Raw genomic sequence first — 56145 nt, forward strand, 5'->3', positions numbered from 1 at the left:
GCCCCCCCCCCCCCCAAACACCCCCCCCCCCCCCCCCCCCCCCCCCCCCCCCCCCCCCCCCCCCCCCCCCGGGGGGGGGCCCCCGGGGGGGGGGGGGGGGCGCCCCCCCCCCCCCCCCCCCCCCACCCCGGTTCTCGTTTCCACGCCCTCGCCTCGCGCCTTGTTGCCCACTGCCGCTCTGGCCGGGGCCGGAACGGAGGCCGGGCGGGGCCATGAGGGCTGAAGGGGCTGGGAGGGCCGCGAAGACGCTGGAGAGACGGAGCCTTGGCGTATAGGCGTGCCTGATAGCGACATGGGATTATCCCGCAGGCCACCGGTCCCCCAGAGTGACTGACCAGCCGCGGATCGGTCACCGCCGATCACGCAGGCCAAAGGGTCGCGATCGCACGGGAGGTTCACATGGAACTGGAAGTCCGGCACTTGCGCGCCATCGCCGCCATCGGCACGACCGGGAGCCTCACCTTGGCCGCCCGGCAGCTGGGCATGTCACAACCGGCGCTGTCGAAGCTTCTCCAACGCATCGAGCGCAGCGTCGGCGACATGCTGTTCGTGCGTACGAAGAACGGGTCCATCCCCACCCCGCTCGGGGCGGACATCCTCGCCGAGGCCCACAGCGTCCTGCGGGGCATGACCGGCATTCGCGAACGCGCACAAGCGTGGGGTGCCAGAGGCGGCCCCCGCGACCCGCTGAAAATCGGTGGTTACTGCGGCTATCCGCAGGTCGCGCTCGCCCGGCGGTTGCGTGAGCTGCCGTGGTGTTCGGAAGTCCTGCTGCACGAGGACCTGGATGCCCAAACCGCCGTGGATGGGCTGGCGGTGGGAGTGACGGATCTCGCGATGGTCTCTGTGCCACCCGCGACGCGGCTGGTGGTGCCCGACGCCGTGAACAGTGTGACCGCCCAGGCCAGTGAACCGGTCTTCATCGCGCTGGCCCCTGACCACCCCCTCGCGGAGGAGGATTCGGTCCCGCTGGCTCGGCTCGCCGCATACCCCTGGGTGGATGAGCCGCCCGGCCACACCGTGTGGACGAGCTACGTACGACGGGTCTGTCATCAGGCGGCTGTGTCGCTCGGCCAACAACACAGCACGGTCAGCCCGTTCACCGCGTTGGAGCTGATCGCCGACCAGCGCTCGATCTTTCCCACGTTTTGCACCAGCAGCGATCGCCCGGGGCACCTCGTCATCCGGGCACTCGCCGGCGATCCCCTCCGCCTGGAGCTGCGCCTGTTCTACCGGCGCAACAGCACGGTGCACCGGCATATCGAGGAGGTCCTTCAGCACACCCAGCACGTTTATGACGCCCGGCTGGGGTGCAGCCGGGCGTATGACGCCTGGTGGCTTGGGCGCAGGCACTCACTGGCGGGATGAGGGCCCCGACCTGGTGGCCAGGGTCACCTTGTAGGTCTGCAAGATCTCGTTCACGGGCTGGAACCAGGTCGTTCCACCCTGCTTGCAGTCACCGGAGCCGCCCGAGGTGACGCCCTGTGCTTGCTGGCCCGCGATGGCGGAGCCGCCGGAGTCGCCGGACTCGGCACAGACGTTGGTCTCCAACAACTCGGTGACCTGGCCATACTCGCCGTAATCGACGGACGAATCCCAGGACTTGATGGTGCCGCAGTGCCAGCCCGTGGTGCCGCCGGACCGGCAGATGGACGCGCCGACCAGCGCCTCCCGCGACCCGGCCACATTAACCCGCTCGTTGTTGCGGTACCTGTTCACGGCCGGCACCAGTGTGTTGCCCGCATTGACCTGCACATACGCCATGTCGTCGCCGGGGAAGCTGGAGCCCTTGAAGCGACCGCTCGGCTGGGTGGTGGTCTCCCCCACCTCGCCACAGTGACCGGCGCTGACGAAACCGCCGTTGACCGTGAAGCCCACCGAGCAGCCGTACTTCGACGTCCAGTAGCGGTTGCCACCCACCACGTCGATCAGCGGGCGCGGTGCTTCCCGTACGCGCTCGTACCGCACCAGGTCGGTGCGTACCCCCGTCGCCTGCACGAATGCGCGCGCCGCCTTGTCGCTGGCCGATCGGTACCGCACCACGACAGTGTTGCCGACCGGGTCGGTACGCCACCCGCTGACCTCATCCGGCGCCCGCTCGCCCGCCCCGTCCAGGCGCCGCACCGCGGTCCGCAGCACCTTCTCGCTGTGCGTGACGCGTTGCGGCGTAGCACCTGCCGCGCGCACCGCGGCGGCATCGGCCGGGTCCGTGATCGCGACCACCAACTTCTCGCCCCGTGCGTCGTACCACGTGCCACCCAGGCTCTCGCCGAGCCGCTCGCGGATGCGACGATCCACGTCACCGGCCCGCGACTCCGCGGCGAGCCGAGAGATGGCCGCTTCCTCGCTCAACCCCAGGTCGCGCTGGAGTGCGCTGAGCGCTGCGGGCGAGGCCGCGACGGCCGCGGCGGGCGTACCGGCGAAGTCCGACCCGCTGTCGGCGCTGCCTGCACCAGCCGGCTGGGACACCAGTACGGTGGCCACGCTTGTGGCCGTGGCCAACAGGGCTATCCCCAGCGGTATTCGTCGCCTGGACATGGTGGAGCTCCTTCGCTGTGAGGGGAGGGGCGAACAACCGGTCCACCCGCCCTGTGCTCACCTGGGAGCAGCCGCATCACAGCGCTACCCTGCACCGCACGACGGTCGCACGGCCTGAACGTCTGACGGGCATGGTGGCCTGGACGGTTGTTCCGAGCCGCGATCCGGCGCGTCTTGAGGGAAACTCAGCGCCTACAGCGAAGGTAGCCACGGCGGACGCGACCGTGCAGATGACACCTCGGCATAACCACATTCGGCCACGTAGCGGGTTTGTGTTACGAGGCCACGGCGTGGCCAGCGGCCCCGGCCGGGCCGCCGCTCCCCTCACCCCCGCTTCGTTCGGCTCGCTCAGCCCGCCAGGCTCCCCAGCAGGTCCCAGGTGCGGCGGCGGATTGCGTCGCCGGCCAGGTCCGTGCTGGCGAACACCACCTCGGTCGCGCCGGCATCGCGGTAGCGCTGCACCTCAGCGGCGACCGTGGCCTCGTTGCCGATGACGGCCACGTCGGCGGCCCGGGTCCCGCCGGACAGCTCGATCACGCGGGCGTAGGACGGGAACTGCTCATAGAACGCCAACTGCTCCGCGGCGGTCGCGCGGGCGGACTCGACGTCGTCGGTCACCACGCCGTTGACCATCGCGACGATTCGAGGCGCTGGGCGACCTGCCGCCTCGGCCGCCGCGTTGACGGCGGGGACGATGTGGTCGGCCAGGGCGCGCGGGCCCGCGAGGTAGGGCAGGATGCCGTCCGCAAGTTCGCCACTCACCCGCAGCGCCTGCGGGCCCATCGCGGCCACCAGGAGGGGCACCCCGCCTTCGGCGCCCGGCACCCGGGCCGGAATTGGCGTGGTGGCGGTCAGCAATTCGCCGTGGAAGTCGGCGCCGCCCGTCTCCAGCAACTGCCGGATGGCGGTGAGGAATTCTCGCAGCCGGGTGATGGGCCGCTCGAAGGGGATGCCGTAGGGGACCTCGACAAAAGTCTTGGAGCCCAGCGCGAGACCAAGGTGATAGCGGCCGTGCGTGGCCGCCTGCGCGGTCTGGGCCTGGCTGGAAACCAACAGCGGGTGGCGGGCGAAGACGGGGATTGCCGACGTCCCCACCTGAAGTTCGGGCACCTCACGCCCTACGATCGCTGCGAGTTGAGGTGAGTCGGGGCCAAAGGTCTGCCCGAACCAGGCGGACTGTAAGCCGGCAGCCGCGGCCTCGGCAGCAAGCTCCACCGTGGCATCGACCTGGTTGGCGGCATTCGCCGCACTCAGTGCTACTCCGATAGTCATGTCAGCAGCAACTCACGGCGGGTGACCACGCATTCCCCCTTTTCCACCGCAGCTGCACGGCAGTGCGGTACGCGCGCCGCGCACGGCTGCGGGAAGGGGTATCTGGCCTTCCTCGCCGTAGAGCAGGTGGCCGCGGCGCTCGCCGATAATGATCACAAGGTTGCGGCGCTGACCAATGGTGCGGCGGCCTCGGCGCCCACCGACAGCGGCCAGGCGACTGCGGCGCTGGCCAACGGCGACCGGGAGGCCAAGTGAAGTCGCCCCGCGCCGCCACGGCCATTCGGCTCACCCCGCGGGCCGGGGTCGTCATCGCGCTGGCCGTCGCCCTTGGCCTGGTCGCCTTCTTCTGGCCGTTCGTCGTCGCCCCAGGGACGTTCAGCTCCCAGTACGCGCCGCTGCTGATCTTCGGCGTGCTCCTGCTGCTCGTCCTGTGCGTGGCGCTCCGAGATCGCCGAGGGCGGCATCGACTCCAAGGCCCTGGCGATGCTCGGCGTACTGTCCGCCGTCAACGCGGCACTGCGCCCGCTGGGCGCTGGGACCGCCGGCATTGAAACGGTCTTCTTCATCCTGTTGCTGGCCGGCCGCGTCTACGGACCCGGGTTCGGCTTCACCCTCGGCTGTACGTCTTCGTTCGCCTCCGCCCTGATCACCGGCGGCGTCGGGCCGTGGATGCCGTACCGAATGTTCGGCTGCGCCTTCGTCGGCATGCTCGCCGGCCTCCTCCCCCGAGCAAGTGGGCGGCGCGAAGTGCTGAGTGTTGGCCGTTTACGGGTCGCGCTCCGGCTACCTCTTCGGCTTCCTCCTCAACCTGTCGTTCTGGCCGTTCTCGCTCGATCCGAACAGTTCCCTCGCCTATCTGCCCGGCCTGCCCTTCACCGAGCAGTGGCAGCGCTACGTCGCCTTCGACGTCGCAACCTCGCTGGGCTGGGACACCGGCCGCGCGATCACCAACTTCGTGTGCATCATGCTGGCCGGCCCGACGGTCCTCACCACGTTCCGGCGCGCCGCGCGCCGGGCCCACTTCGAGGCCCCGGTACGGTTCACCCCGCCGCGGCCCACGGAAACCAGCGAAGACTGACCCCGCCGCCGACAGTTGCCGACAGTTGCCGACACCGCGTGACCGACACCGCGCTTTCGTCCTTCACGCACACTTGGTTCTCGTGACGAAGTACCGACTCAAGGTCCTCAAGGACACACACCTGACACGCATGGAGGAGACCACGCTCGCGTCTGCGAGGACCTCGCAGGTGAGTTGGTGGAATCCAGCGGACGACCGCGCACCACGCCCTCGTCCACCGCGGCCTCTGCTCCGCCCCATCGCGCACGCGCTGGCCACCGAGATCGCGAAGGGCACCGGCCAGTGACCGAGGAGGCACGGCCAGGGCCGGCGGCACCGGGGCCGGGCGTCGGCGACGCCGTACGGGACATAATCCGAGTGGTGGTTTCGGACCATGAGAGATGGATCTGGAGCAGGCTGACATAGCGAGAATCTGAGGAAAAAATGGTGAGGGGGCGCCACTTGAGTAATTCCTACAGATCAAAAGAAAGGGTTGAAGGGTATCGTTGGTTGAATCACTCAGACGATGAAGAGGGGGAAGGCACCCATGATGAGAAGGATGTTGACCAAGGGTCGCAAGCGCCCCACGGTGTTGGCCGTGTAATCCGCAAGGTGTTGCCATGGCTGGTATTTCTAGCCCTCGTCGTATTCGTGGTATACGCCGTTGCCTGGTTTATTGACTTCAATAATGATCTGGAGCACCCGGAGGGCAACTTCGATGATTGGCAGTGTGATCCAGATTATGGAACCTGTGGCCCGAGCGGATGACCTTCGTTTGGAATCCTTGAACTGCCCCCAGGTTCGGTGGAAATCCCGAATTATGGTTGTGAGTCGGAGTTCGTGGTTACCGGATGGATGCAGGGCAGGCGACTTCAGCAGGCTCAGCTGGCGAGGCTCCCACAGCCGGCGTTCGTCAGCACAACGCCGCTCCCGAGATGAGACGAGAGCGTCTCCGTTTGTGGAGATGCACGTGCCTTGCGAGGTGACTTCATCGCAACAGGCCCTGCCGACAGCCGAAAGCGGCTCACATAATTGTTGAAGGGGACGGGCCTTTTCGGGGGTTGAGGAACATCGGAACGAAAACCGGCGCTAAGCCTCGATCGGCCCTGGTGGGCGGCTGACGGAGCGTCGGCGATCGAACCCGTCGGAAGTCGTCCCGCAGATAACGCCCTATTATCTGCGGCATCGCCGGAGTCGACCTGCGGCGAGGTCGCCGCGCCGCTGCGCGAAGCGACCCCGTTATCTGTGGCAAGGAGGAAGCGGTGCCTGCCGTCGTCCAGCTCCGGTCCGAGAAGGCGCTGACCGTCCGGTCGGCGGCCGACGTCTTCCTCGGCTCGCTCGCCAACCCGAACACCGCCCGCGGCTACGGCACCGGTGTCGGGAAGACCGCCGAACGGCTTGGCGAGGACCGGCCGCTGGCGGCCGTGGTCGCGACGAGGTCGGTGAGGCGCTGGAACTGCTGTGGGGCACTGCGGCGGTCAACACCTGGAACGCCCGCCGAGCAGCGGTGCTGTCCTGGCTCGGCTGGTGCGCGGACCACGGCTACGACGGCCCGGCGGTGCCGGCCTGGGTGAAGCGGATGACGCCGCCGGACTCTGAGACCCCGGCCCGGCCGAAGCTGGCCGTCGACCGGCTGATCGCCCGCCGGGAGGTTCCGCTGCGGGAGAAGACGCTGTGGCGGATGGTCTACGAGACCTGCACGCGGGCGGAGGAGATCCTCGGGGCGAACATCGAGGAGCTGGACCTGCCGGGGCGCCGGGCGCCGGTGAAGGCCAAGGGCGCCGCCGCCCGGCGCCGGGGCGGGCGGGCGCGGGAGGACTTCGTGCTGGAGACGGTCTACTGGGACGCCGGCACCGCGCGGCTGCTGCCCCGTCTGCTGCGCGGCCGCACCCGCGGCCCGGTCTTCGTCACCCACCGCCGCCCCGGCCCGGGGAAGGTGATCGCACCGCGCGACGTGTGCCCGGACACCGGGCTGGCTGGGCTGTCGTACGGGCAGGCCCGTGCCCTGCTGGATGCCCACACCCCGGTCGGCGGGGCGCCGGGCACGGGCTGGGACCTGCACGAGTACCGGCATTCGGGCCTTACGCACCTGGGTGAGGCCGGAGCCAACCTGCCGATGCTGATGGCGAAGTCCCGGCACAAGAAGCCGGAGAACGTACGGAAGTACTTCCACCCCTCGGCGGAGGCGATCGCCGAGGTCACGAGTCTGCTCGCGCCGGGGGACAGCAGACGGTGAGGCCCTACAGGCCGGGGACGCCGTGGGAACTCGGCCGCTATCTCCAGGCCCGGGTTCGCCGCTTTGCCTACGACGTAGGCCATGACCGTACCCATCAGGGCAGGCCCGTCAGCCCAGCAGCCCGAGCAGCCGCCCCAGCGCCTCCACGACGGGCCTGCCCACCTCGCCCACGGTCGCCGCGATCTGCGCGACGGATGCCAGGATCATGCCGCGCTCACGCAGGGCGGCCCGGTCGGGAGTGAGCGCGGGCAACGCGTTCTCCACGGTTTGGGCTTGGTCCGGGGTGAGCTTCGGGCGCAGGTCCTCGAGGAGGCGGGTGAGGTCCCTCACGGCGGCCTGCAGCTCGGTGTCCTGAGCGGTGCCGTCGTTATGGACGACGGTGCCGTGGTTGATCCCTGTGTTTCCCCTGCCGCCGTTCATGTTGACGATGGAACCGAAGTTGTTCGATGTGTCGCTCATAGTGTCATCCCTGTGTTTCCCCTACCGCCGTTCATGTTGACGACGGAACCGAAGTTGTTCGTGGTGTTGTACTGCTCAAGGACGGCGGAAAACTCGTATTCCGGGTGGTCGATCGCGTACACGATCTGCCCGGCGATCGCTTGTAGTTCATCCATGGTCGGCAGGGTCAGGACCACCCTGGAACCGCTGTTCAGCTCGACGACCAGCACCGGCTTCCTCGACCAGAGCAGGAAGGCGCAGACAACGACCAAGGCGAACAGGGCCAGGACGGCCGGAGCAGGGCCGCCGCCCCCGCCGCCCCCGCCCATGGAGTCGAGCCAGGCGGAGACCACGAAGGCGATGACCACCAACAGCACGAGGTAGCCGCCGGCCTTGCCCCAGGCGGGCTTCAGCCTGAACGCTTCGACCCAGCTGACATTGCGCAACGGAACCGCCGCCGACCCCACCCACAGGATCTGCCGCTGGACCCGGAGTTCCAGCGGCTTTCCCCCGCGGGGAGGCAGCGGCATCGGCGGCATCTGAGCAGGCGGCTGCGGCGGCTGAGGCGGGGGCCGGGGCGGAAGCTGTGGCGGATGCCCGGGAGGTGGTACGCCGATGCCGCCTGTGTGATCCATGGTCCCCCCGCGCTGTCGTCACAACCACCCGCGCAGTGCGTGGCGCGGGAGCATCATTAAGCCTGTGCGGGGTCGTGGGACGGCAGACGAGATACGGCCAATGTCATCGTCATTCGTCGGCGGCGTCCGGGTCCCGCAGCGGACGTAGACCGCCGGGCAGGTCGGGAAGCTGGAACGAGTACCGGCCCAGCATGTTGATGTGCTGCCGTACGAACGGTGAGAGGCGGGCGACGTCCTCGTCGCGGACGTCGAACCCGTCCGCCCGTAGTTGGGCGACGGCCGCGTCCATGTACCTGGTGTTGAACAGCACGACGGCGTTGAGGACCAGGCCGAGCGCGCCGAGCTGGTCCCTCCATGCCGTCCTGGTAGCGCTGGTAGAGCTGCCCGGAACGGCCGTGGAAGATCTTCCGGGCGAGCGCGTGGCGGCCCTTCTGGAGGTTAGCCTGCGCCTTGATCTGGCGGCGGTAGCCGGGCTCGTCGGCCAGGCGCAGGATGTGCAGGGACTTGGCGATTCGCCCGTAGTGCGCGATCGCGTCCCCTAGCGGGGTCGGCCGTCCGTCCCGCGACAGCATCCGGATCACGTCGTACGCGCGGACCGCGCCGGTGTGGATGGAGCCGATGATCCGCAGGATGTCATCCCACCAGCGTTCGATGCGGGCGAGGTCGACCCGGCCGCGGGCGGCTTCCTGGAAGGCGCGGAGCACACTGTCGCCACGCCCAAGTGATGGCGACTCCTCCGCACATTACGGTGCTCCACCACCCCGGCTCACCAAACTCACCCAGGCCGTCTCAGCCCTCATCTGACCAACTCGGAGTGACGGAGTGAGGATGGAAAAGGGGTTGAGGAACATCGGAACGAAAACCGGCGCTAAGCCTCCCGTGCACCTGAGAGCGCTTTGCCCTGGACTTCTTCGAGGGCGGAGCCTTCAGCAGTCGTGTTGATCATTGACTGTGTGGAGGTCCGGGGTGCCGGTCGAGTTTCTGACGGATGCACAAACTGCCGCGTACGCAGCGTACGACGGGGCGCCGTCCCGTACGGAGTTGGAGCGGTTCTTCTTCCTGGACGGCGCGGACCGGGAGCTGATCGAGGGCAAGCGGCCGTCCCACAACCGGCTGGGCTTCGCGGCCCAGCTCACGACCGCGCGCTACCTCGGGGTGTTCCTGAACGACCCGACCGACGTGCCGGCCGAAGTCGTCGACTACCTCGCCGAGCAGCTCGGCACGACGAGGGCGCGGATCTTTGCGCGCGTGGGCCCGGTTCACCAACTTTCGGCCGGTGGGAGCGTCACCCACCGGCCCCAGTACGGAGTGCAGACCGTGCCGCCGGCGCCCTGGTGAGCCTTGTCCGCTCAGCACGGGATGCTGACGTCGGCGAGGGCGTTGACGATGCCGTGCTCGCGGGCCGCGCGGATGCCGTGGCCGGCTCCGGGCAGGGCTGGTGAGGCCCACAGCAGTCGGCGAAGGGGTCGGCCAGGAGTTGCACGTTCATCCCGTCCGAAGAACTGGCGTGCTCTCGCCCAACACCACGGCCGACGCGAGCACATGAGCGACATCATCCAAGCCGTCGCCGGACTCCTGGCCCACCAGCAGACCACCACCCTGGCAAGCGGTACCCGAACGCCAACAGGCCAGCGAATCCGCGGCCCTCGACGCGCCACCACCAACCACGCACGAGCGCGTTAGGCGCGCTCGCGCGCCAACGCCCCGAAGTAACCGCGCCCCCGGCCCCCCACCACTGCGCCCCCGCGGCTCTCCGGCGCAGTCGGGCTGACGGCCATCGCTTCACCCTCCAGGAGCAATCTGGTAATCCCCCCACCACTCCGGGGCAGAAGCAGCGGCAAACGGAGGAGGTTGTCGTGGGCAAGGATGCGCTGGACCTGGGGGAAGTCCTAACGGAAGCGGAGAACGCGTCACCCGTGGAATCGGTGGATGTCGTCGCGCTGAGCCTTCAAAAGCGGTTCGGTGCGTCGTGTGTGTCCTTCCTATGCGCCGATCTCGTGGGTCGAGAGCTGGTTCGCATGGTCACGGCGGACGGGCCCAACAGCGGTCCCGGCGGGGAGCGCATCGCTTTCGGGGACAACGCGTACAGCAGGGTGTTGAGGGATCAGGCGCTGTACCACGAGCCTGATGGTGAGGGTGGTCGCCGAGTGATCGCGCCGGTCACCAATCGGGGCGACTGCGTCGGCCTGCTGGAGATGACCCTCCCCCACACGGATGACTCGGTGCTGCGACAGGTGGCAGAGGCCGCGCACGCCCTGGCGTACATCATCGTGACCGACCGCCGTTTCACCGACCTCTACCACGGGAGCCGGCGCACCACGCCGACGAGCCTGGCGGCGGAGATCCAGCACCAGTTGCTGCCCTCGGCCCCGTGCTGCGAGGCCGCTCAGTTCATCATCGCGGGCGGTCTGGTGCCGGCCGACGACATCGGCGGGGACACCTATGACTACGCTCTCGACCGCCACACCCTGCATCTGTCCATCACCGATGCCATGGGCCACGACACGGACTCCGCTCTCCTCGCGACGCTGCTTCTGGGCGCCCTGCGCAACGCGCGACGCGCGGGGTGTGACCTCGCGGAGCAAGCCCGCCGGGCACACCGTGCCCTGCTCGACCACGGCCGCGGCCTGGCGACGGGCCAGTTGGCGCGCATCGGTCTACGGGACGGCCGGGTGCGCCTGGTCAACGCCGGGCACCCGTGGCCCCTACTCCTGCGCGACGGTGCCGTCGAGGAGATAGAACTCGGTGTCAACCTGCCCTTCGGTGTCCCCTCGCCCGTTCCCTACCAGGTCCAGGAGTGGGACCTGCGCCCCGGCGATCGGTTGGTCATGCTGACCGACGGCATGCAGGAGCGGGCCGCCGCGGAAGTTGATCTACCCGCCCTCGTCCGCGACACCGGCCCCCTGCACCCTCGGGAGGTCGTACGGGCCCTGAGCAACGCCGTGCTCGATGCCTGCCGGGGCCGCCTGCCGGACGATGCCACCGTCCTGTGCCTGGACTGGCACGGCACCCGCACCACGAGCAGACGCACCATCGCGGGAGTCATGGCCGCCGATCCCTGGGGGTAGCGGCCTGGCCCGGGAGGCGGTGGCTTGGCCCTGTCCCCGAACGGTTGAGCACGCGGCATTGACGGTCGTACCACCCAGCGGGTCTGACGAGGCCGATTCACCGGGGAGGCGTATGGATCGACCTCAACAGGGCAGCCGGTTTCTTTGGAAACTGGAGGATGCCATGACCATGACGAAGCAGCCCACCGAACCAAGAGAGGAAGATCCCTCGCGCGGCGCATGCGACACGTCCCGCAGACCCGAGCCCCTTGAGGAGGCTCCGGAACCCGCACGTGAGCGCGTCAACCGCCGGTGGAACGAGATCCTCCAAGAGACGCGGGTCGCACAGACTGGCGTACAGATTCTCTTCGGGTTCCTGCTCAGCGTGGCCTTCACCCCGCTCTTTCGCGAACTGGGCACCTTCGACCGGAACATCTACATCATCACCGTGGTGCTGGGTGCGTCGGCCACCGGGTCGCTCATCGCGCCCGTCTCCATACACCGCTTTCTGTCCGGCCAGAGCATGAAGGACGAAGTGGTGGAAACCGCCGCTCGCTTGATGATGTGCGGCATGGTCCTCCTCGCCCTGACCATCGGATGCACCCTCCTGCTGATACTCCGCGTCGTCATCCCGGGCGTCCTCGCCGAGGTGCTGGCCGGCGGGGTCATGCTGTGGTTCGGCTTCTGCTGGTACGTACTGCCCTTGCGGCTGCGCCACCGCGCCGCTCGGCGCTCGGACACTGAGGACGCGTAGCTCGTCCAAGTCCGCTCGGGTGCCTACGGCCAGGAGACCTGTGCCGTAGCCAACTACTGAGACGCACACCACGTGGGGAAATGCTTAGAGGATGCCGCTGCGGGCACATGAGCGAGAGCAGATTTACCAGTAGATCGAAAGGGAATTACCGTGTCTTTTCTGTGGGCTATTATCGCCGGACTCATCATCGGGCTGCTGGCCAAGCTCGTCGTTCCCGGACGCCAGCCCATTCCCCTGTGGCTCACGGTGATTTTGGGTATCGTCGGCGCTCTTGCGGGCAACGGGCTCGCCACCGCCTTTGGCGTACGTGACACCGGCGGCATCGACTGGATTCGGCACTTCTTCCAAATCGGCATCGCCGCCGTGCTGATCGCTGCCGTAACCCCCGTGTGGCTCCGACGACGCGCCTGATCCCACGCACTCGTGCCGCGCTTGTTTCAGCGGGCGCCTGATGATCGGCGTACCGACTGCGATACGAAGGCGAGCGACGCTAGGCCTAGGGCGGCGCCTAGAAGTTGGAGTACCGCCTACGGCTCCGCCAACGCCCCGCACGGCACGTGGCCGTGCGGGGCGCGCTGGCTGGGCCAGCACAAAGTCTCGATGGGTCGGTTCGCAACGGCCTGTCGAGACTTTCTTGTTGCGGCAACAATTGGCTCCTTCGCGAACGTCCATTACCTGGCGACTTCCGTGTCACCAACGGTTATGGCGTCTGCTTGTTCAAGCGCGAAAGGGCGTGTGTGTAGTGGCGGGTCCAGAGGCGATTCAGGCGGGTGAGGGCGGTGGTGGCGACAAGTCGGAGGGCGGGCGTGGCAATGGGGAGGGCGATGGGGGGATGGATTTCGCACAGGTCGGCGGTGCCGAAGGCGGACACATGGAAGCGGGCGTGTCCACTGTGGGCGCGATGGGTGGCCATCCATACGTCCACTTCAGCAATGGTGAGCCTGTCGTCTGCCTCCGCTTCGCACTCTTCACCGTCCCCGAGGCAAAACGCGGCGTAGCCGTGGGTGTGCGTTTCCCAATGGCGCGGCAAGGGGATCATCGGCGGGTTTCCTTTCGCGGTGGGGTGGTTACTGCGGCATGCAGGGCGCGCGTCAGCACGGCGTCAAGGTCTTCGCTGGAAGCCCAGCGACGGCGGTAAGGGGTGGGGTGGCAGGGGCAGGGGCTGAGTTCACCGACTGCCGTACGGGCATCGGTGCCCGAGACCCACCCGCCGTCCACGACCATCGTCATGTGTTCGAGTCGCCGGAAGTCCGTGGCGAGTACGCGGTGGCGGCTGGGCAGTTCCCGTCCGACAGCGTGCGCGGCGCGCTCGGACGCGCAGAGCAGCAACTCGCCGGGGCGCAGGATGACGCCCGGCACCTGCCACGGGGTCGCATCGTCGCGAACCAACAGGACCTGCGGCATGCCGCCACTCACATCCCCCGGCGCGTCAGGGTCCAGCGGCTTCCACACCAGCAAGCACACCTGCACCTGCCGGCCAGTCATGACGCACCACCGATACTCCTGGGGAGGTCGGTGAGGTGGGAGAGTCCGCACTCGCCGGGTGCCAGGCCGTTGGTGGTCATGATGCCGGCCTCGTCCGCGCCGTCCGACCAAAAGAAGCCGCCTGGCCCGGCGAGCGCGTCCAGCGGCAGTTGCCTACGGTGCACGTTGGGGCGCAACTCGCCGGACGCCAGCGCCTGTGGATCGAACTGCGCGTCTTCGTAGGCTCGTTGAAACTCGAAGTCCGTCGCATGCTCCCACCCGCACGCCGGGTCGGAAGGGCCGGCGTCGGCCTCGGCGCGGGCCGCTGCGCTGGCGAGGAAGAACCGCAGCACGGTGCCATCGGTGGTACGCACGGTGTGCTGACCGGTCAGCACCAGGGCTCGCCTGTCGGCACCGCCCTGCGGGTGCGTTGCACGCCGATGGGCGTGCAGCGCTTCTACGGCCTTGCGGTACTGCGGCCAGTCCCGCAGCGCGCGGGCACGGTCCCGGACGGTGGCCACCGTCCGGCACGTAGCGCACGATTGAGCAGCGGGCTCCCTATCGACGTGCTCCACCAAGGGCACATCGGACGCCAACTGGTCATTGATGGCGCAGAGTTGCGCCAACTTCATGTCCGCCGGTTCGGCGGCGGGGGGCCAGTGGTCGGGCAAGTCCACGAGGATCAGCCCTCCCCGCGACTGCGGCAGTTGGGGCACGCACAGGCCGGCCACCGGATCGGATAGTGGGCATCAAGCCACTGTTCCGTCACGTCGTCGGGGTCGATGGAGACGACCGTCGCGGCTTGACTGGCCCGGGGCGGGCCCTCGCCGGGGCGTTTGCGGTAGACCTTCATGGTCATCGTGTGCTTCATCGCATGCGCTTTCTGGCAGACCTAACAGCGCTCGGACCATGCCGTGCGCTGGCGTGATCACATGGGGTAATCACTCCCTCACAGCATTGCCTGGCGACCGTCAAGGGTCCACGCTGATCCGGAGACCAACGATTGCCTGGTCTCAGGAACACGATGGGGTGACGCAAAGTGGAACTACACGAAGACGACGACAAGTTGACGCCTCACGTCCTGATCGGCCGACACCTGCGGCGCGTTCGAGAGATGGCTGGGATCACACAGCGCGCCCTCGCTGAGCAGATCGGCTATCCGTACTCATACATCGCGCGCGTGGAGCGACATGAGCAGCTTCCCTCGGAGGCCCTGGCGGAAGCGCTGGACGTTCATCTACGCACCGGCGGCCTATTCTGCGATCTGTTGTCAATGTCAATGAACTCCCTGGTAGCGCCCTACTCGCAGGAGTTCGAAACGACGGAAGCGGAGGCGTTACGGATCGAGGTGTTCACCAGCAGCCTGATCCCGGGACTCCTCCAGACCGAGGACTACGCTCGCGAGGTACTGGCCGCCGGGCTTCCCCATGACCTGCTGGGTGAAATGGAAACGCGCGTGGCGTCTCGCATGGACCGACAGAAGGTCCTGTCGCGCGACGATCCGCCACTTTTCTGGTCGATCATGGACGAGAGCGCTCTGAAACGACCGACGACGAATCGGCGCGTCATGATCGAACAACTCGACCGTGTCATCGGCAGCGTAAGTGAGCGAGTGCGTGTCCAGATCTTGCCGTTCGGGCAAGCGTTCCATCCACTGATGAGCGGTAGCCTGACGTTGTTGACCAAGGCCAACGGCGTCACTCGGAGCCTTGTGGAAAGCTTCGGCACTGGGGTAGCGATCGACGTGCCGCGTCAAGTGATGGACCTGCAAGATCGATTTGACGTGGCCCGCTCTCAAGCGCTTCCCCCGCTGGAGTCTGTGGAGCTGATCCGCACCTATTTGAGGGAGTACAAAGGATGATGATTCCGGACACCTTGTGGGTGAAGTCTTCCTACAGCGGCATGGAGAACGCTTGTGTTGAGTGGGCTCCGATCCATGCGGCAACGAACGGCACTGTCCCCGTCCGCGACTCCAAGGACCCGCACGGCCCCGCCCTCGCTTTCACCACGTCGGCCTGGTCGGCGTTCCTCGCCGGGGTCAAGGCCGACGAGTTCGGCGTCTGAACCACCAACGCCAAGAGCCCCGCCACTCCCCGCTAAGGAGTGGCGGGGCCATCGTTCGGTATGGCCGCGGACCTCGCCGATATCCCGCATCGACGGACGCCACGCCCCCGCGACGTGGACACCCCAAAGATTCTGGAACGGCTCGCGAAAGAGATCCCATGAAGAACAACATCAGCCCGTCCCAGTGGCGGAAGTCCTCGTACTCCAACGGTGGCGGCAACTGCATCGAGTGGGCCCCTGCGCACGCGGCCACGATCGGTGTCGTCCCTGTCCGCGACTCCAAGGACCCCCACGGCCCCGCCCTCAGCTTCACCGCGCCCGCCTGGTCGGCGTTCCTCGCCGGGGTCAAGGCCGACGAGTTCGGCGTCTGAACCACCAACGCCAAGAGCCCCGCCACTCCCCGCTAAGGAGTGGCGGGGCCATCGTTCGGTATGGCCGCGGGCCTCCCCGCTATCCCGCATCGACGGACGCCACGCCCCCGCGACGTGGACACCCCACCGCGTACCGTCCCTCACGGGCTCGGCAGCACGCCCTCCGCACCCGTCACGAAGTCGACCGTGCGCCGGACCATGCCCTCATCGCGCAGGACTCGGGTGTGGCCCAGGTTCTCGACCTTGACCAGTTCGGCCCGCGGCCACGCGTTCACCAACGCCTCGCTGTCCGACACGGGGGATTCCGTGTCGTCTTCGTCATGGACGATCAGTAGTTCGCTCGAAAACCCGGGCGCCGCGGTCACCGGCTCGATGTCGTCGAACTTGACGCCCAACCATTCCTCCGCGCGCGCCCTGACCTCAGCGATCGTCTCCGGCGGGACCTGCATCACTTCCCTGGAGCGGCGCCACAGGGTCGTATAGCTGCTGATCGGGTTGAAGAACACGGCCTTGTTCACAGCGAGTCCGCGAGACATCGCATACGTGGTGGCGGCGGCGCCCAGCGAGTGGGCGACGACGGCGTGGATGGGGCCATATCGGTCGTTCGCGGCCTCGATCGCCTTGGCGAAGTGGATGACCGACGACTCCTTGCCCTCCGACTCGCCGTGGCCGGGCAGATCCACGATGACCGCCGTGCATCCCGCCCTCACGAGAGCGTCGGCCAGTACGGCGACGTGCCCGGCGTTGCCCGACCAGCCATGTACCAGCAGGACGCGGCGCTGGCCTTCGCCCCAGACGTAATGGACCACCTTGTTGCCATCGACTACCTCGGCCTCGGTTGAAGCCTGGTTGAGGATTTCCTTAGTCGCGCTGGGGCGCTGGGTGCGCATCGGCGTGAAGGCGAGCTGCCGCAGTTTTTCCGTCATGTCCATGTGTCGTGTGACTCCTCAGTACGCCGACCGGCCGACGAGCCGGACCCGTGTCCTATCGCGCTTCCCTCAGGTAGGCGGAGACCAGGCTCCGTACCTGTAGTGACTCCATGATGTCGAAGTGGCCTGCGCCTTCGATGAGTTCCATGTTCGCCTGCGGCCAGCCGGCGTGGAGGTCCTTGGCGTGCGCAGGTGGTACATACGCGTCGGCGGCTCCATGGATGATCAGCCCCGGCACGTTGATCGTCTTGACGACTTCCGCTGGCGAGTATGTGGCCCACACGTCCTTGCCGAAGCAGTTTCCGATCTGCCCGATCAACTCCTGGACCTGGTCGCCTTCCAGTGCGTGCAACTCGGCGAACTTCTCGACCAGGAACATCATGCTCGCAGGGGACGAAATCGATACCAGCGCCTTGGCGTTCAGTTCGCCGTGCCATGCCGACAGGGCCCACAACCCGCCCATGGAATGGCAGATCACCGCGTGCAGGTCAGCGATCCGGTCGTAGATGCCGCGCAGCAGGTCACGTATCTCGCCCGGATCGACCGCCGCCGCTCCAAGCGCCTCCCCGTGGCCGGCCACGTCGAACAGCACCACCCGATAGCCCTGCCCCAGCAGTTCATCGGCCATGGTGACCATGCTGCCCAGGTTGGCGTTGACGCCGTGCACAAGGAGTACGGTCGGTCCCTTGCCGCTCTGGAAGAACTTGTAGAACCTTCCGTTCACCTTGATGGTGTGCGAGCGGCACCGATTGAGGAATTCCTTGGCGAACGGGTCGTGCGGAAGCCTGGTGACCTTGCAGAACTCCCGTACGAGGTCGGGCATTGCCTCGGCGTGGCTCATGGTGCGTACCCTCCTAGTTCGACAGCGCGTTGAGGCAGTTGCGCGCACGGTCAGGGAGTACGTACTCCCCGTCCTTCACGATGCGTTCGTACAGGCGCTCCACGCGCTCGTAGTGGTCATCGAGGTTCTGGTCCAACAGGTGGTACTCGGACTTGTTGTAGATGCCGAACTGGAGGTCGGTCATGAGCCCGAACGGATCGATGGAATCCGCGCGCACGCTGGTGCCGAATACCGTCCGCAGGAATTCGTCAACGCTCTCATAGCCGAGCGTGGCGAGCAGGAATTCTATGGACGCCCACTTGCGCTTGGTCTGGTAGGCGCGCTCTTCGGGGTCAACGATGAAATCGAGTCCGCTGGCCATGCCGCGCGGGTAGTGGACCCGGTTGAAGCATCGTAGGTCGATGGTCAACCGGTCCTTCGACGTCATCGGCAAGGTGCCGTCCGCGTGCGCGCGGTAGTTGTCAAAGACCAGTGCGTCTCCCACCCGAGAGTCGCAGTAGTACCCAGGGGACGGCGTGTCCGCGTAGCGCTTCTCCCAGTATTTGGCCATGAGGAAGTCGCGCACGGTGGGCAGGTCGAGTTCGGACAGCTTGCCTTCCAAGAAGAGGTGCAGGGCCTTGTCAACCGCCGCCTTCTCCTCGCCGTCCAGGCCGTACTCCAGCATTTTCTCGTAGACGTATTGCAGGTTCGGTGCCTCGACTTCGGCTTCCTCGAAGATGACGAAGGGCTGTCGGTCGAGGGGGGTGGGGGTCAGCGCGGTGTGGAAGCTGCGGTACTCGGTGGGGAAGCCGAGCTGCTTTTTCACCAGGGACGGGATTTGCAGCGCGATGCTGCTGGCCGCGTGGGTGCCGTATGGCCGCTTTTCGGCGGGCACGATGAAGGCGTTGACCACCGCCGTCTCAACTTCGGGAAAGTGCTCCTGCACGATGTCCTGGTTCAGGTCGTAGAAGCGCTTGGCCGACGGCACGAACAGGACGCAGTTCTCGAACATGGTGGAGACGGGGAAGTAGGCACCGAGTGAGGCCTCGGCGAAGCTTCCTTGGATGATGGCCTGGCACCGTAGTTGGCGAGCCAGGTTCTCGGCGAGATCGGCGTCCAGGTTCATCGGGACGACCTGGGTGGGCTGCACCTCGGGCACAAAGCGGCTCGGGTTGAGTGTCCGGCTCGGTGGCAGCCGGGATTCCATCTCGCCCTGGTCCACCGGGTACTTGTCGAGAACGGGGGCCAGCTGCTGGGCGTGCGCGGCAGCGGATGTGTGCAGGAAAGTGCCGGTCTTTTGGTAGGTGCCCGTCACCGGGGTCTCGTCTTCGACGGTTGCGTTGCTCATGGCGGTCTACTCACCTCTCCACTGGGTACGCCGCATTGATGCAGTCCACGTACTGTTGAACGAATTGCTCATCGACCGGCGGAGACGGATAGTCGGCTCGCCCGAATACGCCCTCACCCACGGGAAGCGCCGCGAACATATCCACCAGGCCCTCCTCCGTAAGGTCATCCACCAAGGCCGCGATGCGCGCCAGTGGACTCGTCGGATGGGCGTCGGCGTAGGCAAGTGCCTGCTGTCGCCATGTGTCGAACGGCACGATCTGTGCCCCGCCACTGGCGGCCCCGACCAGGCCGAAAAAGGTGTCGAAGGCCGGCGCCTGCGCGTTGACGAAGTCGTAGTCCTTGCCGATACGCGCCAGGTCGTCGGTCATCGCCTTGGCAACGCTCTGGCACAGGTAGTCCACCGGCAGCACGGCCGTGAGGTCGGCGTTCAGCGACGGGAAACTTCCCATGGCGATGCCGCCGACGATCAGATTGTGGAAGAAGTCGCCGCGATCGAGTCGGAAGTGGCCCGTACGGGTCGAGGCCGCCACGAACGGCAGCCGGTATACCGACGCCTTGGCGCCGCGCCAGCGCGCCGCCGCCACCATGTGCTCCGCCTGCCACTTGGAGGTGATGTAGCCGTATTCCCGGGCGTCCTCGGTGACCTCGTACCCCAGGTACTTGGGGAGCGTGGCGAAGGTCGAGATGAGGTGGACGGCCTTGCCGCGGCCCCGTGCGGCCAGGCGCAGGGCCTCGTGCGTGCTGATCACGTTGGGGCCGATGTAGTCCTCCAGCGGGCGCATCCAGTCCACGAGGGCCCCGGAGTGGCAGATGGCGTCCACCTGGTCCGCCAACTCGTCGAAGGCATCCTCGTCGAGCCCGAACAGGGGGCGGGTCAAGTCGCCCACGACCGGGTTGAGCAGCGGCGCGTACTCCTCCTTCCACAGGCCGTAGCCGTCGAGCGTGGTGGTCAGGCGCCGCATGGCCTGGCCTGGGTCCTCCGCTCGTACCAGGCAGTAGGCGATGACGCCCGACTCCAGCAGCTCGTGCAGCAAGAAGGCGCCGACGAATCCGGTCGCGCCCGTGACGAAGATCGACTCGGGGCGCGCCAAGGCCCCATCGGCGTTGTCGAATCGCAGGTCGGGGTGGAGCAGCCCCTTGTGAGCCAGCGACATGTCCAGGCCCGAGGTGTCGAGGGCCATGGCTGGGGTATCGACCGCCGTGGCCGGTGCTGGCGCCGGTTTGGGCGCCTGTTCGGCCGGCGCGTCCACTCCTGCTTCGACGAGCCTGGCCAGCAGGAAATCGGCGAGCGCCTTGAGGTGCGGGTGATCGAAGGCGATCTTGGCGGGCAGTGCGAGTCCGGTCAGGTCCGCCAACTGGTTACGCATCAAGACCGCGGTCAGCGAGTCGATGCCGATGTCCTGGAGCGGCAGGCTGACATCCACGTCATCCGGTGAGGAGAACCCGAGGGTCTTCGACACCTGGTCCCGTACCGCGTGCAGCACCACGGCCGCGTACTCATCGGGCGCGGCCTCGCCAAGCAGCTTGCGTAGATCCGTGGCCGCCGAGCCGCCGGCGGAGCGCCCGGCTGCGGTGCTGGTGGCCAGCGCGCGAAGCAGCGGCGGTAGGCCGCCCCGCTCCTCGTAGTAGTGCTGTGCGCGGCTCACGTCCAAGGCGGCGGACATGGTCAGCGCGCGGCCACTGGTGACCGCCAGTTCGAACAGTTCCAGTCCTTCTTCCGGCGCGAGCCGGTCCAGGCCGAGTTGGGCGAAGCGGAGGCGGTCGATGTCGCTGAGTCCGGCCACCATGCCCTCGCCCTCCCAGGGGCCGTACGCCACCGAGGTGGCCGGCAGCCCCTTGGCGCGGCGCAGGTGCGCCAGTGCGTCGAGGAAGGCGTTGGCGGCTGCGTAGTTGCCCTGGCCCGGTGCGCCCATGACGCTCGCTATGGAGGAGAACATCACGAAGAAGTCCAACTCTGCGCCCTGGGAGAGTTGGTGCAGGTTCCAGGCGCCGTCCAGCTTGGGCAAGAAGACCCCGTCGCACCGCTGCGGCGTCAAGGTGGTCAGGGCGCCGTCGTCAAGAACGCCGGCCGCGTGGACGACACCGCGCAGCGGCCGGTCCGCACCGAACATGGCCATGATCGACGTGACACTGTCGAGGTCCGCCACGTCGCAGGCCACCACGGTGGCTGTCGCGCCCAGTTCGGCCAACTCGTCCACGACCACCTGAGCACCGGGCGTTTCCATGCCGCGACGCGAGGCCAACACCAGGTCACGCACGCCGTGGGTGCTGGCCAGATAGGTGGCCACGCGCCGGCCGAGGTCACCGAGACCGCCGGAGACCAGCACCGCGCCGTCCGGCGTAATGAACCGCTGCTGCTCCGAGGGGACCAGCACGACCTTGCCCACGTGCCGCGCCCCGGCCATGAAGCGCAGCGCGTCGGACGTGTGCGTCATGGGGAAGGTGCGCAGCGGCAGGGGCCGCAGCTTGCCCTCGCCCAGTAGGCCCGCGATGGAGACCAGCATCGTGTGGATGAGGTCGGGGCCGGCCTCGGGCAGGTTGTAGACGGTGTAGGTCACGCCCGGGTGGTTCTCGTCGATCCAGGACTGATCCCGTAGATCGATCTTGCCCATCTCCAGGAATCGGCCGCCGTCGCCCAGCATGCCAAGGCTCGCGTCGATGAACTCGGTCGCCAGCGAGTTCAGTACGACGTCGAAGCGCCCGCTGGGCAGGCTCGGGCCGAAATGTTTGACGAAGCCCAGGTCACGAGAGGATGCAAGGTGGTCGTCGGCCAGGCCCGCTTCCCGCAGCGCCCACCACTTCGGCTCGCTGGCGGTGCCGTAGACCTCGGCGCCGTGCAGCTGGGCCAGTTGCACGGCCGCCATGCCCACACCGCCGGCAGCGGCGTGGACCAGTACGCGCTCACCCGGCTGTAGGGCACCTAGTTCATGCAGGCCGTACCAGGCCGTGAGGAACGTCATGGGGACGGTGGCGGCCTCCTCGAAGTCGAGGTTGTCCGGGATGCGCACCACGCGGCGTGCGTCGATGACGACCTCGGAGGCGAAGGAGCCACGGGCCAGTCCGAAGACCCGGTCGCCGACCTTCGCATGCTTGACGTCGGCCCCCGCCTCGGTGACGACACCGGCGAACTCAAGGCCGAATGCCGGGATCTCCACCATGCCCAGGGCGTTGAGTACGTCGAGGAAGTTCACACCGGTGGCCTTCACCTCGGCGCGGATCTCCCCCGCGGCCACCGCCACCTCCCGCATGGCCGTGACCCGCAAGGGCTCGTCCAGGCGTCCCTTGGCGGCGATCTCCAACTGCCACTTGCCCTCGGTGGGAAGCGCCACGTCCTTGGCCGAGCCGACCCGCAGAAGCTGCGGTACGAGCACGTCGCCGTAGCGCAGGGCGCACTCGGGTTCGGCTTCCAGCATCAGCGCCGTGGCGATGGCCTTGCGGTCCGCCGCCGCATCGCCGAGGTCGATGAGGCGCAGGGCCAGTTCGGGGTGTTCGTTGCGGGCGGTACGCATCAGGCCCCATAGGGGTCCTGCGCCGAGCCCGGTGACCGGGTCGTCGGCGCTCGTGCCCACCGCCTGCCGGGTGATCCACACCAGGGGGACCCGGAACTCGGTCTTGATCGCTTCTTGGAGTTGGGTGAGCGCCTTGGCGGTGAAGTCGTGCGCCTGGGACCGTACGTCCGCATCCGAGTCCCACAGGCACATCAGCCCGTCCAGGTCCTCGGCGTCTTCGAGGTCCGTGATCTTGATGACCTGGACACCGGCCTTGGTCAGGGCGGTCTTCACCTCCCGCGCCCATGTCACGTCGCCGGCCGGGCAGAGCATGCCCCAGGAGCCGCCGATTTCGATGTCGGCAGTGTGGGCAGTGGTGCCGGGGTTGCCGGTGTTGGCAGTGTTGGCAGTGTTGGCAGTGTCAACAATGTGCACCGGTCGCCAGTTGACGTCGAACTGGAAGCGCTCCACGCCGGCCGCGGCCAGGCGGCGCAACACCGCCCGGTCCACGCGCCGCGCGTGCAGGCGGTGCAGCCGGCCGACGTTGGTTCCCTCGGCGTTGTAGATGTCGAGCGAGGCCCAGAACTCACCGTCGCCGAGTTCGAAGTCGGCGACGCGTACCCAGATCTCCGACAGGCCCTTCTCGCGTAGCGTCAGGCGCTCGGCCTCGAACGGCACGAACAGATCGTCGCCGGTCGTGTTCTGTAGCCGCTGGGTCAGCAGCAGGGAGTGCATGGCCGAGTCGAGCAGGGCCGGGTGCAGGCCGTAGTGGCTGGCGGACTGCTCCGCGCTCTCCGGCAGCGCTGCCTTGGCCCATACCTCGTCCCCGATGTGCCAAGCCTCCTTGATGCCCTGGAAGGTCGGCCCGTAGCCGTAGCCGAGTGCGGCCAGGTCGCGGTACAGGGCGGACGCGTCGATGGGTTCGGCGCCGCTGGGCGGCAGGGTGACGTCGGCGGCGGGCTCGGTGTGCGCCGGTATGAGCTGGCCCTGCGCGTGCAGTTGCCAGCCGCCGTCCTGGCCCTCCGGAGAGCTGTAGACATGGACCGGGCGGGCGTCGCCGACCGCCGCGCTGACCGTGACCTGAAGCCGGACCGGCAGGTCCGCGGCGAGCACCAGGGGCGCGAGGATGACGACGTCCGCCAGGTCACACTCGCCAGCGCCGCTGGCGCCCCCCGCGGCGCTCATGGCCTCGAAGAACGCGGTGCCCGGCATGAGCACGGCGTCCATGACCTTGTGCTCTTGCACCCAGCTCGGTTCCTGGGCCCCCACCACGTTGGTAAACACGGACATCTCGGTGCCGGCGACGTCCATGCCACCGCCGAGGAGTAGGTGGTGGGTGTCGTTGAGGCCGGCACCGATCGTCCGCGAGACGGGCGGGTCGAACCAAAAGCGCTCGCGCTGGAAGGCGTAGGTCGGCAGGGCGATCCGTTCGCCACCGAAGGGCGCGAAGTAGCCCCGCCAGTCGATCGACACCTCGCGTACGTGCAACTCGGCGAGGCTACGCACCATGACCGAGGCGCCGTTCTTGGCCTTGGTCAGCGACGGCAGCCAGGCAATCGGCCCCTGGTCGGTCAGGCATGCCGCGCCCATGCCGGACAGGACCGGCTGCGGGCCCAGCTCCAAGAAGATGTTCGCGCCCTGCTGGTGCATGGTGCGCATGCCGTCGCTGAAGCGCACGGCGCCGCGTGTTTGGCGCACCCAGTAGTCGGGTCGCTCCAGCTCGCCCGGCCTGGCCAGCTCACCGGTCAGGCCGCTGACCAGTGCGAGCTTGGGCGGGTTGAAGCGTACGGTGGCGGCCACGGCCTGGAATGCGGCCAGCATGCCGTCCATGTGGTGCGAGTGGAAGGCGTGGGAGACCGTCAGTTCCTTGGCCTTGTGGCCGCGCTCCACGAAGTGGGCCGCCACCGCCTGCACCGCGTCGGTGTCACCGGACACGACGGTTTGTGTCGGCGTGTTGAAGCCGGCGATGTGGATCGTGCCGGTACGGCCCAGGGCCTCGATGGCCGCTTCCGCCTCCTCGCCGCTGCATTCCAGCGAGGCCATCGCGCCACTGCCGGGTAGGGCCCGCATCAACCGGCCGCGCGCTGCCACCAGGCGGCAGGCGTCGGGCAGGTCGAACACTCCCGCCGCATGGGCGGCGGCGTACTCACCGATGCTGTGGCCGAGCAGCAGCTCCGGCCGCACGCCCCAGCTCTCCCACAGCCGCCACAGCGCCACCTCAAGCGCGAACAGGGCAGGTTGGGTGAAGTCGGTGCGGTGGAGCAAGGTGGCGTCGGCGCTGTCGGGCTCGGCCCACATGACGTCGAGCAGGGGCCTTTCCAGCTCGGTGAAGTGGGCCGCGATCTCGTCAAGCGCAGCACGGAAGACGGGATAGACGTCGTACACGTCCTTGCCCATGCCCGGCAGCTGGCTGCCCTGGCCGGTGAACAGGGCGGCCAGGCGGGAGTCCCCGTCGAGGTCTGCGGTACGTACCGCGTCGCTCGGAAGTTCGCCGGTGCGGGCGAAGGAGGCCAAGTGGTCGAGGAGTTCGGCCTTGTTCTTGGCCATCAGGACAAGGCGCCTGCGGAAGTGGCTGCGGGTGGTCGCCAGGGAGCGGGCCACATCGCCGATGCGGTCGTGGATGTTCATGCCCAGGTGCAGGTGCAGGTTCTCCGCCTGCTCCCGCAGGGCGGTATCGGTGTAGCCGGACACCAGGAACGGCACCGCGGGCGGCAGCGGGGCCAGCGCCCTCGCGTCGGCCGCATCGGCCGCGGGCTTCGGCGGCTCCTCGACGATGACGTGTGCGTTGGTACCGCCGATACCGAACGAGCTGACGCCGGCGCGGCGCGGGATGTCCTTCGCCGGCCAGGCACGCTCCTCTTGCACCAGCGCCATCCCGGCGCCCTTCCAGTCCACCGCCGGGGTGGGTTCCGTGACGTGCAGGGTGCGGGGTAGCAGGTCGTGCTGCATGGCGAGCACGACCTTCATCACCCCGGCCAGGCCGGCAGCCGCCTGGGTGTGGCCCACGTTGGACTTGGCCGAACCGACCCACAGGGGCTCCGCCTGCGGCTGCGGGCGGCTGCCGCCGAAGATCTCCGCGAGGGCCGTGCCCTCGATGGGGTCGCCCAGCTTGGTGCCGGTGCCGTGGGCCTCCAGGTAGTCGATGTCGCCGGGCTGGAGCCCCGATGCGGCGAGTGCCGCGCGAATGACGCGTTGCTGGGCGGGGCCGCTGGGCGTGGTCAGGCTGGCGCTGTGGCCGTCGTGGTTGACGGCGGTGCCGCGCAGCACGGCCACGATGGGGTCGCCGTCTCGTTGCGCGTCGGACAGCCGCTTGAGCACGACGGCGGCGGAGCCCTCGCTCCAGCCGGTGCCATCGGTGTCGGACGAGAAGGACCGGCAGCGGCCGTCCGCCGACATGCCCCGCAGCCGGCTGAACTCCACGTGCAGTTCGGGCGAGAGCATCAGGCTGATGCCCGCCGACACCGCCATGTCGCACTCGCCGTTACGCAGCGCGTTGCAGGCCAGATGGGTGGTCACCAGCGAGGACGAACACGCCGTGTCCAGGGTCAGCGTGGGCCCTTGCAGACCAAACACATAGGACACCCGGCCGGACATGGTGCCACCGGCGGAACCCGGGCCCACATATCCGTCCAGGTCGGACAGTCCGCCGGCGAGGGTGAGACCGTATTCGTGGTACGCGGAGGTCTTGCCGACGCCGATGAACGCGCCCGTTTGGCTGCCGCGCAGTTGCTCCACGGTGTAGCCGGCGCGCTCGAACGCCTCCCACGTGGTTTCCAACGCCATGCGCTGCATCGGGTCGAGCGACCGTGCCTCGCGGGGCGAGATGCCGAAGAAGGGGGCGTCGAACAGGTCGATGGGGGTGACGAAGCCGCCTCGGTTGCAGTACGACTTGCCGGTCGCCTCCGGGTCCGGGTCGTACAGCGCGGCGGCGTCCCAGCGATCCGCCGGTACGTCCACGATCCCATCGCCGCCGCGTGCCAGCAACTCCCAGAACTCTTCCGGAGAGTTGGCGTCTCCGGGCAGCCGGCAGGCCATGGAGATGATGGCGATGGGCTCATCGTGGCTGGCGGGGCGGCGCGCGGGAACGATGGCGGGGCTGGTGGTGTCGCCGCCGGCCAGGTAGGCCGCAAGGGCCCTGACGGTGAAGTGCTCGAACAGCTTGGGCCCTGATATGGGGCGTCCCAGCAACTCTTCGAGCTGGGTTTGTACGCGCACGACCCGCAGTGAGGTGCCGCCGATTTCGAAGAAGTTCTCGTTGATGCCGATCCGGTCGTGGCCCAGCACATCCGTCCACACGGCCACGATGTCGCGTTCGAGTTCGGTGGCCGGCTTGGCCGTGGGGGTGAGCTCCGCCACGGGGTCCGGCAGCGCCTTGCGGTCGATCTTGCCGTTGGGGGTCAGCGGCAACGCGTCCAGCTCCACGATGAAGGCGGGCACCATATAGTCCGGTATGCGCCCGGCTAGCCAGGGGCGCAGCACCCGGCCGAGGTGGACCTTGGACGGTTCGCCCACGGCGGGCACGTTCGCGTACGGGGCGAGTGCGTCGCGCGCCATGGCCTCCGCGGGGCGCAGGCCCAGATCCGGGGTCTGACCCGGGTGCCAGAACAGGGCGTCGAAGCTCCACTTGTCGCCGGAGCGGCTGGGCAGCAGGGCCAGCTCCACGCCGGCCTCGCTCGCACGGTCTGCCAGGTCCTGTGGATCGACCCACGACGCGGGCGCCTGCGGGGCGTCGTCCAAGGCGGCCGAGATACGGCGGTGCACCTCGCCCAGCCGGCCGTTGGGAATGTCGGTCAGGCGCAGGGGCCGATCGCTGTGCGTGCTCAACGTCTCGCGCAGCCACGCCATGTCGAGTTGGTCCTCGCGCCAGTTCTTCTCGGTGGTCGGCGCCGGGGCGGGGGTCTGGTCGCCCGCACCGATATGGAGCGTGACGTCGAAGCGGTAGCGCGTCATCTCGTTGACGTAGTGGCCATCACGCAAGGTGATATCGACGCGGTTGATGCGGGGGAAGAGGCTGGGCAGGTTGGCGAAGTAGTCGGGGGCAACCACCAATTCGCGCTCTGAGCGCATCGCTCGCTTCGCGTGGCGGGCCAGTTCCTCGTCGGATATGTCGCCGTTGCCGCGGAAGTGCGTCACGTCGGCGTGGAAGACGTTCAGCAGCGATAGATCGCGTACGTCACCGATGAACACGCGGCCTGTATCGACCGCCTTGGTCGCCCATTCCAGTACCGAGGTCAGATAGTCAACGGTGGGGAAGTATTGGGCCACCGAATTGATGACGATGGTGTCGAAGGCGCCTTCGGCCACCTCGGGCAGATCATGGGCCGAGCGATGTTCGCAGGTCACATGCGGCAGGGAGGTGAGGTGTGCGCGGGTGACTGCCACGGCTTGTTCGGAGGCGTCTACCGCGTGGTAAGTGGTGCAGTGCGGCGCGAGGCTGAACAACATCAGACCGCTGCCGAACCCGATTTCGAACACGTTGTGCGGCGCGTACGACAAGATGCGGCGCACGGAACTCGACTGCCAGTCGCGCATTTCGGCAGCGGAGAAGGGCTGCCCGTCGTAACTGTTGCGCCATCCCACCACATTGAACTCTGGGTCCGCGGCCTCGGTCTCATAGGCAAGATTCCAGGCCCCCGCCCACTGCGCCACGGCCGCGCTCTGGTCGGCCTGGCCTTGACCCGAATCGGTGGCTGGTGCGGCGTCGCGTACGCAGTAGGCGACCAACTGCTCGTCATGGCCGACCACCACCGCGCGGCTCACGTCCTCGTGACTGAGGATGGCCGATTCGATATCGCCCAACTCGATGCGGCGGCCCCGCAGTTTGACCTGCCGGTCGTTGCGTCCGAGCAGGCTCAGCTTGCCGGGTTCGACATAGCGGGCCAGATCGCCGGTGCGGTAGAGCATGCCGTCGTGGAAGGGGTTGGCCACGAAACGCAGTCGGGTCTGCTCGGGGTCGTTGTGGTAACCGCGCGCCACTCCGGCGCCCCCGATGCACAACTCGCCTATGAAGCCGGGCAGCACTGGCGATAGCTCGTCGTCGAGTACGTAGAGCTGGGTATTGGCGATCGGATCGCCGATGACGATATCGCCGCCCTCTCGCACCTGCCAGATGCTCGACCATACGGTGGTCTCTGTCGGGCCGTACATGTTCCACACCGAGTCACCGACCGCGAGCAGCCGGTCCGCCAGGTGCCGGGGCAACGCTTCGCCCCCGCAGAGGACCTTCGACAGCCTGGGCGTGCCCTGCCAGCCTGAGTCGAGGAGCAACTGCCAGGTGGCGGGGGTGCCCTGCATCATGGTGATCGCGTGCCGCTCCAGGAGCGCGAGCAGCGCTTTGGCGTCGATGACCTCATGGGCCTGGGCGATGACCGTGGTCGCGCCGCACAGCAGCGGCAAGAACAGCTCAAGGACCGCGATATCGAAGGAAACGGTGGTGACCGCAAGAAGCCGGTCCGTGCCATCGCAACCCGGCTGCCGCTCCATCGAGGACAGGAAGTTGCACAACGCACCGTGACGGATCTCGACGCCCTTGGGGTGGCCGGTCGAACCAGAGGTGTAGATGACGTACGCCAAATCGTCGGCGGACACCGCAACCTCGGGATTGTCGCCGTGCGCGTCGGAGTGCGCCGGCACCTCGTTAACGCTCAAGCAGCGAGTGGCCCAGGTCGAAAGGCTGGCGGGGGGCGCGGCGGGCGTGACGATCAGCTTGAGATCGGCAACGTCGTTCATCAAGCGGATGCGGGCGGCCGGATAGGTCGGATCGATCGGCACATAGGCCGCGCCCGTCTTCAGGACCGCCAGCAAGGCCACGACCAAGTCAATGGACCGATCCAGCGCTACCCCGATCAAGTCGCCGCGACCGACGCCGCGATCAATCAGGACATGGGCGAGACGGTTGGCCTGGGAATTGAGTGCTTGATACGTCAGTGTGGAGTCCGCGCACACCAACGCGGTGCGCGCAGCATGGGTGTGGGCGGCGTCTTCGAAGCGGCGATGCAGGCAATGCCCCAAGAGGGCTGCGTCTGCGGTGGCGTCGAAATCCCCGATCAGAGCCCGGCGTTCGGGGGCCGCGATGGCGTCCACGGAAGTCGGCTGCCGGTCTTCCATAGAGGGCAGTCGCTCACACCAGGTGCCGAATTGGTCTGCCAGTTGAGCGACGTCCTGACGGGAGATGCGCGTCGCGTCATAGCGGAGCACCACCGTTTCGGCGTCGTCCTGAACGTCGAGTTCCAGCCGTGGCCCGTGGCCGGTGCCGGACGATGGGTGTGCCGTATCGGTAAGGGTCTGGCCGCCCCAGGTGATCAACACATCCGGCGTCAGGGCGCCGTCGTCCCAAAGGCGTCGGAGAACGTCATCGCGACCGATGGCATCGCGGCGAAGCCACCCGCGCCCCAGACCGAGCATGAACTCCCGACCGAGGGCCCGAATGTTTTCCGCAATGGTCTTACCGTCGTCGATATGAGCCAAGAGGGGAAGCCAGGAGGCGAATAGGTCCTGATAGTCCGCGTCGATGTCATCGCGAGGTGCAGCCATCGCGAGGTGGATGTCCTGCTTGCCGGTCGCCCGACTGAGGAATACGGCCAAGGCGCCGGCCAGATAGGCAGCAAAGGACGCCTTGTCGCCCTCTTGGCCCGCTGGGGCCGTCGGGCGGACCTGAACGGTGACGGGCGAGGTGTCCTGTTCTTCCCCGGGCTTGGGCGGCGGATAGGGAAGGCGGTACGGGTCGCTGCCCGCGATCAAGCGCTCGCGCCAGTGGGTGCCTGCCTTGGATGCCTTGACGCCTGCCTCGGTGAGGCGGGCCGCGATCGCGTCGGCGGGGGTGGTCAGCGTCATGCCGGGCGCGATGCCGCCGGTGGACGCGAGGTCACCGCCGGTGAGCGGATCGCCTTCCAAGGTGCTCAGGCGGGTCAGATAGATGGTGTCGGAGGCCGTGGTGATCTGCGCACCGGACGCGTCGTCACAGGAGACGACCGTGCCGGGAGCGACGTCGCATGCCGTGGCGTCATCGGCCGCGGCACTGCCGGTCGTTACGTTGCCTGCCACGGCACCCGCTGCCACCGCGCCTGCTGTCGCGGCGTTGCCGATGCGGGCTTCGCGGACGGCGAAGAAGCGGCCGTTGACACACACCTTGGGCCACACCAGGGGGCTACCGAAGGGGCCGTAGTCCGTGGCGCGGATCTGGGCGATGATGCGCTCGGCACCCTGCCGCCAGTCGATCAGTCCTTCGGCGGCGAACTGGGTGTGTCGCGAGAAGTAGCGGCGCGTCGTGAGGTCTTGGGGCGTCGCCGTCTCGCGGCCTGCTGCGATCTCCTCCATCAGCTCGGCCACACTGGAGATGGCCGCCTCGTCGCATTTCAAGCCCAGCGACAGGGCCGTCTCAGTGGGCTCGATGCGTACCGGGACGCGCTTGAGGATGTCGCCACCATCGACCAGCCTGCCCATCCGATGCCACGTGATGGCGTACTCGCTCGCACCATCGGCGATGGCCCAAGACGGCGCGTGCAGGCCCGAATACTCGGGCAGCGGACCGTAGTGGTAGTTGACACCTGCGCGCCGCGCGCAATCCAGCAACGCGTCAGGTACGAGTGCATAGTTGCCGACGCTTAACAGCACGTCGCAGGTCAGTTCCGGCGCACGGGCGACGGCCTCGCCGAGTTCATGGTGGGCGATTCCTGCCTTGGTCGCCCAAGAACGTGCCACGGAGTCACCGGTCACCACCGCCCTAATCCGGTGCCCCTTCGATAGGAGAATGTCGCCGCAACGCGCGAGCACACTCCCACTACCGATCAAGATGGAATTCAAAGAAGTCATCGCCCCGTCTCCCCGAGTTCATCTCTCATGCGTTCGTTCAACGCGCATCTATTCCGCGGTAATGGCAGCGCCTACCGCTTCAACTCGCGCGACGTCGAGGGGTAGTTGAGCCGACCTGGCCCGTGTCACATCAGGTGCATATCGTGCCGCATCGCGGCCCGCGAGTACCGGCATCGAGATCAAAACGGGGCGTCCGCCGCCCCCGCGCCCATTTCAGAGTCCCCCCAGACCCAGCACCGATTCCTACCTACTCAACAGCCCCATCGACAGCCATAGACCAACGGCCTGCGCCGCCAAGGCCGAAGTACGAAGTACGGGATGCGCTGCATGTGCGGCATCCGCCGGTGCACGCTGGACGTTCACCATGCTCAGCATGTGGGTGGCCCACCGCAAGGCACGATACGTAGATTATTTCGTAGACCTCAAGTGATTGTCATCACATGCGCGAGTCATATGCACAAGCGTCATCATCATCCGACACAAGCGCCATCGCCCTCATCACCGAACCGCGCTGCCTGGCATTGACTGCCTGCCTGTTGGTGCCGGAGACTCACCCTGCGTCAAACGCCGGTAGGCCATATGAGGTCCCCCAGATGACTCGAAGTAGCCGCTGTAGCTCCGCACTTGATGGTATGTCACCTGGCTGCGACAGCCCAGCGCCTGCGGTCCTTATGCGGCGGCATGGGGACTTAGGGAGGTGGAGATGACCGCGGCCGTAGTGGGCGCCTGAGTCGCCTACTCGCACCGAATGCCGTTTATTAAGGCCCAGTTCACATCGGCGCCTACTGTTGCCGAACTCGTCCGGCTCTACCAGCTCACCATGCCACCACCGAGTTATTCCCACGAACGCGACCCACCCATCCTGATGAGGGGATCGGCCCATGTCCGACGATTCGGTCGAGCCGCAGCGCAAGCGCGACGCAGCGGACCGATCTCGCGTCTTTGTGCTCTGTAGCGGCGCCAGTTTTCTGGCGTTTCTCGACCTCTCCATCATCAGCATCGCCTTTCCCGATATTCTCAATGACTTTCCGCACACCACGCTCAACAACATGACGTGGGTCGTCAGCGGCTATGCGGTCATGTTGGCCGCCACGCTGGCCTGCGCCGGCCGGGTCGCGGACAGCGTCGGCCGGCGGGCCGTCTTTCTCTGGTCACTCGCCGGCTTTTCGATCGCCTCACTCGTGTGCGCGGTGGCACCGTCCGTCTGGTGGCTCATTGCCGCGCGATTCGTCCAGGGGGTGGCGGCAGGTGGCATGATTCCCGCCGCACTGGGATTGATTTTGGCGACGACACCCCGCGAGCACATTCCGCGTGCGGTAGGCGCCTGGTCCGCGGTGGCGGGATTCTCGGCCGTGATCGGACCGGCGGTAGGGGGGCTACTCCTGCGCGCCTTCGGATGGCGATCGGTGTTTTACATCAACCTGCCCTTGTGTACCGCGCTGTTGATTGGCGGCCTGCTGGCCCTGCCGAGGCACCTGCGTGGTTCCGGTGAGCGGTTGCCTGATCCGGTGGGCAGCGCCGCCCTCGCCTTGGGCATCGCCGGTGTCGTCAGTGCGCTCACCGAGGGAGACGCATGGGGCTGGGGGGATGCCCGAACGATCGGGCTTGGCGTCGTCGGCATCGCGCTGATCGTCGGCACCGTCCTGCGTTCGCGTACGCACCAGGCTCCGGCCATCGACATCGCGGTCTGGCGCAGCCCCGTCTACAAGATCGCCAACCTCGGCCTCGGCATGCTCAACATGACGATGTTCGCCTGGATGCTGGCCGCCCCGTTGTTCGCCGCATCCGTGTGGCATTGGTCGGTCCTGGAAACGGCCGGTGCGCTGAGCATCGGTGCCGTCTCCTCGATGGTCGGCTCGCTGTCGGCTGGCCGCGTCACCGCCCCGGCGGCCCAGGTGAAGGTGGCGGTGTTGGGCTCCCTGCTCTTCGCGGGCAGCAACGCGATCTGGGCCTCCGACCTGTTCGGCGCAGAACCGAACTTCTGGGGCGGGTGGCTCCCTGCCTCACTGCTCGGCGGCGGGGGCCTGGGCCTGGCGATTACCTGCCTTTCCACCTTGGCGGCCAAGACAGTGCCGCCCGTCGCGTTCGCCAGCGGGCTCGGCATGACCTTGACGGTTCGTCAGGTGGGTGGCGCGGTCGGCGTCGCCGGACTGGCCTCGATCATGGCATCGAGCGCGGTGCCCGAAAGCGTCTCGTCCTTCCACCACGTGTACGCCGTCGCGATGGACATCAACATCCTGTGCGCCCTGATCGTCAGCGTACTGCTGCTCACACTCCGACCGTCGGCAACACCTGACGTAGCACTGCCCGGGACTTCCGCCCCCGCTCCCGCCGACCGGCACGCCCGTGGTGAGGGAGCCTCCGGGTGACCGGAAGCTGACGCTGAGCTGAGCTGAGCCACCGTACGGCAGTGCTACGCCCCTACCCCGAGCCCGCCCCGGGTCCGCGTCCTCAACCGGCGCGAACGACCGGGCGATCGTGCGCGGCGACCCATGTCCGTGCGCGATCGCCCAGGTCGATCACCTCTTACGTACAACCGTCAGGTGCTACGTAAAACCGTCAGGTCTTACGTGAAAACGTCAGGCGCCCGGCACGCGGATCAGCAGCGCGTCGCCCTGACCGCCGCCGCCACACAGCGCCGCCGCGCCGAGGCCGCCACCGCGGCGGCGCAGCTCGTAGGCCAGGTGCACGATGATCCGGGCGCCTGAGGCGCCGATCGGATGGCCGAGCGCGATCGCTCCGCCATCGACATTGACGATGTCCGGGCTGATGCCCAGCTTCTCGGTGGCCACGATGCCGACCGCGGAGAACGCCTCGTTGATCTCCACCAGGTCCAGGTCGCTGACCTCAAGCTTGGCCTTGGCCAGCGCCGCCTTGATCGCATTCGACGGCTGCTCATGCAGGCTCCCGTCCGGACCTGCCACCACGCCGTGCGCGCCGATCTCCGCGATCCAGGACAGGCCCAGCTCCTCGGCCTTGGCCTTGCTCGCCACGACCACCGCTGCGGCGCCATCGGAGATCTGCGAGGCCGAACCGGCAGTGATGGTGCCGTCTTTGCGGTACGCGGGGCGCAGCTTCGCCAAAACCTCCACCGTGGTGTCGGGACGCACGCCCTCGTCGGTGTCGAACACCACCGGGTCACCCTTGCGCTGCGGGATGGTCACCGGCACCAGTTCCTCGGCGAACCGCCCCTCGGCCGCCGCGGCGGCTACCCGCTGGTGCGACGCGGCGGCGAACGCGTCCTGCTTCTCGCGGGTCAGCCCCTCGTAGCGGCTGTTGTACTTCTCGGTCGAGTCACCCATGCCCAACTGGTCGAACGGGCAGAACAAGCCGTCGTAGACCATGTGGTCGGTCAGGGGGACCTCACCGTGCTTGAAGCCCGCACGCGACTTGGTCAAGAGGTGCGGTGCCTGGGTCATGGACTCCATGCCACCCGCGACGATCAGGTCGAACTCACCGGCCCTGATCAACTGGTCGGCCAGCGCAATGGCGTTGATGCCGGACAAACACACCTTGTTGACGGTCAGCGCCGGGGTACTCATGGGGATGCCGGCGGCCACTGCGGCCTGGCGGGCCGGGATCTGCCCGGCGCCCGCGGTGAGCACCTGGCCCATGATCGTGTACTCAACCTGTTCGGGCGCCACGCCCGCCTTCTCCAACGCCGCCTTGATCGCGATGCCGCCCAGCTGGACCCCGGAGAAGTCCTTGAGTGCGCCAAGCAAGCGACCGGTGGGGGTGCGGGCCCCGGCGAGGATGACAGATCCAGACACAGCGTCCTCCATAGGCAGAAGTTCGTGGTCGGTAACTTGCCTAGCCTACCCTTGGGTTACATCGTGACCTTGGACTGTGTGAGTAGCGGCACAGCAGGATTTTCGACGGGTAGGCGCGTGCGTTTCCACCGCCGCCGGCCCAGCGGCGAAGCGCGAACCCGGTCAAGCTCGGGAGACGCGCTTCAGTTCCGCCAGTGCGTTTGCGGCACCGGCGGCGTGGCCCGATGCGCGGCTTTTGGCCAGCGCGCGGTTCAGGTGGCGGGTGGCGGCTTCCTGGTCGCCGCGCAGCCGTGCGGCAAGCCCCAGACCGATCTCGGCGCGGATCTCGCCTCGGCTGTACGCCCGTTCGGTCGAAGCGGACAGCGCTCGCTCGTACAGTTCCGTCGCTCGCCGAGCGTGGCCATCGGCCAATGCGGTCTGGCCGAGCCAGGTCAGCGCCTCGACGACCTCGGTCCACAGCCCGAGTTCCTCGGCCACCAGGAGCCCTTCTCGGTGCAGCCGCTCCGTTCGCGCGTGGTCGCCGTTGCGTTCGGCCGCGAGCGCCAGGGACCGGGTGGCCCGCAGCTGCCCCCAGCGGTCTCCGACCTCGTGGAACAGCGCGGCACCCAGTTCCGCGGCGGATTCGCCCCGGCCCTGGGTGTCGCCGGCGAGCTCCACCAGTGCTGCGGCCTCGCCCCAGCGGTCTTGAGCGCTGCGCGCACCGGCCAAGCTCGCCTCCACCAGATGCCGCCCCTCGCCATGGCGGCCGTGGCCGGTCAAGCCGGTGCCGACGAACCACTGCAACCGCGCTCGCAGCACCGGGTCGGCGACAGTGGCCGTGGGGTCTTCATCGGCCGGGACCGGTGTGGCACCGGTCGATGACGTGCGCAGTTCTATTCCGGCCAGCCAGGCCCGCGCCGCCGCACGTGCGGTGGGGTCGGTCTCCCCCTGGGTGGCCAGCGCCGCCCGGAGGGACCTACGGGCCTCGGTGAGCCGCCCGCGTAGGAACCAGAACCACGCCATGGCGTTCACCAGCCGCAACGCGTGTTCACCGGCGTCCTCGGTGACCGCAAGGTCGAGGGCGCGGCGCAGGTTGACCGTCTCCGCGTCCAGGCGCTCCAGGCAACGCCGCTGCTCCGGGCCACGCAGCCGCTCGCTCTCCCGTTCGGCCAGCTCGGCGTAGCACCGTACGAACCTCGCGCGGACGGCGACCGCCTCCCCCGCCTCAGCGAGCCGCTCGGCGCAGTACGCGGCCACCGATTCGAGCAGCCGGAACCGGCCCGCCTCACGGACCACCAGCGAACGGTCCACCAGCCGCGACAGCAGGTCGGCCACCCCCTCGACGTGCAGGTCGCGGTCGGCGCTGACGGTCTCGGCGGCCGACAGGGTGCAGCCATCGGCGTGCACGGCCAGCCGCCGCAGCACGGTCCGCTCGTCCGCGGTCAGGAGGTGCCAGCTCCAGTCGAGCATGCTCCGCAGCGTCTGCTGCCGGGCGGGTAGCCCGCGCGCTCGAACTTCGGGCGGGGGAAACCGGCTGTCCAGGCAGGCGGCGAGCTCGTGCGGGCTCAGCGTCCGCAGCCGGGGGGCCACGAGTTCCAGCGCGAGCGGAATACCGTCCAGTCGGCGACAAATGGCGGAAACGGCCGGTGCGTTGTCCGCGTCGAGGAGGAAGCCGGGCGCCGCCGCTGCTGCCCGCTCCACGAACAGCTCCACGGCGCTGGACCTGGCGACCGCTCCCGGATCGGTGTGCTGTGGCAGTGCCAGCGGAGGTACCGGATGCACCACCTCGCCGGGGATATCCAGGGCTTCTTGGCTGGTGACCAGCAGATGCCCTGCTGGCACCGACGACAGCACGGCACCGGCGAGCGCGGCGACCGGATCGACCAGATGCTCGCAGTTGTCGAGCAGGATCAGCAGGCGCTTGTCGGCCACCGCCTGACACAGCCAGGTCACCAGGTCATCCAGATTCGGCTCCGTGGCAGCGGTGTCGCACAGCCCCAGCGTCGTGATGACCCGTTCGGCGATGTCGTTCGGGGTCGATGCGGCACCCAAACCGGCCAGCTCAACCAACCACACACCGTCGGTGAAGCGTTGGGTCATGTCGCGCGCCGCGGCTATCGCCAGTCGCGTCTTGCCTACGCCGCCGAGACCGGTGAGGGTGACCAACCGGGTGTGGGAGTCCGAGCTCAGCCGTGCTCGGACCTGGCCGACCGCCTCCCCTCGGCCGATCAACGAGGTCAGCGCTATGGGCAGGTTGGTACGGGGCGACAGGGACTCGGCGGTCGGCGGCGCGAGATGCGGCTCCTGGCGCAGGATCGCCTCGTGCAGCGTGGAAACTTCCGGCCCGGGTGAGACTCCCAGCTCCCGCGCGAGCTGACGCCGCAGCTCCTGAAAACTTCGCAACGCATCACCTTGCCGCCCGGCCCGGTACAGCGCGCGCATGTGCACCATGCGCAGTCGTTCGCGAAGCGGATGCTGCGCCACCAGTTCGCCCAGCCCCGTGGCCAGCGGCAGATGTTCGCCCAGCATCAGCCGCACCTCGGCCTGGTCCTCAAGGGCGGTCAGCCGCAGCCCTTCCAACCGGGCGATCTCACCGCGGGCGAACAGGGACTCGGCGACGTCGGCGTAGGCCGGGCCCCGCCACAACGCGAGCGCGTCGGCGAACAGGTCCCCTTGCGCCGTGGGTTCCTTGTGCGCGCGGGCGCGTTCGGCCAGGGCCTGGAACCGCAGTGCATCAACCGTGTCGTCCGCCAGCAGCAGCCGATAGCCCGCCGGCTCGCGGACCACCTGCTCTCGACCCAGCACCCGGCGCAGTTGGGACACCTTGCTGTGCAGCGCGTTGGCCGATCCGCCCGGCGGATTGCCCGTCCAAAGGTCATCGATAAGACGGTCCGCCGGCACCGGCCCGCCCCCGTGGATCAGCAAGTTCGCCAGCAGGGCGCGCACTTTCACTTCGGGGACCTTGACCGGCTGCCCCTCGGCGTCCCAGACGGCCAGCGGGCCGAGCACCCCGTAGCGCATGGACACAGTGTATGACCAGCGGACCATCAGGAAATCGTGCGCTTCGGTCGGCACAGTGACGTCGCATGTCCTCGAACGCGAAACGCATGGGAGCGCTATGAGCACACCGACCGTACGCAAAGCCGGCCCCCGGGAGTGGGCAGGGCTGGCCGTCCTGGCGTTGCCTACCGTGCTGCTCGGCCTCGACGTCACCGTGCTGTACCTCGCCCTGCCCTCGCTGGCGGAAGACCTGCGTCCGAGTAGCACCGAAGAGCTATGGATCATGGACGCCTACGGCTTCTTGATCGCTGGCTTCCTGATCACCATGGGCACGCTGGGCGACCGGGTAGGCCGCCGCAAGCTGCTGATGATCGGGGCTGCCGCCTTCGGGGCCGTCTCGATGGTGGCCGCCTACGCCAACAGCGTCGACATGCTCATCGCCGCACGCGCGGCGCTGGGAATCGCCGGTGCCACGCTGATGCCGTCCACCCTCGCCCTGATCAGCAACATGTTCGCCGATCAGCGCCAGCGCTCACTGGCCATCGGCGTCTGGGCGACAAGCTTTGCGCTCGGCATGGCTCTGGGGCCTGTGGTTGGCGGCGCGATGCTGGCCCACTTTTGGTGGGGTTCGGCGTTTCTCCTCGCGGTCCCGGTCGCGATCATCCTGCTGGTGGCCGCACCAGTGCTGATCCCCGAGTACCGGGCACCGCAAAGCGGCCGGTTCGACCTACTCAGCGTCGCGCTGTCGCTGCTCACGATCTTGCCTGTGGTGTACGCGGTGAAGCGGGTCGCCAAGGACGGCCTGGGGACTCCTACGATCGCCGCCACGATGATCGGCCTGGTGGCCGCGGTGCTGTTCGTCCGACGTCAGGGCAACCTAGCGAGCCCGCTGCTTGACGTGCGGCTGTTCACCAACCGCACCTTCAGCGCCGCGCTGAGCGTCCTACTCGTCGGGCTGGTTGGCGTCGGTGGCGCGATGCTGCTGATCACGCAGCAACTCCAGCTCGTGGAGGAACTGTCGCCCGTCGAAGCGGGCCTGTGGATGGGGCCGCCCGCGCTCATGATGTTTCTGGCCGCGATCGGGGCACCGCTGGTCGCGCGGCGTGTGCCGCCGGGGATCGTGGTGGCCAGCACCCTGGCGCTGTCCACGCTGGGGTACGCGCTTTTGTCCCAAGTGGACCCGACGAGCGGCAGTACCCCGATCGTGATCGGTTTCGGGCTGGTCTACCTCGGGCTCGGGGCGATCGCGGCCCTGGGCACGGACCTGGTGGTCGGAGCCGCCCCACCGCAGAAGGCAGGTTCGGCCTCGGCGATGTCGGAGACCGTGCAGGAACTGGGCCTCGCCTTGGGCGTGGCGACCCTGGGCAGTCTGGCCACCGCGGTCTACCGCGACCGCATCGGCGACGAGATCCCCGCCGGCACACCGCCCGCTGTGGCCAAGGCGGCGGGCGACAGCCTCGCCGGCGCGTCCTCCTCGGGGAACCAGCTGCCGGACGGCTGGCTCGACCAGGCCAAGGAGGCGGCCACCTCCGGGCTGAACGTCGCGATGCTGGTAGCGGCAGTCAGCACCCTGGTGCTCGCGTTCTTGTCTGCCGTGGTGCTGCGGCACGTCGGCGTCATCGGTGGCGACGAGCCAACGGGCGACGAAGCCGTCCCGGTGGTGCCAGCTGCATCGAAGACGTGAACACAGCGGTGTCCCGCCACGCCAGGTAAAGGCGCGAGATCCTCGGCTCGCTCGGTGGTGCCCCACTGGGCGAGCCGCATCGCCGCACGCGGCTCAACCGGCCACCGCGTAAGCCGCCTTCGTCCGCCAGGACCCCGCGGGGCCCGCGTGCCCTGCGTACAGTGGTGGCCGGACGCATCGGCCGACCGGAGGTTCCGCACATGACCACCTCGCCCCGCTCGAAGCAGGTGCACGCCGGGCAGGCCATCTACCGGCCCTGGACGCTGCCGCTCTATGACCTGGTGGCCTTCAAGGTCAACTGCCGGGTGCTGTTCCGGGTTCCGGTGTCCGAGGTGATCGCCATGTTCGACCGTAACGTCTCCCCCGAGCACCTGGACGTCGGCGTGGGCACCGGCTACTTCCTAGCCAACTGCTCCGCGCCCCAGCGCTCCATCACGCTGGCCGACCTCAACGAACACTCGCTGCGGCACGCGGCGCGCCGGCTGAGCCATTTCGACGTGACGACGGTGCGGGCCAACGCCCTGGAGCCGCTGCCGCTTGCGGAACGGTCCTTTGGGTCGGCGTCGATGAACTTCCTGCTGCATTGCGTGCCCGGCAGCATCCGGGACAAGGCACGGGTGTTGGACAACGTGGCGGCGTGCGTGCGGCCGGGCGGGCGGATCTTCGGCGCGACGGTGCTCACCAAGGAGGTCCCGGTGGGGCCGGTGGCCCGGGTCATGTTCCCGTCGCTGAACCGGCGCGGCGTGATGAACAACGCCGAGGACAGCCTCAGCGACCTGCGTACGGAGCTGGCGGCGCGCTTCCCGGAGCACAAGCTGGCGGTGCACGGCTGCACGGCCCTGTTCGAGGCCGAGGTGCCCTGACCCGCCGAACGACACACAAGGGTCCGGCGCGGCACGTGTGGTGCCGCGCCGGACCCTTTCGGCGTGGTGGTGCCTGGCTGCCATACCCGGCTGTGGTGCCCGGCTGTCGTGCCCGGCTGCGGGGCCCGGCTGTCGTGCCCGGCTGTGGCGATTAGCTGCGGCGCGGCACCGGGATCACGTAGCGGCCGAACAGCAGATCGCGCAGGACGTCGTCGCCGCCCTCCACGACGGATACGTACCGCATGTCGCGGACCAGTTTGCCGATGGGCAGTTCGTCGGTGTAGCCAAGGCCCCCGAACATCTCGGAGCCCACGCTCGCCACGTCCCAGCCGGCCTGCCCGCAGAACATCTTCGCGGTCAGCGCCGACTTGAGGGTGCCCTGCCGGTGGAAGCGGCCCGCCGCGTCGGGTGCCGCCATGATCGCGTCGTAGTCGCGGGCGGCCCGCAGCAGATGACTCTTCATGACGTCGATCTGCATTTCCATCTGGCCGAGCCGCTGCGCGAACACGGGGCTCTCCACGAGGAGTCCACCGCGAAACGGCTTGGTCTTGGCGTAGTTCATGCAGTGGTCGCGCACCCGGCGGGCGATGCCGAGTCCGGTGGTGGCGATCAGGATGCGGCTGGCGTTCAGGCCGATCTCCAGCAGCCGTAGGCCCGAGCCGTCGAGGCGGTTCGCGGCGGGCACCCGGCAGCCCTTCAGGCTGACCTGGTAGGTGTGTGAGGCACGCAGGCCGATGACGTCCCAGCGCTTCACGACCTCGATGCCCGGCGTGTCCCGCGGGATGAGCACCGCGTGGTACGCCTCCGGGTCCTCGGCGGAGCGGGCGACGACGACGAGGAAGTCCGCGAAGTCGGTGTTGGTGGAGAAGAACTTTTCGCCGGTGACGACGAGTTCGTCGCCTTCTGCCGTCACCACCGTCTCGGTCTTGCCGAGTTCGCTGCCCGCGGCCTGCTCGCTGCCCAGCGTCGCGCAGAATGAGCCGCCTTGCGCCATGGGCTTGAGGTAGCGGGCCTTGAGCTCGTCGGAGCCGTACAGCTGCACGATGCTGGTGCCGAGCACCGAGATGAACAGCGTGAACGCCACGCCGGCGTCGCCGTACGCGATCTCGTTGACGATCTCCACACTGTCCTCAAGGCTCAGCCCCCGCCCGCCGAGCTCGGTGGGCAACCACCAGTTGGCCAGTCCGGTCTCCCGAAACCGCTCGTACACCTCCGAGGGCTTGTCATCGAAGGTGTCCCACTGCGTGTGGCGGTCGCCAAGATGCTCCTTGACGAACGAGCGAACGGCCTTCAGGTCTTCCGGTTTCATCTCTCCACTCTCCGGTTCGGGCACGCAGCGGCGTTCCATCGATATGCGGTCATGCGGTCGTTCGGCCATGCGGCCGGGCAGTTTCGCGGTCGTGCCGTCACAAGGTCACTCGGAGTTCGCCCGCTGCACGAGGGCCTCAATGTCAAGGTCGTCGAGATCGTCAAGGTCATCGATATCGCCGACATCGCCGAGGCTGTTGAGCCCGTTGTCCGGGGCATCGGCGGCGCCCTCGGCCCCCGTGTCCCCAGCGCCGGCCTCCGGCTCGGGGAACATCAGGTTTCGGATGCGTTCCGCCAACGCAGCGGGGGTCGGGTAGTTGTAGATCACGGTTGCCGGGACGTGCACCCCCGTGTCCTGCTTGACCTGGTTGCGGAACTCGACACCGCTGAGCGAGTCAAAGCCGATCTCCTGGAACGACATGTCGGCGTCGATGTCGTCGGCGGACGGATAGCCGAGCACCACGGCGGCGGTCTCAAGGAGCAGCGCCACCAGTTCCTCGTGCTGCTCCGCCTCCTCCAGCTCTGCCAGCCTGACCGCCATGGGTGAGCGGCCGTCGCCCTCGTCGGCGGCGGCGGTGACGGCCCCGGGTATGGCCCCGGGCACAGCCCCGCCCGCGACACCGGACGGGGTCTTGGCCAGGGTGCGCAGCAGTGCGGGCACGGTGTCCTGCTGCCACAGGGTGTCCCGGTTCACCTGCACGGGCAGTTGCAGCGTCTCGTCCGATGCGAGCGCCGCGTCGAACAGGGCCATGCCCCGCTCCGCGGTCAGTGGCGCCATGCCGTGCCGGCGAAAGCGCGCCAGGTCAACCTGGTTGAGGGTGCTGGCCATGCCGGTCTCCCACGGGCCCCAGGCCAGTGACAGCGCGGGCAGTCCGGCGTCGGCGCGGTGTGCGGCAAGCGCGTCGAGGAAGGCGTTGGCGGCGGCGTAGTTGGCCTGTCCCGCGTTGCCGACGACGCCTACGACGGAGGAGTACAAGATGAACGCCGCCAGGTTGGTGTCCTTGGTCAGCTCGTGCAGATGCCACGCGGCGTCGAGCTTGGGCGCGAAGACCCGGTCGATGCGTTCGGGGGTCATCAGCTCCACGGTGGTGTCGTCGAGCACGCCGGCCAGGTGCACGACCGCGGTGAGCGGCGTTTCCTGCGGGATTGCGGCGAGCTGCCGCGCCAGCGCGTCCGCGTCGGAGACGTCGCAGGCCGCGTGGGTGACGTGGGCGCCGAGTTCGGTCAGTTCGGCGGCCGGTCCCGCGGCGCCGGAGCGGCTGAGCAGCAGGAGGTTGCGTACGCCGTACTCGACGACGAGGTGATGGGCGAGCAGGGCGCCCAGGCCGCCGGTGGCGCCGGTGATCAGCACCGTGCCGTTCGGGTCAAGGGCCGGCCGTTCGCCGGTGGCCGATGGCTGTGCCGGGACGAGCCGGGGCACGTAGATCCGGCCGTCGCGCAGGGCGAGTTCGGGTGCGTCGGTGTCTAGGGACTCCAGGGCGCGCAGGGAGGGTTCGCTGCCGTCTGTATCGACGAGGACGAACTGGTCGCCGTGCTCGGTCTGTGCCGAGCGCACCAGGCCCCACACGGGTGCGAGGGTCGGGTCGGGCGTCTCGTCGGGCAGGGCGGCCACGGCGTTGCGGGTCACGATGACCAGCGGGCGCTCGAAGTGGTGGGCCAGCCGGCGCTGCACCAGGTCGAGTGCCTGGCGGGCGTTGCCACGGGCCGCCGTGGGCGCGTCACTGTCCGGGGTGGGGTCGAGGTAGACGATGTCGGCTGGCGGTGCGGGCCGTCGTGTGCCCGGCTCGACCGGTGACCAGCGCACGGCGAACAGGGAGTCGGCCGGGGGGCCGATCGCCAGTTGGTCTCGCGATGCGGGCAGCAGGGCCAGGGAGTCAACGTTCAGCACGGGAGCGCCATCGGCGTCGGTGACCGCCAGGGCCACCTCGGTGTCGCTGATCCGGGTGGCGCGGACCCGTAGCCGGGTGCCGCCGGGCGCGTGGTGGGTGAGGCCGGACCACGCGTAGGGCAGCACGGCCCGCGTCGGGTCATCCGAGCCGAGGAGCGCCAGGAGCGGGTGCAGCGCGGCGTCGAACAGGGCCGGGTGCACGGCGAATCCGCCCTTGGCGTGGGGCACGCGCTCGGGCAGCTGGACCTCGCCGCACATCTCGTCGCCCCCCACGCGCCACAGCGTGTGTAGGCCCTGGAAGGCCGGGCCGTAGCCGTAACCGCGCTCGGCGAGCTGCGGGTAGAAGCCGGACAGGTCAACGGGTTCGGCGTCCCGCGGCGGCCAGGTGTCGGGGGCTGCGGGTCGGGCGGGCGCCTTCGGTACGGCGTGCCCGGCGGCGTGCCGGGTCCACGGGGTCGAATCGCCGGTTTCGGGGCGCGAGTAGACCCCAAGGGGCCGTCGTCCGGTCGGTTCGAGGTCGCCGACCAGGACCTGCACCTGAACGGCGCCGGCGGCGAGGGTCAGGGGCGCGTGCAGGGTCAGTTCCTCGATGGCCGGGCAGCCGGTGTCTTCGATGGCGCGCAGCGCCAGGTCCACGACGGCGGCGCCGGGGAACACGGTGGTGCCGAAGATGGCGTGGTCGGCCAGCCAGCTTTCTGCGCTGGGGTCGATGCGTCCGCTGAACACCACCTGGTTCCCCACGGCGAGTTCGGTGGCGGCGGCCAGGAACGGGTGCCCAACGACCGCAAGGCCGGCGCTCGCGACGTCCCCGCGCGGTGTCTCCTGCTGTGCCCAGTAGCGCTGGTGGTCGAAGGCGTACGTGGGCAGGTCTACGGGCGTGGCCGTGGCGCCGACTGCGGTCAGGTAGGCCGGCCAGTCGATGGCGACGCCGATGATGTGCAGCCGGGCCAGGGCCTCGGCTGCCGAGCGCGTGTACGAACGCCCCTTGCGGGCCAGCGCAATCGCGCTCACGTTGTCTTCGGTGAGGATGTCGCCAGCCATGGCGGCCAGGACTCCAGCGGGCCCGACCTCCACCAGCGCCTCGGCGCCCGCCTTCACGGCGGCGGTGACACCATCGGCGAAACGCACGGCGTCCCGCACATGGCGCACCCAGTAGTCGGCGCTCTCCAGTTCGCCCGGTTCGGCGATGGCACCGGTCACATTGGACACCACGGCGATGCGCGCGGGCGCGTAGGCGACGGTGCGGGCGACGGCCCGGAAGTCATCCAGCATCGGGTCCATGAGCGGCGAGTGGAAGGCGTGCGAGACCCTCAACCGGCTGGTCTTGCGGCCGTCAGCGGACAGGGCCGCGGCGACCTCGGTGACGACGTCTTCGACGCCGGAGATCACCACCGATGTGGGGCCGTTCACGGCGGCGACGGACGCGGCGTCCTCGTGTCCGGCGAGCGCGGCCCGGGCCTCGTCCTCGCTTGCCTGCACGGCGATCATGGCACCGCCGCGCGGCAGCGCGCTCATGAGCCGACCGCGCGCGGCGACCAGGCGTGCGGCGTCGGCGAGACCGAACACGCCGGCCACGTGCGCGGCTGCCACTTCGCCGATGGAGTGCCCGACGAGCACCGTGGGTTCGACGCCGAGGGACGCCAGCAGCCGATGGGCGGCGACCTCGAACGCGAACAGTGCGGGCTGGGTCATGGCGGTGCCGTCGAGCAGCTCGGCCGTGTCCGCGTCGGGTTCGGCGGATACGACGTCGTCGATACGGTGCTCAAGCAGCGGGTCGAGCGCGGCGCAGACCTCTCGCCAGGCGTCGGCGAACACCGGGAACGTGTCGATCAACTCGCGGCTCATGCCCAGGTGTTGGCTGCCCTGCCCGGAGAAGAGGAAGGCCACGGCGGGCGGTGCCGACACCTGGCCGGCGATCACACCGCGCTGTCCTTCGGCGAGGGCGTCGAGTCCGGCGAGGAGTTCGTTACGGTCGGCGCCGATGACCACGGCACGGTGGTCGAAGGTGGAACGCTGGGTGCTGAGGGACGTGGCCACGCCCACCGGGTCAAGGGTGGAGTCGGCGGCGAGCGCGGCGGCCAGCTTGCGGGCCTGCCCGGCCAGCGCCTTGGCGCTGTGCGCCGACACGGGCCACGCCAGGTCGCCGCGGGGCGCGGCGGTGGCCTGGGCGGCGGGCCCGGCGAGTTCAGCCGTATCACCCTGCTCGATGATCACGTGGGCGTTGGTGCCGCTGATGCCGAAGGAGGAGATACCGGCGCGGCGGGGCCGGTCCGCCATCGGCCAGTCACGCTGCTCGGCCAGCAGCCGTACGGCCCCGGAGGTCCAATCGACCCGGCTGGAGGGCTGCTCGGCGTGCAGGGTCTGGGGCAGGGTGCCGGCCCGCATGGCGAGGATCATCTTGATGACACCGGCGACACCGGCGGCGGCCTGGGTGTGGCCGACGTTGGACTTCAGCGAGCCCAGCCACAGCGGGGTTTCGCGGTCGCGGCCGTACGTCGCCAGCAGCGCCTGGGCCTCGATCGGGTCCCCGAGGCCGGTGCCGGTGCCGTGCGCCTCCACGGCATCGACGTCGGCCGCGGACAGTCCGGCGGTGGCCAGTGCCTGCCGGATGACGCGTTCTTGGGAGGGGCCGTTGGGGGCGGTGAGGCCGTTGCTCTCGCCGTCCTGGTTGACGGCGCTGCCGCGCAGCACGGCAAGGACGCGACGGCCGTTGCGGCGCGCGTCGGACAGCCGCTCAAGGACCAGCACGCCGACGCCCTCGGACCAGCCGGTGCCGTCCGCTTCGTCGGAGAACGCCTTGCACCGGCCATCGGCGGCGAGCCCGCCCTGCCGGGCGAACTCGACGAACATGCCCGGCGTGGACATGACGGTGACGCCGCCCGCGAGGGCGAGGGAGGAGTCCCCGCAGCGCAGCGACTGGGCGGCCAGATGCAAGGTGACCAGGGACGACGAGCAGGCGGTGTCCACGGTGACGGCCGGGCCTTCCAGGCCGAGGCAGTAGGCGATGCGGCCGGACACGACGCTGCCTGAGCCGCCGGTCAGGGCATGGCCGGCCAGGTTGTCGGGCACGTCTTGCAGGCGCGGCAGGTAGTCCTGGGCCATGGCGCCCATGAATACGGCGGTGGGGCTGTGCCGCAGCCCGGCCGGGTCCTGCCCGGCGTTCTCCAGGGCCTCCCAGACGGCTTCCAGGGCGAGCCGCTGCTGCGGGTCCATGGCGAGGGCCTCGCGCGGGCTGATGCGGAAGAACCCGGCGTCGAAGTCGGCCGCGCCGGCCAGGAATCCACCGGCGGGCAGGAAATCGGCGTCGGCGTCGAGTTGCCAGCCGCGGTCCTGGGGGAAGCCGGTGATCGCATCGACACCATCGGCGACCAGCCGCCACAGGTCGTCGGGGCTTTCCACGCCGCCGGGTAGGCGGCAGCTCATGCCGACGATCGCGATCGGCTCGTCCACCGGGTCCGCGGCGGCGGTTTCCAGCCCATAGCTATCTGGGCCGGGGCCGCCGAGTTGCTCCCGTAGGTGCCGTACGACCGCGGCGGGCGTCGGGTGGTCGTAGGCCAGGGATGCGGGCAGCTCCAGGTGGGTTGAGGCGTTGAGCCGGTCGCGCAGTTGCACCGCGGTCACCGAGTCGAAGCCCAGTTCCTTGAAGGTGTGGTCGGCGCCGATCCGTGTGGTGTCCGCGTACCCGAGCAGCACGGCGGCTTCGCCGCGCACCAGTGTCCACAGCTCCTGTTCGGACAGGGCGCCTTCGCCGGGCTCGGTGGGTGCCGCGGTCCCGGCCGCGGGGGCGGGGCGGGCGGCGGGCGCCTGGGCGGTGGCGCCGTCGAGCCAGTACGTGTCGCGCTGAAAGGCGTACGTCGGCAGCGGCACGCGCCGCGCGCCGGTGAACACATCGCGCCAGTGGAGATCGACGCCCCGGCTGTGGAGTTCGGCCATGGCCAGCAGCAGGCACCTCGTCTCGTCCTGGTCGCGGCGCAAGGTGGGCTGCACAACGGCGGTGCCGGCCGTGGCGGCGATGTGCACGGTCAGCACGGGATGCGGGCTGACCTCCACGAACACCCCGTATCCGGCGGCCTCCAGGGATTGGATGGTGTCGGCGAAGCGGACAGGTTCGCGCAGGTTGCGGTACCAATACTCGGCGTCGAGGGTCGCCGGTTCGACGCGGCCTGCGGTGACGGTGGAGTAGAACGCGACCCCGGTGTCGGTGGTCGCGGCGCCCGCGGTGCCGCTGAGCACCTCGTCGCGAATGGACTCCACGTGGTGACTGTGGGAGGCGTAATCGACGGGCACGATACGGGCCCGCAGCCCCTTGGCCTCGCAGTCGGCGACAGCGGTGCGCACGCCTTCGGGGTCGCCGGAGATCACTACGGTGCCGGCCGAGTTGATGGCGGCGATCGACACCCGGCTCTGGTCGATCTGGTCGGCGGGCAGGTCGAGAATGGCCATCAGACCGCGCCCGGACAGCTTTTCGGTGATGACCCGCGCGCGGGCGACGATCAGGCGCACCCCGTCAGCGAGGGTGAGGATGCCCGCGGCGGTCGCGGCGGCGATCTCGCCCTGGGAGTGGCCGATGACCGCGTCCGGCGTCAGGCCGGCGGAGCGCCACACCTCGGCGAGGGAGACCATGACGGCGAACAGCGCGGGCTGGACGACGTCCATGCGCTTGAGGGCGTTCTCGTCGCCGAGTACGTCGCGCAGGGTCCAGCCGGCGCACTCTTGGAGCAGCCGTTCGCATGCGTCCATCCGGGCGGCGAACACCTCGTTCGTCTCCCACAGGCCCAGGGCCATGCCGACCCAGTGGGCGCCCTGGCCGGAGAACACCCACACGACGCCGCTGCCCTCGCCGGCGGTGCCGGTGACGACGTTGGCCGCGGGCGTGCCCGCGGCCAACGCGGCAAGACCTTCGATGAGTTCCGCCCGGTCCGCAGCGAGGACGACGCCCCGGTTCTTCAGCGCGGACCGGGTGGTCGTCGTGGAGTGGCCGACGTCCAGCGGGTGCAGGGCGGTGTCGTCCCGTACCCAGTCGTGGAGCTGGCGGGCCTGGGCGCGCAGGGCCTGCGGGGAGCGCGCGGACACCAGCACCGGAACGGGCGTGCCGGTCTCGGGTCGCGGTGCGGGCTGTATCCCGGGGGGCTGGGGAGTGGGTTCGGGGGCGCCCACGACGAGGTGGCAGTTGGTGCCGCCGATGCCGAACGAGCTGACGCCGGCCAGCCGGCGTCCCGCGGGCCACGGCGTGGCGGCGGTGTTGACGCGCAGCTTCCAGGCGTCGAGCGAAATGTCCGGGTTCGGTGTCGCGTAGTTGAGGCTGGCGGGCAGCACACCGTGCCGTACGGACAGGGCGGTCTTGATCAGACCAAGGACGCCGGCCGCCGCGTCGAGGTGGCCGATGTTGGTCTTCACCGAGCCGACCAGCAGCGGCTGTTCGGCGGCGCGGCCTTCGCCGTGGACGTCGGCCAGGGCGCTCGCCTCGACCGGATCGCCGGCGCGGGTGCCGGTGCCGTGCAGCTCGACGTAGCGCACCTCGGCGGGGGCCACCCCGGCGGCGCGGCACGCCTGGCGCAGCAACGCGCTTTGTGCCTCGGCGCTGGGCACGGTGAGCGCGCCGGGCCCGTCGTGGTTGACGGCGCCGCCGAGCAGCACGCAGTACACGTCGTCGCCGTCCGCGACCGCGTCGGCCAGGCGCTTGAGTACGACGATGCCGGCGCCCTCACCGCGTACGAAGCCGTTGGCGCGGGCGTCGAAGGTGTAGCTGCGGCAGTCCGGGGACAGGGCGCCGGAGCGGGCGAACGCGATGGTGCTCTCGGGCGCCAGGTTCAGGTGGACGCCACCGGCCAGGGCGAGGCGCGCAGCGCCGGAGCGCAGGCTCTCGCAGGCCAGGTGCACGGCGACGAGCGATGACGACTGGGCGGTGTCCACGGTCAGGCTCGGCCCGTGGAGGCCGAGTTGGTGTGAGACCCGGTTGGCGATCAGTCCGCGGCTGAGCCCGGCGATGGAATGGTGGGACAGCGCGTCGGAGCCCTGCCGGTGGGCCAGGGAGGCGTAGTCGTCTCCGGTGGCGCCCAGGAACACCGAGGTGGCGCTGGAGCGCACGCTGTGTGGGGGCAGGTAGGCGTCCTCAAGGGCCGCCCAGCTCAGTTCGAGCACCATGCGCTGGCGCGGGTCCATGACGGCGGCCTCGCGCGGGGAGATGCCGAAGAAGTCCGCGTCGAAGTCCGCGACGCCCTCGACGAAACCGCCCCTGGGGTGGCTCGCCAGTTCGGGTATGTCCCGCGGCCACCGGTCGGCGGGTGCGTCCGCGAGGGCGTCAACGCCGTCCGTCAGCAGCCGCCACAGGGCGCGCACGTCGTCGGCGCCGGGAACCCGGCACGACATTCCGATGACGGCGACGGCGTCTTGACCCACCCCGGTGAGCCCTTGCGCGTGCTCGTTCACGTTCATAGAGCTCCTGCCCTTTCTACGCCTTTTGTTGCACGATCCGGGGAAGGCTGCCGCAGATACACTTTCGCGGTCTCAATCGGGCAGTGCGCCAAAGTGGTGGCGTCGCGTTCCGCACCGGCAGCGCTGCTGGTCCGCGGGCAGGACAGACCCGTGCGGCTGCCGTTTCGCGGCAGCCGCACCGGGCGTACGTGGATCGGTTGGGGGTCAGGTCGCGGGTGGTTACACGGTGCTCCGCGCGTTCCACTTGCGGCCGATCGTCTTCACCAGCGACGGCGTCACGAACACACGCCGAAGGGGCAGGATGGCGGGCATGTAGATCTTGCCCAAGGTGCCCTTCTTCATGACCAGCACGGCCATCTGCGCGTGATGCTTGCCGTTGCCATCGGCGACCCAGCCGATGTGCATCACGGCGTGGACGGTCTTGTTGACGACCTCGGTGGCCCACTCGTCGTGGGCCTGGTACACGGACTTCATGGGGACGGTCCGCAGGTCGGGGCCGCGCGGACCGTCCCGCAGGTCCTCCGGCAGCCGGTCGCGCAGCGAGGGGTTGCGGGGGCCGACACCGTGCTCAGCGTTGTCCCACTTGAGGAGGGCGCCGAGCTTCCAGCGGATCGCGAACAGCACCTTGTAGGCGGGCGACGGCTTGAAGTCGGAGCCGTCACCGCTGAACTGCTTGACCAGCAGGGCCAGGTCGTCGGGACCGCCCGGGGTGTCCAGGTCCCAGACGTCCTCCAGCTCGAAGTCCTTGATGAACTCGTGAATCCTCCACGGTCGCTCGGTAAACGCCGTGTTGGGCAGCCTCATACACACTCCGTCTCTCGGGTACGGGACGCGGCCAACCTATCGGCGCGGGCGAAGCACCGTGCGGGCGCCGTTGCGCGGGATGTTGACGACCGTACGGCCGTGCGCGGGCTGCGGTTCGGCGTCGCCGCGTTCGATGTCGCAGGTCGTCAGAATCTCGGTGATGGTGGCCTTGAGTTCCAAGATCGCGATCCGGTCGCCGAGGCAGCGGGTGTGGCCGCCGCCGAACGGAATCCAGGTGTGCGAGGCCGGCTTGACGCCGAGGAAGCGCTCCGGCTTGAACGCGTCGGGGTCCGGGTAGGTGTCCTTGTCCCGGTTGAGCAGGTAGGCGCTGGCCCACAGGCGGTCGCCTGGCTGGTAGCGCACGCCACCGAGTTCGACCGGCTTGACGACCTCGCGGGGGACGATCTGCTGGATGGGCGGGGCGAGCCGAAGCACCTCGTACACCACGGCCGTCAGATACTCATCGCTCGTGCCCTCCGCCATCTCCTCGCGCAGCCGGTCAACGACGGGCTGGTTGCGGGTGAGGAACTCCAGCGCCCAGCACATGGCGGATGTGGTGGTCTCCGTGCCGGCCAGGAACTGCGTCATGATCTCGTCGCGCATCTCGACGCGGCTCGGCGGGTTGCCGTTCTCGTCGGTGATGCCGAGCATGACGCCCAGCAGGTCGTCGCCTACCGCGCCGCTTTTCTCACGCTCGTCGATGGCCGCGTACACCTTCGCGTGGACGCTGTCGCGGCGGGTCAAGAACTCGTGGACGCCGTTGGGCCGGAAAAGCCGCGTCATCCGCATCTTCCAGGCGGGCAGCAAGTGGAACGGCCGCATGGTCGCCGGGCGGGAGTTGAACTCCAGCATCTTCATCACCTCCCGGAACAAGGCGTCCTCGTTGGAGGGACGGTGCTCACCGAACAGGACCTCCAAGATCACCTTGGTGGCGTACCGGTGCGCGAAGGGGTGCATGGCCACCGCGCGGTTACGCGGCCAGGCCGCCACCTCCTGCTTGGCGAGCCGCAGGACCCCCCGCTCGATGCGCTTGAGGGCCTCGCCGCGGAAGCTCGGCATGACGCTGCGGCGCCGGGCGGTGTGCTCCTCCTCGTCCAGCCAGGCGAGGCCGTTGTGGCCGGTCCACTTCTCGATGGGGGTGTTGCTTGAGCCGGTGTGCAGGACGTCGCGGGGCGCGAGGAACATCTGCTTGACGTCCTCGGGCGCCGATATCACGTACAGGGGCACATTGGGGATGATCGTGACGCGGAAACGGCTGCCGTAGGTGTCGCGGCACTTCTTCAGATAGGTCTCGGGGCGGGCCCAAACGCTCAGCACCTGCTTCAGCCGGGGCATGTCCACCACGGGTAGCTCGGTGCCGGCAATGACCTCGCTCGGGGTCGCCGCGGTGTGGTCGATCGGGCACTTGGCCTCGGGCGTGGACGTGGCCACCGCGTCGTGAGCGTTGCTTGAGGGATTCATTCGTTGCTTCCTTGTCTCGTTGCCGCTTGGGTCACGTGGTGTGGAGTGCTGTCCAACAGGGGTACGCCGTTCATGCCCCGATCCACCGCTCGATGGCGTCCGCGGTGTCGCCGGCGGCAGCCTCGATGAGGGTGAAGTGGTCGGCGGCGACGCCGACGTGGTCGTCGGTGGCCACCCAGCGCCGGTCGTCGGGCGCGGCACCGTCGAGGGGTTCGGTTGCCCGGATCATAAGGGTCCGGGCGGTGCTGGGCCCGGTCCGCTCCCCGGTGAACAGCCGCAGGTAGTCGCCCATGGACAGCCAACTCGCATCGTCGATGGCGATCTCGCGCCGCTCCTGGGTGAGCAACCCGGCCAGCAGTGCGGCGAACGCGTCAGCGGCGGCATCGGCATCGGCATCGGCATCAGTGTCGGCGGTGGCATCGCCGGCGGCGCCAGTGTCGAGTGCGAGTGTGTCGATCATCGCGACGCCGGCGATCGCCGCACCACCGCTTTCCAGGCGTTCGGCGAGCGAGCGAGCCACGACGCCGCCCATGGAGTAGCCGACGAGGACGAACGGCGCGTCGCCGACCGCCGCTCGGATGGCGTCGCCGAGGAGGTCCAGGGCCACCTCCCGGGACCGCGGGGCCTGTTCGGTGCCGAAGCCCGGCAGGGTGCACACATGCACGTCCCGTACGCCGTCGAAACGGTCAGCGAGCCGCATGAACTGCTCCTGGCCCGAGCCGACGACGTACACATACGACGGCACGCAGACGATCTTCACGCGGCCTGGCCCTGCGGCCAGTTGGGCGAGCCTGCCGCCGTTGTCGGGCAGTTCGGCGGCCGACGCGAACACGGGCCGCTCCGCGGTGGCGGCCACCAGCTGCCGCAGTGCGGTGGGCAACGTGCCGGACGCGGCGGCCTGCCGTAGCCGCGCGCTGATCGTGGCACCTGCGGGTACGGGCGGCACGGCGTCCGAGGCGCCGGTACTGACCTGCTTGAGCAGTTGCCGGGCGATCTCCGCCGGGGTGGGGTGCTCGAACACGAACGACACGGGCAGCCGAAGCCCGGTCGCCTGCGCGAGCCGGTTACGCAGTCCCACGGCGCTCATCGAGTCCATGCCGAGTTCCTTGAGCTTGCGCTCGGCGTCGATCCGCTCATCGGCGCCGTGCCCGAGCACGGCCGCGACGTGCTCCGTGACCAGGTCGAGCACGACCCGTTCGCGGTCCGCGGCCAAGACGCCGGCCAGGCGCTGCGCGAGCGAGCCGGTGCCGGCCTCGGGCTTGGCGGGCAGCCGGACCAGGCCACGCAGCAGCGCCGGCAGGGTCCCTTCGCGGGCCTGTGCGCGCAGGGCAGCCGAGTCGAGTCGTACCGGCACGAGGAGCGCGGTGTCCGTGGCGAGGGCCTGGTCGAACAGGTCCAGGGCGCGCTCGACGGGCAGTTCGACCGCGCCGGGTCCCGCAGGCTCACCCGCCCACGGGCCCCAGGCCAGCGCGGTGCCGGTCTGTTTGGCGGCGCGCCGGGCCCGCACCAGGGCATGGCCGGCCGCGTCGGCCGCCGCATGCTCCGCGCGGGCGGGACCGCCGGCGAGGGAAGTGCCCGGGGCGACGGGGGTTACCGGGGCGAAGGAGCTGAACACCACGAAGGCGGCGAGGTCGGACTCCTGCGTCAACGTGTGCAACTGCCGGGCCAGATCGGGCCCGCTGGCCCCGTCTTCGGTGTGGATCACCGCGGTGAGCGGCTGGTCCAGGGACGCGACGAGGGCGGCGAGGCCGTCCGACTCGGCGGCCTCGACGCGGGTCCGGGCGCCCCGTTCGGCGAGTTCCGCGACGAGTTCGTCCGCCGCGGCGCCGGGCTCACCGAGCAGCAGCAGATCGCGTACACCGTAGTGGGCGGTCAGATGCCGGGCCAGGGCCGTGCCCCGGGGCGTCGTACCGCCGGTGATCAGCACCGTGCCGTTGGCGCCTAGGGCCGCGGGCCGGTCGGTGGAAGGTGCCGGGGCCAAGGCGAGCCGGGGTACGAGGACCCGTCCGGAGCGGACGGCGAGCTGCGGCTCATCGAGGCCGAGCAGCGCGCCCCACTCCGGTGCGGTGGCACCAGCCACGACCACGCCCACGGCCGCGCCTACATCTCCATCTACATCTACAGCCAGGAACCGGCCCGGGTGTTCGGCCTGCGCGGCGCCGAGGACACCCCACACGGCCGCCTGCGCCGGGTCGAGCACATCCTCCTCGTCATCGTCGCCAACGGCGACCGCGCGTCGGGTCGCCACAATGAGGACGGCCGCATCGGACGGCGCCCCGTCCAGCCAGCCCCGTACGAGCGCTGCGGCGTCGTCGGCAGCGTCCTGTACCGCCGAAGCGTCGGCGTCGGCCGGTGTGTCAAGCACGGTGAGGGCGGCCTGCGGTGTCGCCGCGCCGTCCGCCACGGCCCGGGCGAGCGCATCCAGGTCGGCGTACCGGTCTGCGGCTCCCACACCGGCGTCGGCGTCGGCGGCACCCAGCACGACCGGCCGTATCGGGCTGGACGCACCGACCGAAACCGGCGTCCAGTTCACGCGGTACAGCGAGCTTTGGCCGCGTCGCAGCTCCTCCAGATGGGCCGGGTCGGCCGCGCGGAAGGCGACGCGGTCCACGGCGAACACCAGGGAGCCGTCGTCGCCGTACAGGTCCAGCCGCAGGGTGTCGCCATCGACGGCGACGCGGGCCCGGCCGTGTCCGACGCCGGGTGTCACCAGGCGCACCCCGGACCAGGAGACCGGCAGCTTCGGCACGCCCTGCTCGGCGAGCACCAACTGCCGGGTGTGCAACGCGGCTTCGAAGAGCGCCGGGTGGATGCCGAAGTCGGCGGCGCCGATGTCATCGGGCACGGCGAGTTCGGCGTACACCTCGTTTGCGGCGCGCCAAGCCGCTCGTACGCCGAGCAGGGCCGGGCCGCAGTCGAGACCGAGGTCGGCGAGCGCGGCGTACAGCCCGTCCACCGGAACCGGTTCGGCGCCGGGCGGCGGCCAGGCGCCGACCAGGCCGATGGCGGGCTCGGTGTCCGGGGCGAGCAGGCCCGTGCAGTGCCGGGTCGCCTCGGCGTGCTGATCGCCATCGGGGCGTGAGTGGACGGACACCGTGCGGCGGCCGTCCGCGTCTGGGGCGCCGACGATCGCCTGTATCTGAAGGGTGGCGTCGTCGGACAGCAGCAGCGGCGCCTCGAACATCAGCTCGTCCAGGAGTGGCGTGCCAAGGTCGCGGCCGGCGGCCAAGGCGAGTTCGGCCAGGGTCGAGTTGGGTGCGACGGGCAGGCCGAAGGCGACGTGATCGCGCAGCCAGGGCTGTGTCTCGTGGGACAGCCTGCCGGTGAGCACCCATTCGTCCCGGTCGGCGAGTTGCATGCCCGCCGTCAGCACCGGGTGCTCGACGCGGCCGAGACCGGACGCGCCCGGATCGCTGGCGGCCGGGCGGATGCTCGGCCAGTAGTGCTTGTGTTGGAAGGCGTAGGTGGGCAGGGGGACGGATCGGGCGTTGGAGTGCGCGAAGCAGGCGGCCCAGTCGATCCGTACCCCGGCGATGTGTGCCTCAGCGAGCGAGAGCAAGAAGCGCTTCAACCCACCCTCATCACGGCGCAAGGAACCCACGACGCCGACGCGGCGATCGGTGCCATGAGCGGCGATGGTCTCTTCCACCGCCATGGCAAGCACCGGATGCGGAGACAT

32 protein-coding genes and 5 pseudogenes are annotated in these 56145 nt (G+C 69.0%); 16 read left to right on the forward strand and 21 right to left on the reverse strand.

Going from position 1 to position 56145, the window contains the following annotated elements; translation table 11 throughout:
* Nucleotides 1–399: 399 nt before the first annotated feature.
* Nucleotides 400–1368 (forward strand): LysR family transcriptional regulator, encoded by a 969-nt coding sequence (locus FHS42_RS33255; protein ID WP_184579548.1) that lies wholly within the window; start codon nt 400–402, stop codon nt 1366–1368.
* On the opposite strand, the gene FHS42_RS33260 is transcribed toward FHS42_RS33255, so the two are convergent.
* Nucleotides 1354–2538, reverse strand: coding sequence for a S1 family peptidase (locus FHS42_RS33260; RefSeq protein ID WP_184579550.1), 1185 nt, complete (start codon nt 2536–2538; stop codon nt 1354–1356). The two genes, FHS42_RS33255 and FHS42_RS33260, sit on opposite strands and share 15 nt — an antisense overlap.
* Nucleotides 2539–2886: 348 nt before the next feature.
* Entirely contained in the window at nt 2887–3810 is a 924-nt protein-coding gene (locus FHS42_RS33265; protein WP_184579552.1) for a TIGR03564 family F420-dependent LLM class oxidoreductase, read from the reverse strand.
* 21 nt (nt 3811–3831) lie between these two features.
* Here FHS42_RS33265 and FHS42_RS33270 point away from each other — a divergent pair, with 21 nt between their 5' ends.
* The 5 genes and pseudogenes from FHS42_RS33270 (at nt 3832) to FHS42_RS33290 (ending at nt 7103) form a co-directional block, all read left to right on the forward strand.
* The gene (locus FHS42_RS33270) at nt 3832–4065 is read left to right on the forward strand and encodes a hypothetical protein (RefSeq protein WP_184579555.1); all 234 of its coding nucleotides are present in this window, start codon (nt 3832–3834) and stop codon (nt 4063–4065) included.
* Nucleotides 4062–4888: pseudogene (locus FHS42_RS33275) on the forward strand (ECF transporter S component). Before FHS42_RS33270 ends, FHS42_RS33275 begins: the two are co-directional and overlap by 4 nt.
* Nucleotides 4889–4970: 82 nt before the next feature.
* On the forward strand, nt 4971–5174 hold the full coding sequence (locus FHS42_RS33280) for a hypothetical protein (protein ID WP_184579557.1): 204 nt from the start codon (nt 4971–4973) through the stop codon (nt 5172–5174).
* Nucleotides 5175–5329: 155 nt separating this feature from the next.
* Nucleotides 5330–5635, forward strand: coding sequence for a hypothetical protein (locus FHS42_RS33285; protein WP_184579559.1), 306 nt, complete (start codon nt 5330–5332; stop codon nt 5633–5635).
* Between the two features lie 494 nt (nt 5636–6129).
* A pseudogene (locus tag FHS42_RS33290) lies at nt 6130–7103 on the forward strand (site-specific integrase).
* Between the two features lie 108 nt (nt 7104–7211).
* On the opposite strand, the gene FHS42_RS33295 reads toward FHS42_RS33290, so the two are convergent.
* From FHS42_RS33295 to FHS42_RS33305, 3 genes and pseudogenes are all read right to left on the reverse strand, one after another.
* On the reverse strand, nt 7212–7562 hold the full coding sequence (locus tag FHS42_RS33295; protein WP_184579561.1) for a hypothetical protein: 351 nt from the start codon (nt 7560–7562) through the stop codon (nt 7212–7214).
* A complete protein-coding gene (locus FHS42_RS33300) occupies nt 7559–8071 on the reverse strand; it encodes a DUF6232 family protein (protein WP_184579563.1) in 513 nt (170 codons plus the stop codon). The genes FHS42_RS33295 and FHS42_RS33300 overlap by 4 nt, the downstream gene beginning before the upstream one ends.
* 214 nt (nt 8072–8285) lie before the next feature.
* A pseudogene (locus FHS42_RS33305) lies at nt 8286–8889 on the reverse strand (Tn3 family transposase); the annotation flags it as partial.
* Between the two features lie 253 nt (nt 8890–9142).
* Here FHS42_RS33305 and FHS42_RS33310 point away from each other — a divergent pair.
* Nucleotides 9143–9394, forward strand: a pseudogene (locus FHS42_RS33310) (DUF4158 domain-containing protein); the annotation flags it as partial.
* 24 nt (nt 9395–9418) lie between these two features.
* On the opposite strand, the pseudogene FHS42_RS37870 reads toward FHS42_RS33310, so the two are convergent.
* Nucleotides 9419–9668, reverse strand: a pseudogene (locus FHS42_RS37870) (IS5/IS1182 family transposase); the annotation flags it as partial.
* Nucleotides 9669–10032: 364 nt separating this feature from the next.
* Here FHS42_RS37870 and FHS42_RS33315 point away from each other — a divergent pair.
* The 3 genes from FHS42_RS33315 to FHS42_RS33325 all read left to right on the forward strand — a co-directional run bounded on the left by FHS42_RS33315 (nt 10033) and on the right by FHS42_RS33325 (nt 12388).
* The gene (locus FHS42_RS33315; protein WP_184579565.1) at nt 10033–11244 is read left to right on the forward strand and encodes a PP2C family protein-serine/threonine phosphatase; all 1212 of its coding nucleotides are present in this window, start codon (nt 10033–10035) and stop codon (nt 11242–11244) included.
* Between the two features lie 163 nt (nt 11245–11407).
* Nucleotides 11408–11977, forward strand: coding sequence for a DUF6328 family protein (locus FHS42_RS33320; protein WP_184579567.1), 570 nt, complete (start codon nt 11408–11410; stop codon nt 11975–11977).
* 150 nt (nt 11978–12127) lie between these two features.
* Entirely contained in the window at nt 12128–12388 is a 261-nt protein-coding gene (locus tag FHS42_RS33325) for a GlsB/YeaQ/YmgE family stress response membrane protein (protein WP_184579569.1), read from the forward strand.
* Between the two features lie 289 nt (nt 12389–12677).
* Here FHS42_RS33325 and FHS42_RS33330 read toward each other — a convergent pair whose 3' ends face one another.
* Genes FHS42_RS33330 through FHS42_RS33345 form a run of 4 tightly spaced genes read right to left on the reverse strand, consistent with a single transcriptional unit; the run spans nt 12678 to nt 14312 of the window.
* A complete protein-coding gene (locus FHS42_RS33330; protein WP_184579572.1) occupies nt 12678–13016 on the reverse strand; it encodes a hypothetical protein in 339 nt (112 codons plus the stop codon).
* Entirely contained in the window at nt 13013–13462 is a 450-nt protein-coding gene (locus FHS42_RS33335; protein ID WP_184579574.1) for a hypothetical protein, read from the reverse strand. Before FHS42_RS33335 ends, FHS42_RS33330 begins: the two co-directional genes overlap by 4 nt.
* Nucleotides 13459–14118 (reverse strand): hypothetical protein, encoded by a 660-nt coding sequence (locus FHS42_RS33340; RefSeq protein ID WP_184579576.1) that lies wholly within the window; start codon nt 14116–14118, stop codon nt 13459–13461. Before FHS42_RS33340 ends, FHS42_RS33335 begins: the two co-directional genes overlap by 4 nt.
* A gap of 5 nt (nt 14119–14123) precedes the next feature.
* Nucleotides 14124–14312 (reverse strand): hypothetical protein, encoded by a 189-nt coding sequence (locus FHS42_RS33345; protein WP_184579578.1) that lies wholly within the window; start codon nt 14310–14312, stop codon nt 14124–14126.
* Nucleotides 14313–14480: 168 nt separating this feature from the next.
* Here FHS42_RS33345 and FHS42_RS33350 point away from each other — a divergent pair, with 168 nt between their 5' ends.
* The 3 genes from FHS42_RS33350 (at nt 14481) to FHS42_RS33360 (ending at nt 15876) form a co-directional block, all read left to right on the forward strand.
* Complete coding sequence (locus tag FHS42_RS33350; RefSeq protein ID WP_312867149.1) at nt 14481–15302, forward strand: helix-turn-helix domain-containing protein; 822 nt, start codon at nt 14481–14483, stop codon at nt 15300–15302.
* The gene (locus FHS42_RS33355) at nt 15299–15505 is read left to right on the forward strand and encodes a DUF397 domain-containing protein (protein ID WP_184579580.1); all 207 of its coding nucleotides are present in this window, start codon (nt 15299–15301) and stop codon (nt 15503–15505) included. The genes FHS42_RS33350 and FHS42_RS33355 overlap by 4 nt, the downstream gene beginning before the upstream one ends.
* Before the next feature lie 158 nt (nt 15506–15663).
* Nucleotides 15664–15876: a DUF397 domain-containing protein gene (locus tag FHS42_RS33360; protein ID WP_184579582.1), complete on the forward strand. Its 213-nt coding sequence runs from the start codon at nt 15664–15666 to the stop codon at nt 15874–15876.
* 140 nt (nt 15877–16016) lie between these two features.
* On the opposite strand, the gene FHS42_RS33365 is transcribed toward FHS42_RS33360, so the two are convergent.
* The 4 genes from FHS42_RS33365 to FHS42_RS33380 are packed head-to-tail and all read right to left on the reverse strand — an operon-like array spanning nt 16017 to nt 31274.
* Nucleotides 16017–16808, reverse strand: a complete 792-nt coding sequence (locus tag FHS42_RS33365; RefSeq protein WP_184579584.1) for an alpha/beta hydrolase — start codon at nt 16806–16808, stop codon at nt 16017–16019.
* A gap of 52 nt (nt 16809–16860) precedes the next feature.
* Complete coding sequence (locus tag FHS42_RS33370) at nt 16861–17646, reverse strand: alpha/beta fold hydrolase (protein WP_184579586.1); 786 nt, start codon at nt 17644–17646, stop codon at nt 16861–16863.
* A 13-nt stretch (nt 17647–17659) separates the two neighbouring features.
* Complete coding sequence (locus tag FHS42_RS33375) at nt 17660–18973, reverse strand: hypothetical protein (protein ID WP_184579588.1); 1314 nt, start codon at nt 18971–18973, stop codon at nt 17660–17662.
* A 10-nt stretch (nt 18974–18983) separates the two neighbouring features.
* Nucleotides 18984–31274, reverse strand: a complete 12291-nt coding sequence (locus tag FHS42_RS33380; protein WP_184579590.1) for a polyketide synthase — start codon at nt 31272–31274, stop codon at nt 18984–18986.
* A gap of 881 nt (nt 31275–32155) precedes the next feature.
* Here FHS42_RS33380 and FHS42_RS33385 point away from each other — a divergent pair.
* Entirely contained in the window at nt 32156–33643 is a 1488-nt protein-coding gene (locus FHS42_RS33385; protein WP_184579593.1) for an MFS transporter, read from the forward strand.
* Between the two features lie 210 nt (nt 33644–33853).
* Here the strand turns inward: FHS42_RS33385 and FHS42_RS33390 are convergent, their stop codons facing one another.
* A complete protein-coding gene (locus FHS42_RS33390) occupies nt 33854–35056 on the reverse strand; it encodes an acetyl-CoA C-acetyltransferase (RefSeq protein ID WP_221477112.1) in 1203 nt (400 codons plus the stop codon).
* A 150-nt stretch (nt 35057–35206) separates the two neighbouring features.
* Entirely contained in the window at nt 35207–38044 is a 2838-nt protein-coding gene (locus tag FHS42_RS33395) for an AfsR/SARP family transcriptional regulator (RefSeq protein WP_184579597.1), read from the reverse strand.
* Between the two features lie 97 nt (nt 38045–38141).
* Between FHS42_RS33395 and FHS42_RS33400 the strand changes: the two genes are divergently transcribed.
* Nucleotides 38142–39707 (forward strand): MFS transporter, encoded by a 1566-nt coding sequence (locus tag FHS42_RS33400; RefSeq protein ID WP_184579599.1) that lies wholly within the window; start codon nt 38142–38144, stop codon nt 39705–39707.
* Nucleotides 39708–39907: 200 nt separating this feature from the next.
* Nucleotides 39908–40570 (forward strand): class I SAM-dependent methyltransferase, encoded by a 663-nt coding sequence (locus FHS42_RS33405; RefSeq protein WP_184579601.1) that lies wholly within the window; start codon nt 39908–39910, stop codon nt 40568–40570.
* A 151-nt stretch (nt 40571–40721) separates the two neighbouring features.
* On the opposite strand, the gene FHS42_RS33410 is transcribed toward FHS42_RS33405, so the two are convergent.
* The 5 genes from FHS42_RS33410 to FHS42_RS33430 form a co-directional block, all read right to left on the reverse strand.
* Nucleotides 40722–41879 (reverse strand): acyl-CoA dehydrogenase family protein, encoded by a 1158-nt coding sequence (locus FHS42_RS33410; protein ID WP_184579603.1) that lies wholly within the window; start codon nt 41877–41879, stop codon nt 40722–40724.
* Nucleotides 41880–41984: 105 nt separating this feature from the next.
* Nucleotides 41985–50201: a type I polyketide synthase gene (locus FHS42_RS33415; protein WP_184579605.1), complete on the reverse strand. Its 8217-nt coding sequence runs from the start codon at nt 50199–50201 to the stop codon at nt 41985–41987.
* A 219-nt stretch (nt 50202–50420) separates the two neighbouring features.
* The gene (locus FHS42_RS33420) at nt 50421–51005 is read right to left on the reverse strand and encodes a DUF2867 domain-containing protein (RefSeq protein ID WP_184579607.1); all 585 of its coding nucleotides are present in this window, start codon (nt 51003–51005) and stop codon (nt 50421–50423) included.
* 36 nt (nt 51006–51041) lie between these two features.
* A complete protein-coding gene (locus tag FHS42_RS33425; RefSeq protein WP_184579609.1) occupies nt 51042–52466 on the reverse strand; it encodes a cytochrome P450 in 1425 nt (474 codons plus the stop codon).
* Nucleotides 52467–52536: 70 nt separating this feature from the next.
* Entirely contained in the window at nt 52537–56121 is a 3585-nt protein-coding gene (locus tag FHS42_RS33430; RefSeq protein WP_184579611.1) for an alpha/beta fold hydrolase, read from the reverse strand.
* Nucleotides 56122–56145 lie beyond the last annotated feature (24 nt).

Origin of the sequence: Streptomyces zagrosensis (genome assembly GCF_014203645.1) — a bacterium.
Taxonomy (GTDB): domain Bacteria; phylum Actinomycetota; class Actinomycetes; order Streptomycetales; family Streptomycetaceae; genus Streptomyces; species Streptomyces zagrosensis.

Bases quoted from the DNA above. Each gene is read 5' to 3' on its own strand.
- FHS42_RS33365 (WP_184579584.1), bottom strand. From the start codon at position 16,808: ATGGACATGACGGAAAAACTGCGGCAGCTCGCCTTCACGCCGATGCGC.
- FHS42_RS33370 (WP_184579586.1), bottom strand. From the start codon at position 17,646: ATGAGCCACGCCGAGGCAATGCCCGACCTCGTACGGGAGTTCTGCAAG.
- FHS42_RS33375 (WP_184579588.1), bottom strand. From the start codon at position 18,973: ATGAGCAACGCAACCGTCGAAGACGAGACCCCGGTGACGGGCACCTAC.
- FHS42_RS33300 (WP_184579563.1), bottom strand. From the start codon at position 8,071: ATGCCGCTGCCTCCCCGCGGGGGAAAGCCGCTGGAACTCCGGGTCCAG.
- FHS42_RS33430 (WP_184579611.1), bottom strand. From the start codon at position 56,121: ATGGCGGTGGAAGAGACCATCGCCGCTCATGGCACCGATCGCCGCGTC.
- FHS42_RS33345 (WP_184579578.1), bottom strand. From the start codon at position 14,312: ATGAAGCACACGATGACCATGAAGGTCTACCGCAAACGCCCCGGCGAG.
- FHS42_RS33335 (WP_184579574.1), bottom strand. From the start codon at position 13,462: ATGACTGGCCGGCAGGTGCAGGTGTGCTTGCTGGTGTGGAAGCCGCTG.
- FHS42_RS33295 (WP_184579561.1), bottom strand. From the start codon at position 7,562: ATGAGCGACACATCGAACAACTTCGGTTCCATCGTCAACATGAACGGC.
- FHS42_RS33320 (WP_184579567.1), top strand. From the start codon at position 11,408: ATGACCATGACGAAGCAGCCCACCGAACCAAGAGAGGAAGATCCCTCG.
- FHS42_RS33385 (WP_184579593.1), top strand. From the start codon at position 32,156: ATGTCCGACGATTCGGTCGAGCCGCAGCGCAAGCGCGACGCAGCGGAC.
- FHS42_RS33405 (WP_184579601.1), top strand. From the start codon at position 39,908: ATGACCACCTCGCCCCGCTCGAAGCAGGTGCACGCCGGGCAGGCCATC.
- FHS42_RS33420 (WP_184579607.1), bottom strand. From the start codon at position 51,005: ATGAGGCTGCCCAACACGGCGTTTACCGAGCGACCGTGGAGGATTCAC.
- FHS42_RS33395 (WP_184579597.1), bottom strand. From the start codon at position 38,044: ATGCGCTACGGGGTGCTCGGCCCGCTGGCCGTCTGGGACGCCGAGGGG.
- FHS42_RS33355 (WP_184579580.1), top strand. From the start codon at position 15,299: ATGATGATTCCGGACACCTTGTGGGTGAAGTCTTCCTACAGCGGCATG.
- FHS42_RS33415 (WP_184579605.1), bottom strand. From the start codon at position 50,201: ATGAACGTGAACGAGCACGCGCAAGGGCTCACCGGGGTGGGTCAAGAC.
- FHS42_RS33255 (WP_184579548.1), top strand. From the start codon at position 400: ATGGAACTGGAAGTCCGGCACTTGCGCGCCATCGCCGCCATCGGCACG.
- FHS42_RS33425 (WP_184579609.1), bottom strand. From the start codon at position 52,466: ATGAATCCCTCAAGCAACGCTCACGACGCGGTGGCCACGTCCACGCCC.
- FHS42_RS33360 (WP_184579582.1), top strand. From the start codon at position 15,664: ATGAAGAACAACATCAGCCCGTCCCAGTGGCGGAAGTCCTCGTACTCC.
- FHS42_RS33260 (WP_184579550.1), bottom strand. From the start codon at position 2,538: ATGTCCAGGCGACGAATACCGCTGGGGATAGCCCTGTTGGCCACGGCC.
- FHS42_RS33410 (WP_184579603.1), bottom strand. From the start codon at position 41,879: ATGAAACCGGAAGACCTGAAGGCCGTTCGCTCGTTCGTCAAGGAGCAT.
- FHS42_RS33380 (WP_184579590.1), bottom strand. From the start codon at position 31,274: ATGACTTCTTTGAATTCCATCTTGATCGGTAGTGGGAGTGTGCTCGCG.
- FHS42_RS33265 (WP_184579552.1), bottom strand. From the start codon at position 3,810: ATGACTATCGGAGTAGCACTGAGTGCGGCGAATGCCGCCAACCAGGTC.
- FHS42_RS33390 (WP_221477112.1), bottom strand. From the start codon at position 35,056: ATGGAGGACGCTGTGTCTGGATCTGTCATCCTCGCCGGGGCCCGCACC.
- FHS42_RS33330 (WP_184579572.1), bottom strand. From the start codon at position 13,016: ATGATCCCCTTGCCGCGCCATTGGGAAACGCACACCCACGGCTACGCC.
- FHS42_RS33400 (WP_184579599.1), top strand. From the start codon at position 38,142: ATGAGCACACCGACCGTACGCAAAGCCGGCCCCCGGGAGTGGGCAGGG.